This window comes from Anabaena sp. CS-542/02, from assembly GCF_028331085.1.
Lineage (GTDB): Bacteria > Cyanobacteriota > Cyanobacteriia > Cyanobacteriales > Nostocaceae > Anabaenopsis > Anabaenopsis arnoldii.
This window is the reverse complement of sequence record NZ_JAQMTM010000047.1, coordinates 1-52,274: the sequence shown is the minus strand read 5'-3', so window position 1 is coordinate 52,274 and position 52,274 is coordinate 1. Positions and strand designations below refer to the sequence as shown.

Sequence of the window (52,274 nt, the reverse complement as noted above, 5' to 3'; positions counted from 1 at the left end):
TTCATTGCTCATGTCCCATCCCAAGGACGCAAAAAATGGATCAATAAATTGAATCCGAGTTTGTGTTTCGTTTAACCCACCTGCTTTATATAAATCTATTTGCTGGTGAAAATGCTCAACCAGTCGAATAATACTTACAGGAACATTCATGTTTAGTGTTAATAAGTAGTGTTATAGCATTTCCCATGCTCGTGAGGTACAAATTTGTTTAGTTTCAGGGAACAGGGAATAGGGAACAGGGAATAGGGAATAGGCAATTGATGTGTACTTCATTAGCCTGAAAAAGGCTATATTTGAGTTATATGTATGAATTTTCTATCTCTTCTGTGACAATTTGTGCTAGTTTATCCGCAGCACCACTTTCTCCCCTAACATTACGTAGTTTATCCCGAATTGCCGCTAATTTTTCTGGATGAGTCAAAAAATCTAAAACCATTTCTCCTATTTCTGGGGGCTGGATTTTGCCCACTAGTTCTGGTACAATCTCTTCTTCTGCCCAGATATTGGGCCATGCTAATAAACCTTTACGACTCAATACCAGCCAGTTAATCACCTTAGCAAAGGTGGAACCCAACCCGGGTAAATTAGCTAATAATCCCGGTAAACCATCCCAAGAACGCATAGCATCAAGTTGTTGTGTTGGTATCAAAACAATCATCGGTACTGCTAAAGCCCCCAGTTCGGCTGTGTTTGCCCCTACGGTGGTTAAGCAGATGCTACAGTGGGATAATAATTCATAGGCGGGATTTTCTCTGCACAGTTCCACAGATAAACCTTTCTCTGTTTTGAGGGTGGGATGCTCTGATTCCACTAAAACAGCGGGGGAACTACCAAATACCTTGACAAAAGGATTGTTTTTTGCATCAGCAAAACTTGCTAAAGTTTGTAAATCCAATGTCGGCGCTAGGGGAATTATAAATCTGGTTTGGGGTCTTCGGGCGTGAATATATTCAGCAATAGCCAAGCATAATGGAACACCTTGAGCTAATTTTGCGGCTTTGGAACCGGGAAGTAAACCAATTATTTCTGTGTTTGGGGAGGAGTTGGGAGTTAAAACTTGCTCCAGTTTCTGCGCTTCTACCATTAAGTCTCCCACAACTGTAAATTTATGGGCATATTTTGGGGGAACTTTTTGGGTAACTTTGGTCTGCATGACTCCAAACCGGTCAATCCAATGATACCAACGTGCATCCCATTCGGCATACACCACTGTGCGATATCCCAGTTTTTTGCCAATGACCAGGGGAAAAATTTGATCGCCACCTAGGAAAACTACCACACCGCGATCGCACCAGTCCCAATTTTCGGCAGTTTGACCCCACAGCAAGAACGGCCAAAAATGTTCTGCTGCTTGTACTCTATCAACTTCTGGATAGGAAAGGGCGATCGCTGCTTCTTTACCGCTAGCATTTGGACAAGGTGACAAAACTACAGAAATCCTCACCACACAAGGATTATCAGCTAATTTTTGCCGCAAAGACTTGACAAATGGACGCACCCATGTAGTTACCTCCCCAGGTCCGTTGGAGAGAACTAATATATCAACTGGTTTACTCATTGGTGATTGCTGATTGGTCTCTAGTCATTCTAGTTCTGAGTCGCCAATCGGTAAATATTACGATTTCGTTACAAAAATGTGAGTAAATACTTTTGTGATTTGTCAAGATTTATAAATAAATATTTATTTTTTTATATCGATTTGTGTCATAAAGCCCAAAAAATGCTCAAAGGTAAAGGTTTTTCTGATAAAAAATTAATATTGCCGAAAAAAAGAAGTAACTCTGGCGGCAGATGTCGCTGAGAACTTCAGTTAGAGAACACGCATCACAAGGAGCCTATCTGCATGTTCACCCACGTCAAGTCCACCATTAGACATATTGCGCCTGATAACTTACGCGGACGTAATTTAATCAAGGTGGTCTATGTCGTGCTTGAGTCCCAGTATCAAAGTGCATTGTCGCAAGCTGTTAGCACCATTAACTCGAACAACCCCAACCTAGCCATTGAGGTAAGCGGGTATTTGATCGAGGAACTCCGAGACCCAGAGAACTATGAAGAGTTCAAACGGGATATGGAAACTGCTAATATCTTTATCGCTTCACTTATTTTCATAGAAGACTTAGCACAGAAAGTAATTGCCGCCGTTGAACCATACCGCGATCGACTGGATGTAGCGGTAGTGTTCCCATCAATGCCAGAAGTAATGCGCCTGAATAAAATGGGCAGCTTTTCTTTAGCACAGTTGGGACAATCCAAGAGTGCGATCGCTCAATTCATGCGCAAACGCAAGGAGAAATCAGGGGCGGGTTTCCAAGACGGAATGTTAAAGCTGTTGCGGACTCTACCCCAAGTATTAAAGTTCCTGCCGATGGAAAAGGCACAGGACGCGCGAAACTTCATGCTCAGTTTTCAGTATTGGCTGGGAGGTTCACCAGAAAACCTGGAAAACTTCTTGCTGATGCTAGCTGATAAATATGTATTAAAAGATGTAGACAAAAAAAACTTTGCATCTGCTACATATGAACCGCCAGTTGTCTACCCAGATATGGGTATTTGGCATCCTTTGGCCACAACTATGTTTGAGGATGTCAAAGAATACCTAAATTGGTATACAGCCCGCCAGGACATTTCCGGCGATCTCAAAGATCCCTTAGCCCCTTGTGTGGGATTAGTATTACAACGTACCCACCTAGTTACTGGTGATGATGCTCATTATGTAGCCATAGTCCAGGAATTAGAATCACTCGGTGCCAAAGTCATTCCTGTATTTGCTGGTGGGTTGGACTTCTCTAAACCCGTAAATGCTTACTTCTACGAACCAACTACCAAAAACGCCTTAGTAGATGCAGTCGTCTCTCTGACTGGTTTTGCTTTGGTAGGCGGCCCCGCCAGACAAGACCATCCCAAGGCCATTGAAGCCCTAAAACGCCTCAATCGTCCTTACATGGTGGCATTGCCCTTAGTATTCCAAACTACCGAAGAATGGTTAGATAGCGATTTAGGCTTACATCCCATACAAGTAGCCTTACAAATTGCCATCCCCGAATTAGATGGAGCCATTGAGCCGATCATTCTCTCTGGTAGAGATGGAGCTACAGGTAAAGCGATCGCCCTGCAAGATAGAGTAGAAGCAGTAGCACAACGGGCATTAAAATGGGCTAACCTGCGGCGCAAGCCCAAACTAGAAAAAAAAGTTGCCATCACCGTTTTCAGCTTCCCCCCAGATAAAGGTAACGTCGGTACCGCCGCCTACCTAGATGTATTCGGCTCCATCTACGAAGCATTAAAAGGGCTAAGAAACAACGGCTACGATGTGCAAAACATCCCGGAAAGCGCCCAAGCATTGATGGAAGAAGTCATCCACGATGCTCAAGCCCAGTATGCAAGCCCAGAACTGAACATCGCCTACAAGATGTCAGTACCAGAATATGAAGCACTTACCCCCTACTCCCAACGCCTAGAAGAAAACTGGGGACCACCCCCCGGAAACCTCAACAGCGATGGGCAGAACCTGCTAATTTACGGTAAACAATTTGGTAACGTCTTCATCGGCGTACAACCCACCTTTGGTTACGAAGGTGACCCCATGCGCCTATTGTTCTCCCGTTCCGCCAGCCCACACCATGGCTTTGCTGCTTATTACACCTACCTAGAACGGATTTGGGGCGCAGATGCAGTACTGCACTTTGGTACTCACGGCTCCTTGGAATTCATGCCGGGTAAGCAAATGGGGATGTCTGGAGACTGTTACCCAGATAACTTAATTGGCACAATTCCTAATCTGTATTATTACGCAGCTAATAACCCCAGTGAAGCCACCATCGCCAAGCGGCGTAGTTACGCTGAAACAATTTCCTACCTCACCCCACCCGCCGAAAACGCAGGTTTATACAAAGGTTTAAAGGAACTCAGCGAGTTAATAGCTTCCTACCAAACCTTAAAAGACAGTGGTCGCGGTATTCCCATTGTCAACACCATCATGGATAAATGCCGCATCGTCAACCTGGATAAAGACATTAACTTACCAGAAACCGACGCTAAAGATATGACCGCCGATGAGCGAGATCAAATCGTTGGTAGGGTCTACCGCAAGTTAATGGAAATTGAATCTAGGTTGTTACCTTGTGGCTTACACATCATTGGTAAACCACCCACCGCCGAAGAAGCAGTAGCTACCCTGGTAAACATCGCCAGTTTAGACCGTCAAGAAGAAGAAATTCTCAGCTTACCCCGCATCATTGCTAACAGCATCGGGCGGAACATCGACGATATTTACCAAAACAGCGACCTAGGAGTTTTAGAAGATGTGCAACTACTGCAAGACATCACCCTAGCTACCCGGGGCGCTGTAGGCGCACTGGTGAAAGCACAAACCGACGCGGAAGGGCGAGTTTCCCTAGTTTCCCGGTTGAACTTCTTCAACATGGGTAAAAAACAACCTTGGGTAGAAGCATTACATGAAGCAGGTTATCCCCAAGTTGACGCTGCTGCTTTAAAACCACTATTTGAGTATTTGGAATTCTGCTTACAACAAGTTTGTGCAGATAACGAACTCGGCGCACTACTCCAAGGTTTAGAAGGTGAGTATATCCTACCTGGCCCCGGTGGTGACCCCATCCGCAACCCGGATGTACTACCCACAGGTAAGAATATCCACGCCCTAGACCCCCAATCTATTCCCACCACCGCCGCTGTGCAATCAGCCAAAATCGTTGTAGATAGGCTGTTGATACGTAATAAGGCAGAAAATGAGGGTAAATGGCCAGAAACCATCGCCTGTGTCCTCTGGGGAACCGATAACATTAAAACCTACGGTGAATCCCTAGCACAGATTATGTGGATGATTGGTGTGCGTCCGGTTCCCGATGCTTTAGGACGGGTGAATAAATTAGAATTAATACCTTTAGAGGAGTTGGGACGACCCAGAATTGATGTAGTCATCAACTGTTCCGGCGTATTCCGAGACTTGTTCATTAACCAAATGAACCTCCTAGACCAAGGGGTAAAAATGGCTGCGGAAGCTGACGAACCTTTAGAAATGAACTTTGTCCGCAAACACGCTTTACAACAAGCTGAGGAAATGGGAATTAACCTCAGACAAGCAGCAACCCGCGTATTCTCCAACGCTTCTGGTTCCTACTCCTCAAATATTAACTTGGCGGTAGAAAACAGCACTTGGGATAGTGAGGCCGAGTTGCAGGAAATGTACTTGAGACGGAAATCATTCTCTTTCAACTCCGATAACCCCGGTGTGATGGATGAATCCCGGCAGATTTTTGAAACCACTTTAAAAACCGCTGATGCAACTTTCCAAAATCTCGACTCTTCCGAAATTAGCTTAACTGATGTTTCCCACTACTTTGATTCCGATCCCACAAAGTTAGTCGCCAGTCTGCGCAGTGATGGTAAAAAGCCAGCATCTTACATTGCAGATACCACCACAGCTAATGCACAGGTGCGGACATTATCGGAAACTGTACGTTTAGATGCGCGGACTAAGTTGTTAAACCCCAAATGGTATGAGGGGATGTTATCCCACGGTTACGAAGGTGTGCGCGAACTCTCTAAGCGGTTGGTAAATACCACCGGTTGGAGTGCGACCGCTGGTGCTGTGGATAACTGGATTTATGAAGATACCAATGAAACCTTCATCAAAGATGAAGAAATGCAAAAACGGTTGATGAATCTCAACCCCCATTCTTTCCGCAAGATTGTCTCAACCTTGTTGGAGGTGAATGGTCGGGGTTATTGGGAAACTAGCGAGGAGAATTTAGACCGCCTCCGCGAGTTGTACCAAGAAGTCGAAGACCGCATCGAAGGAATAGAATAACCTTGAGGATAGAGGCGCTCTTGAGAGCGTCTCTACTCATTCCCAAGGACGATATCCCATGAGGTTTTCAGTCTGCTTTGATGAGACAATTAACAGAATATCTATAGTCATCCTATTTGAGTTGAGAAATTATCATTGAGGAAAGGTAACAGAAATTGTTCATGAATCATTTAGAATCGCTATATGAAAAATCAGGGTTATGGTCAACTTGAATTATTTCAATTATTCCAACCTCTAAAAATTATAAACCATCAAACAAAATTTACATTTTTAGACCTTTTTTCTGGTATAGGTGGCTTTAGAATCCCTCTCGAAAATTTGGGCGGCTTTTGTTTAGGATATTCGGAAATTGATAAAGAAGCTATTAGAGTCTATAAAAATAATTTTATTCATGAAACTAATAAGGCTGAAAAATATTTAGGAGATATTACTAATTTAAACAAGTTACCCTTTGATATAGATATCATGGTTGGTGGTGTTCCTTGTCAACCTTGGTCTATAGCAGGTAAATTACAAGGACTAGAAGACCCAAGAGGTAAATTATGGCTTGATGTTTTTAAAATTGTCCAAATTAACCAGCCTAAAGCATTTATATTTGAAAATGTTAAGGGTTTAACGGAGCCTAGAAATAGAAAAAGTTTAGAATATATCATTGATAATTTGTCTGTATCAGGTTATGTAGTCAAATATCAAGTCCTTAATTCCTATGATTTTGGTTTACCACAAGATAGGGATAGGGTATTTATTGTTGGTATTAACAATAATATCCATAACTCCTGGGGTTTTACATTTCCTCAACCTTTGAATCAACACCCCAAGATTTATGATATTGTCCCTGGAGTGGAACGTACTCAATTTACCAAGAGGAAATTTCCCCCAGAAGTTCTATTTCCAGATGGTAAAATCCCAGCTTCTAGAGGAAGATTTCAAAAGATAGATGAGTTGAATGATTTTTTTACCTTTGCCGATATTAGAGACGGACATAGTACAATTCATTCTTGGGATATCATACCAACCACTACAAGAGAAAAGTTAATTTGTAAAACTCTATTGAGAAATAGAAGAAAAAAAATTTATGGACCTAAAGACGGTAACCCTTTAGAATTTGAAGTATTACAATCTTTGATTTTGAATTTATATATAGAAGAAATCAATACTTTAGTAGATAAGGGTATCCTCCGTGTTGTTGAAGGTAAAGGCTATGAGTTTGTAAATTCTAAAATTTCTTCAGGGATTAATGGTATTTCTAAAATATATTTACCTCATGGTGATGCAATTGGAACTTTAACGGCTACCGGAACAAGAGACTATATATCTATAATATCTATAAAATGTCAGGAACCAGAATTATATAAGCAAAACTTTATTCAGCAAGTTTATCTCAAGAATCAGTATAAACCTTTAACCGCCCAAGATTATGCAAGATTACAAGGATTTCCAGATAATTTCCAAATGGCAGATAATGAAACTACAGCCAAGCATCAATTAGGTAATGCTGTTTCTATTCCTGTCATTTACCATTTAGCCCAACCTTTGTTAAAAATAATTTTGTCATAAGATGTTTTAAATATGGTAGCTATTAATTCAAAAACTCGCGCCGCAATAAAAGGTTATTTAGAAGGTTTTATCAAGGGTCTGATAGATGAGTATAAAGGGCGAGAAATTTTAAAACCTGTTAGCGCTAGGGAATATTTATCAAGATACTCATCTAATGGGGAGTTAAAGCCATTTCAAGCCGCAATCATCCCCCCAGAACTAATCAGGATAAATCAATTTGAACGTGGTTTGAGTACCAGGTTAGGAAATTCCCTTGAAGAATGCGCGCGCCTAATTGCATTGGAACATCATCAAGATGTGCGCCGAGGTTATGATATTGAAGCCAAAGTTAGTAATTCCGCCTTTGCAGAAGTAGAAATTCAAAAACAAAATTATGAATCTGCTGTTAACAAAAAACAAGAAAAACCAAATCTTAGACAATGGAAAGGTCATGTTCCTCTTCAAATTGGATGAAGCGGTCGTAGACTACTTGAGGAACATAGGCTGATATATTAGGATTTTCAGTAGGCATATAAGTAAACCATAAGTAGATTACCCTAATATAACATTAGTAGTCTACTTATGGTTTACTAAAAGTTGATTTTGCTAAATTATTAGATTTAACGTATATCCTCAAAATCACCTAAGTCCAAAGTAAGCTGTTCATTACGATGACTAACAAGCTTATTAAACTTACTTATAAATTCTTCCCATGTATCAGAAATTTGTAGCAAAGTAATAACAGACTGTAATTGACTCCTCAGATGTGGATCACCAATATCCTCTGTTAAACTTTGAAAAAATCTTGCACTATAATTACCAGATTCAGTTTTAGGTGTTTTTCTTTTAAGCTCTTCTAAAACTCCAGGGGGTAATTGTTGATAAATAAACTTATTAGTCCAAGTACCAACAACACCAGGGCGTTTTTTTATCCCATTTACAGTAAAATCCCAACCTCTCAATCTAAAAATTTCCTGATAATAAATATCAGGAAATACTTTTTGCCAAGCACGCAATTCCTCATTTACATAAATATCTATAAGCTTTTGAAGCTCATTCCTTTCTCTTTCATATTCATAACCAGTGGCTTCATCAATTAAAGCTATCAAACCTAATTTAGCAAAACTTCTAATTATAATTTCACATTGTGCCGCAATTATTGATTGCCTTTCACCTAAGTCAATATGCTTTCTTGCTTCTAAAAAGGCATCACAAATATCTAAGAGTGCATAAGATTCAAAACCATTTATCTTTTGTTCACCTTTGTAACAAACTATGGGATCTAAATGCCCACTTTCCTTGGCTTTCTGAAGAAAAGGCTCTAAAGTTTTTTGATTTAAATGTCTAGCTAATCTTGTACCACCGTGCTGACTGTCATCATCTTGCATTTTTAATGCCAACTGCATACCATTAGCAGAAATAACCCGTCTACTATCTTCAAGAACATAACAATCAACTTTAATATCTCCTAAGTTGATTTGCCCTGAATGAGTAATCTTAATCATTTAACCATTTAACCATAAATTATTACAAAGTTAAAACTATCACATTAGAGGGTGTTTGAAAATTCGGTCAGGTTGTAAAAAAGCTCTCTCAGTATACGCTGTGGATAGATAATAGACAGCACCGAGAGAGCAACATGAGTAAAGCATACCCCAGCAATCTGACCCCTGTACAATATGAATTTTTCAGTAACATGATTCCACAACCCAAACCCAGTGGTCGCCAGCGTGAAGTCGATATGTAGTCTGTTTTGAACGCGATCTTCTATGTCCTGCTAGAAGGAGTGAGATGGCGATCGCTACCTGGAGACTTTCCTCTGCTTTCAAATTTTATGGGTATTGGTAGCGCATTCGCTAAACTTTCTAAACTCATATCAATTAACATTGAAGCTGCATAAAAAAGAGCTTCGAGAATAAAATCATAAGAAGTCAAGGAAATAACACGTTCCGATGTGATTTGACTGAGAAGTTCGTTGAGGCGAGCGCGAAGTTCATCAAGTGTGTTGAAAACTTGTCCTTTGATTTGAGATTTGAGAAACAACCAAAATCTTTCAATGGGGTTAAGTTGTGGACAATGGGCTGGTTGACACAGGGGAATAATATTTTCAGGCCACTTCAATTGAGAGGTCAAATGTGCTGCGGCCTGGTCAATTTGAAGGATTTGACATTTTACGATCAATATGGTAATTCGGCGGGAATGTGAAAACCAGCCAGAAGAATTTACACCAACTGGAGGGAGTTGTACCAACGTAGGGTGATGCCATATTATTGATATGATATCATTATATGATCTAGCACAACTCAAAAAGGATGAATCTAAATCATAAACAAAGAAAAACTTTAGAATTAATTTTTACTAATCATGTACCAGCAAACATTATTTGGAAAGATATTGAAAGTCTATTTATAGCTTTAGGTGCTGATGTTAGTCAAGGAAGCGGTTCAAGAGTTAGAGTGAAACTCAATGATGTCAGAGGTTATTTCCATGAACCACATCCAGAAAAAGAAACCGATAAAGGAGCAGTTAAATCAGTGAGAGAATTTTTGATCAAAGCAGGAATCAAACCATAAATAGTTATTGACATTAATCACAACGAAAATGAGGGAGGATAATTAAAAGTATGTTGAGTTACAAAGGGTATACAGCATCAATTGAAGTAGATGTAGAAGCAGGAATACTTTTTGGCAGAGTTCTTGATATTAATGATGTGATTACATTTAAAGCTAAAACTGTTGAAGAAGCACGTCAAGAATTTCAAACTTCTATTGATGGTTATTTAGCTTTTTGTGAAGAACTAGGAGAAGAAGCAGATAAACCTTTTTCTGGTAAATTGCCATTTCGCACCACTCCAGAACATCATCGTAAAATTTTTATTGCAGCAACAAAAGCAGGTAAGAGTATTAATGCTTGGATGGATGAAATCTTAATCAATGCTGCTGAAGAATCAGTTAAAGCATAGATTTACAGCCCATTTCATCTGAGTTAAAAGGGCGTGTAGGATACCCACCCCACAAGATTTATAATATTAGTGTGTGTAGTTTGTTTGACATTTTACCATAAATATGGTATTACGCAAGGGGAAAACCAGCCAGGAGAATTTAGAGCAACTGGAGGGAGTTGTACCAACATAGATACTTGAATTGGTGGCTTTGTGTTTGCTGGGTGAGCAAAATTAGGCTACTCACGGGTAAACTGGGAGAATTGACACCAGTTAGAAGATTTTCCTATGACTGTATTTTTATTGGAAGTTGGTACAGAAGAACTACCCGCCAGTTTTCTAGGTGATGCCATATTACAATGGCGATCGCGCATTCCCCAAAGTTTAGAAGCTTATAGTCTCACCAGCACCACTGTAGAAGTTTACGGTACTCCCCGGCGGTTGGCGGTGCTAATTACAGGTCTACCGTCCCAACAACCAGACCGAGAAGAAGAAATTAAAGGACCCCCCGCCCAAGCTGCTTTTAAGGATGGTAAACCCACACCAGCAGCAACTGGATTTGCCAAAAAGCAAGGTGTAGATATAGCCGCTTTCGACATTCGCCCCACAGACAAAGGGGATTTTGTCTTTGTTAAGAAAAGTATTGCTGGTCGTCCCGTGGCGGAAATCTTGACGGAACTAGTTCCCCAATGGATTTCTGGTTTAGAAGGTAAGCGGTTAATGCGCTGGGGTGATGGGGATATGCGGTTTTCTCGCCCCATTCGTTGGCTAGTGGCGCTGTTAGATGATGTAGTTTTACCGATAGAGTTGGTTAATGGTCACCAGACAATTACCAGCGATCGCATTTCCTGGGGTCATCGTGTTTTACATCCCCAACCTGTGAGCATTCCCCAGGCCACAGATTACGTCAACACCCTACGCAATGCTGCTGTCATCGTTGACCCCACAGAAAGAACCCAGATAATTCACACCCAGGTAGAAGCAGCAGCCCACAAAGCCGGTGGGTCTACCGTATTTTACCCCGACTTGTTAGCAGAAGTCACCAACCTAGTAGAATACCCAACCGCCGTAGTGGGTAAGTTTGAACCAGAATTTTTGCAGTTACCCACAGAGGTAATTACAGAAGTAATGGTCACACACCAGCGTTACTTCCCCGTATTTACAGGTACTGAAAGTAAAGAACTATTACCCAACTTTATCACCGTTGCCAATGGCGACCCCCATAAATCAGATATTATCGCCGTCGGCAATGAGAGGGTAATTCGTGCTAGACTAGCAGATGGCAAGTTTTTCTACCAAGCTGATTTAGCAAAACCCTTAGAAAGCTATTTACCTCAGTTAGAAAAAGTCACTTTTCAGGAAGAACTAGGTTCAGTTCGGACCAAAATAGATAGAATAGTCACAATTGCTAATTACATCAGCAGCCAATTACAACTAGAAGCACAGCAAACCCAAAAAATCCAACGAGCCGCTTTATTATGTAAAGCTGACCTAGTTAGTCAAATGGTCTATGAATTCCCAGAACTCCAAGGAATTATGGGGGAAAAATACGCCTTAGCTAGTGGTGAAGATGCAGAAGTAGCTAACGCCATTGTCCAACATTACCTACCCACAGGCGCAGGGGACAGTTTACCCACAACCCTCACATCCCAAATTGTCGGTTTAGCAGATAGACTAGATACCTTAGTCAGTATCTTTGGGTTAGGTTTAATTCCCACCGGTTCCTCAGACCCCTTTGCTTTACGTCGTGCGGCAAATGCAGTAATTAATATTACTTGGGCTGCTAATTTGCCCATCAATTTAGCAAATTTATTAACCCAAATTACAGCAGACTTTGCCGCCAAATACCATAAAGACCCGCAGACATTAACCGCAGCTTTAGCAGAATTTTTCTTACAACGCATTCGCACCTTACTACAAGACGAAAAGCTAGACTATGACCTAGTTAACGCCGTCCTGGGAGAAAATGACCCAGAATATACAGAACGAGCGTTAGAGGATTTACTAGATGTGCGCGATCGCGCCTTATATTTGCAACAAATCCGCAATGATGGTACACTCGATAAAATATACGAAACCGTCAACCGTTCCACCAGACTAGCAGCCCAAGGGGACTTAGACCAACAGCAGTTAGAACCCACCAACTTAATTCAAACGCAACTATTCCAAAAGTCATCAGAGGAATCATTCCATAACGCCCTAGTAGAATTAGTACCATCAACTCAAAAGGCAAAGGAAACCCGCAATTACCAATTGTTAATAACAGGACTAGCAGAAATTGCGCCTACTGTAGCCAGATTCTTTGATGGTGAAGATAGTGTTTTAGTCATGGACCTCAATCCCGACATCAAACGCAATCGGCTATACCTCCTAGGACTACTGCGTAACCATGCGCGGGTACTCGCTGACTTTGGAGCCATAGTTAAAAACCTCTAGCCTCCTCACTTTCCCCATTTAGGTTAATAAATTTCACGAAAAATAGGTTCAGATACAGTGAAATTACTGATAAATAAGCAGAATTTTCCCTGGACAAAGCGGTTAATCAAAACCTATCCCCGGAAGCAACAAAAAATTAGTTTAATTGTTGCCAAGAAGCGTTACCATAATTAGTGCTTAACCAGGGAAATCTGCTACAGTCTATGCCTAAAGCCTCAGTGATTGGGTTGGGAAAGTCCGGTATTGCTACCGCTAGATTATTAAAACGGGAAGGTTGGGAGGTAGTGTTAACTGATAGTCACACCTCTGTCAACCTCCTCAAACAACAACAACAACTCGCAGCCGAGGAAATAACCGTAAAATTGGGGTATTCCCTCGATTTAAATGGTGCTGATTTATGTGATTTAATTATTGTCAGTCCCGGTGTACCTTGGGATATTCCCCTGCTAGTGGAAGCGCGAGCATTAGGTATTGAAACCATCGGTGAAATGGAACTCGCTTGGCGACATTTGCAATCTTCCCCCTGGGTAGGCATTACCGGTACTAATGGCAAAACCACCACTACAGCTTTGATTGCGGCAATATTTCAAGCAGCTGGACTAAATGCCCCCGCCTGTGGTAATATAGGTTATGCTGCTTGTGAAGTAGCTTTATCAGAAAAACAGCCTGACTGGGTAATTGCAGAAATTAGTAGTTATCAAATAGAGTCTTCACTTACCCTAGCACCCCGCATAGGTATTTGGACGACTTTCACACCAGACCATCTGGTACGCCACAAAACTTTAGAAAATTACTACAATATTAAAGCTAAGTTATTACTTAATTCTCATTTTCAAGTATTGAACGGTGACGACCCCTATTTAAATAAAATGGGGATTAGTCATTGGCCTGATGCCCTTTGGACAAGTGTCAAAGGTGAAGACTTTTTACTGGGAAAACAAGGCTTTTATATTCAAGATGGTTGGGTAGTGGAAAAATTAGAGCCTAACCCCACACCCAAAAAAGTTATCTTAGCCTCTGCTTTGCGAATGGTGGGAGAACATAACCGCCAAAATCTGTTAATGGCGGTAGCAGCAGCTAGGTTAGCGGGAATTGAACCCCATACTATTGATACTGCAATTCGCCAATTCTCCGGGGTTCCCCATCGGTTAGAACATATTTGTACTTGGGAAGGTATTGACTTTATTAATGATAGTAAAGCCACTAATTATGATGCATCTGAAGTTGGGTTGGTTTCTGTCAACAGTCCAGCAATTTTAATTGCAGGTGGCGAAGCTAAACCGGGGGATGATACCGCCTGGTTAACTCAAATTCAAGCCAAAGCTGCGGCGGTTTTATTAATTGGGAATGCAGCACCAGCATTTGCTCAACGTCTCCAAGAAGTGGGTTATAGTAATTACGAAATTGTGGAGACCATGGATAAGGCGGTTCCGCGGTCAGCAGAATTAGCCCAACAATATCAAGCCTCCGTGGTGCTGTTATCTCCCGCTTGTGCAAGTTTTGACCAGTACCCCAATTTTGAAGTGCGGGGGGATGATTTTCGTAATTTGTGTTTGGCTTGGGCGTCCCGGTATTAGTCTCAAATATAGTTGACTATGGACTATGAACTATGGACTAATGACTAATGACTAATGACTAATGAATGACTTTTATGGATTACCGGGATGCTGGGGTTGATGTTGAAGCGGGTAGAGCCTTTGTAGATCAAATTCGCAATTTAGTTCACAGCACTTTTAGACCGGAAGTAATCGGCGGTTTAGGTGGTTTTGGTGGTTGCTTCCAACTACCAAGCGGTTTTCAAGAACCAGTCTTGGTTTCCGGGACCGATGGTGTGGGTACAAAGTTGAAAATCGCCCAAGTTCTCAACCGCCATGATACAGTGGGCATTGATTTAGTGGCTATGTGTGTTAATGACGTGTTGACATCAGGTGCAGAACCACTGTTTTTTTTGGATTATGTGGCTACAGGTAAGTTAGAACCCCAGCAGCTGACGGAAGTGGTAGCAGGTATCGCCGCTGGGTGTAGATTGGCTGGTTGCGCTTTATTAGGGGGCGAAACCGCAGAAATGCCTGGTTTTTACCAAGTCGGTGAGTACGACTTAGCTGGGTTCTGTGTGGGAATTGTGGAAAAAAGCCAGATGTTGGACGGTTCCCAAGTAAAAGTTGGGGATGTAGCGATCGCACTTCCTAGCACTGGTGTACACAGTAATGGCTTAAGTTTAGTCCGCAAAATTGTTGACACCACCCCTTTAGATTGGGATGAACGCCCACAGTTATTAGGTGGCCAAACCATAGGGGAAGCCTTCCTTAAACCTACACAAATTTACGTTAAGCCTGTTCTGGGAGCGCTGAAAGCTGAGTTAGAAATTCATGGTATGGCCCATATTACCGGTGGAGGCCTACCAGAGAATTTACCCAGATGTTTAGGTAAAAATCAAAGTATTCATATTCAATCTGATAGTTGGACTATTCCCCCTATATTCCAATGGCTGGCTCAGGTCGGCTCAGTTAGTGCCGAGGCAATGTACAATACTTTTAACATGGGCATTGGTTTTGTGCTGTTAGTACCACCCCATCAAGCAGAACAGACAATTAATTTCTTTCAATCACAGGATGTATCCGCTGTGGTAATTGGTGAGGTGATCAATGGTTCTGGTACATTGACCGGTTTACCATTCTCCACATGATTAGTTATCACGAAGGCGGGATGAAAACCCTTTAGCCTTCTGTGATGCTATCTTTTCGTATTTAAACACATTAAGAGAGGATCCAATGAAACAGCTCCTTAACCCCATATTTAGCCTTAAAAAATATATAGCTCCCCTAATTGTCGCCTTGTTGATGCTCGTGCTGGGTTCTTCTGTATTTCCAACCCCGGTATTGGCTACAGGTGTATATCAAATTCCCAACCTCACCGCCAATAACTGGGTTTTAGATCAAGGTGAGATTATTAGTCGCATCAGTGAAGGTAAAATCAGCAACGCATTTGAGGATTTGGCTAAAAAAACCGGTAACCAAGTCCGATTTGTCACCATTCGTCGCCTGGATTATGGGGAAACACCAGAAAGTTTTACTCAAGCACTCTTTGAAAAGTGGTTTCCCACTCCAGCAGAACAGGCTAATCAAATATTATTGGTACTAGATACCGTTACCAATGGTACCGCTATTCTCACAGGTGAGTCCGTTAAGTCTTTATTGACTGATGCTATTGCCGAAAGTGTAGTTACAGAAACTTTAGCTATACCATTAAGAGACGGTAACAAATACAACCAGGCATTTATAGATGCGAGCGATCGCCTAGTTACCGTCCTCTCTGGTGAACCAGATCCAGGTCCACCGCAAGTTATGGAAACCGTACAGGTAGAAAGTACCTTTACCAAAGCCGAAGATACTGATCAAGGTAACGCCACTGCTTGGGTAGTAGGACTTTTAATTGCTGCTACCATTATCCCTATGGCTACTTACTTTGTTTACCAAGTCAACCAACCATCATCGGGAGGCTAACTTTAATCCTGAAGATACTCTTTCCCTGTCACCAAAGCTACCTCAGCCCGGATAAATTCCCGCCCTAAATAAGACGCATGGTCTAACTTAGTCACTGGACAGGGGTGAGTTGCTTCAAAAATATTTACACAAAGTTCCTTAGCCGTCCGCCCACTAAAAACCGTTGTATGAGTTCGTTCCACTTTTCCCTTAGCAGGAATGACCTTCCCGGTTTCAGGATCGACGGCTAAACCTTGGTCATTAATCACATTTGTGAAATGCTTGGCGTAAATTAACCCCGCAGATCGGTCTAAATAGATAATGAAATATCCGCTAGGGTCAAGCTCAATGTAACGTTGGGAAAGTTTATTATCAATTGCCGCTAAATCTTCAAGTATTAAATCCATAACCATTCTAAAAAGGCAAACTTCTATCTACAGGTTTTTACACCCATATTAAGTGTAATTCCTATGTTCAACTTATCTGATTTAAATTGGCAAGCGATTAATATCTTTGTTATGACCAATTACTACCATTGCTGTACCACGCTCTAATCGCTTAGTAGGTTCGGGATTGATTTTAAATTTGCCATCCTGACTCACGGCTAATAAATTCAAGCCGTAACGGTTACGCAGTTGCAGATCAGAGATAGTTTTACCATGGAATTCATCAGGGACAATCATCTCCACAATACTATTCTCTGGGTCAAGGTCAAATCGGTCTAAAATAGATGGTTTAGTTAGTGAGCGTGCTAGGGCGCAACCAGCTTCATATTCCGGGAAAACTACATGATCAGCACCCACTCTTTGTAACAGCTTACGGTGAACTTCACTAGAAGCTTTAGCCACCACATGAGGAACACCCCCCTCTTTGACATTCAAGGTAGTAATAATACTTTCTTGAATGTAGTTACCAATAGCTATGATTACCGTATCAAACTCAAATATCCCCGCCTCTTTGAGTGCTGCGGGTTCCGTTGAGTCTAGCTGTAAAGCATGACCAACTATCTCCTCATCCAATGCATTTGATACTAGCTTTTCATCAACATCTGTTGCTAGTACTTGGTAACCCAATTTATGTAATGTTGAACATACAGACCTGCCAAAACGACCTAACCCAATTACAGCAAATTGGTGGTTATCTCGACGCAAACTGCGAAAAAAGCCTATAGATGACAGATTCACATTTGTTATCCTTATTTTTACGCCCCGACAACAGGGTAATAATAGGCACAGGAAAATTGGTGAAAAGTTTTACTTGTTTTGCCTACTCATTCATATTTTATCAGGTGAAGTTGCTGCCATCGCTTCCCCTTATCCTACCAGTAAATTTTCTTCAGGATAGTGTATCCTACTGGGGCGGGGGTCTCCCAACATAGCAGCCATCAGCAGTAAAACACCCACTCGTCCCACATACATTGTGACGATTAAAATCAGCTTGGCTGGTACTGAGACGGTACTAGTGATACCCGTAGACAGACCCACAGTAGCAAAGGCTGATACAACCTCAAACAAAAGTTCAATAAAACTCAATGTTGGATCTGTCAGAGAAATTAACGTGGTGGATAACACTAGCATACCTACAGAACCAACTAAAACACCAACAGCTTTTAAAATTAAAGATATTGCTATTTTACGTTCATATAATAAAACCTCTTCCTTGCCTTGAAGAATTGATTTAGTACAGCTGGTTAGAACCCTTAAAGTTGTAGTTTTAATACCTCCTCCCGTCCCACCAGGACTAGCACCAATAAACATAAAGGCAATGGTAATAAACAGACCAGCCGATGTCATTTTACCGATATCAATGGTATTAAAACCAGCAGTTCTGGTAGTGACAGATTGGAACCAAGCTGATAGTAACTGCCCCGGTAAATTAACTGAACCTAATGTTGCTGTATTTTTTATTTCTATGGCAAAAAATGCCATTGTGCCTAGAGATAGCAATAATATTGTTGTGCTAGATGCTACTTTAAAATCAAGAGAAAATACCAGGCTTTGTGGTTTCCTCAGCAGGCGATCGCGTAACCAAAGATAGACTTCTAATATCACCTGATAACCAATACCGCCAAAAATTATCAACATTGTAATCGTAAACACTACCAAGAAAGATGACTGATATCCCATTAAGCTGTCCGAGAATAAACTAAAACCGGCATTATTCCAAGCCGAAATACTATGAAAAATAGCCAGCCAAATTCCTGTACTCCAGCCATAATCAGGAACAAACGCCGGTAGAAGTAAGAACATACCTGTAATTTCAAAAATCATAGTTGTGGCAATAATTGACCGGATAACTTGGGCGCTACCACTCATTCCCGGTCGGTCCAAAGTCCGTTGGATAGCGATTTTTTGCCGCAGGTTAAATTTCCGCCCCACCAGCATAATTAGAAAGGTGGTAGTTGTCATATACCCCAAACCGCCAATTTGAGCCAACAGCAGAATACACAACTGACCCCAAAAAGAAAAATCTGTACCAGTATCAACTACAGCCAAACCAGTGACGCAAACGGCGGAAGTGGCAGTAAATAGCGCCACAATCGGGTCATTCCAACTACCACTGCTAGTAGAAAAAGGCATCATCAGCAGGATAGTCCCCACGGTGATGACAGCTAAAAATCCCAAGCAAACTGTGCGAGAAACGGTCATAAACAGATAAATACTTACAAATTCTTCTAGAAACCATAGACTCTGTTAACAGCCCTGGAAGAAAAAACACTATTATTCAAATAAAAACACACATGGTAGCCTACGAGTATGTTTATTTAAATTCGGCATTGTTTTAACACTGCTTTCATCATGAGTGAAACTCTCTACCAAAAAATACAGCAATTTTATGATGCTTCCTCTGGTCTGTGGGAACAGATTTGGGGCGAACACATGCACCATGGCTACTACGGTATAGATGGTCAGGAACAACAGAAAAACCGCCGACAGGCTCAAATTGATTTAATCGAAGAAGTCCTCAACTGGTCAGGGGTGCAAACCGCAGAAAATATTCTCGATGTGGGTTGTGGTATTGGCGGTAGTTCTCTTTACTTGGCAGGGAAGTTTAATGCCCAAGCCACAGGAATTACTTTGAGTCCCGTACAAGCCGCTAGAGCCAAGGAACGCGCCCAAGATGCCGGTTTGAGTGGTAGGACTCAATTTCAAGTCGCAGACGCGCAAGCAATGCCTTTTCCTGATGATTCCTTTGACTTAGTATGGTCACTAGAAAGTGGCGAACATATGCCGGATAAAACTAAGTTTTTGCAAGAGTGCTATCGAGTCTTGAAACCAGGTGGTAAGCTGATTCTAGTCACCTGGTGTCATCGTCCCACCCAGAATGCACCATTGACAGCAGATGAACAAAAGCATTTACAAGATATTTATCGCGTCTATTGTCTACCTTACGTGATTTCGTTGCCGGAATATGAGGCGATCGCCCGTCAACTACCATTAAACCATCTTCGCACTGCTGATTGGTCAACCGCAGTGGCTCCATTTTGGAATATTGTCATTGATTCGGCCTTCACCCCCCAGGCGATTTTTGGCTTACTTACTTCTGGTTGGACAACTATTCAAGGCGCATTATCACTGGGATTAATGCGTGATGGTTATCAGCGTGGCTTGATTCGCTTTGGGTTGTTATCCGGTAATAAGTAAGGGAAGAATTGTAATTTACCATTCCTGAAATTTTCATGAGTCAAATTTCTACTAATTCTCCTAATTTTCCCCATAACTGGGCTTATGCCTTTTGGAAGTTTTCCCGCCCACACACAATTATCGGTACAAGTTTGAGTGTGTGGGGCTTGTATTTGATTGCGGTTGCTATCTCCTCTGTGGGTTTTTCCCTTGTGCAACTCATTTCTGTTCTGGGTGCGTGGATTGCCTGTTTATGTGGCAATGTTTATATTGTGGGTTTGAATCAACTTCAAGATGTGGAAATTGACAAGATTAATAAACCTCATTTACCCCTAGCATCCGGGGAATTTTCTCCCCAGCAAGGTCAGTTAATTGTCATAGTTATGGGTATTTTAGCCCTAGTTGTAGCTGGGCTAACTGGGCCATTTCTCTTGGGGATGGTGGCTGTGAGTTTGGTAATTGGTACGGCTTATTCTTTACCACCCATTCGCCTAAAGCGATTTCCCTTCTGGGCCGCACTGTGTATTTTTTCAGTGCGGGGAACTATTGTGAATTTGGGGCTATTTTTGCATTTTAATGCAGCCTTAGAACAAAAACCAGGAATTCCCTTGGCGGTTTGGGTGCTGACAATCTTTATCTTGGTGTTTACCTTTGCCATAGCTATCTTTAAAGATATCCCTGATATAGAAGGCGATCGCCTTTACAATATCAAGACTTTCACCATCGCACTCGGCCCAACAGCAGTATTTAATTTGGCCCTATGGGTGCTAACTTTTTGCTATTTGGGTGTCACTCTAGTTGGTGTAATGGGTTTTACCGCCATTAACCCAGTATTTTTGGTGATTAGTCATCTAGTAGTCCTGGCGGGGATGTGGATGCGCAGTTTAGCCGTAGACTTACAAGACAAAACTGCGATCGCGCAATTCTACCAATTTATCTGGAAACTGTTTTACCTCGAATATATCATGTTCCCTCTTGCCTGTCTTTTAGGGTAAAATTATGCTAGAAACTTTAAAAATACCTGATATTCTGGCCATAACCTCAGTTATTGTCGCTATCCTCATTCTTGGTTATTTCTCTTGGAAAACCTTGATTACCTCCAACGCTTTCCAAAAAGGGGTAAATCTTTATCAACAAAAAGACTATGAGGGTGCAAAAGCAGCTTTTGTGCGGGTAATTTCTCTCAACTCCACTAATGATGTGGTGCGCTTACTATTGGGAGATATTTTCAAGGAGCAAGGCAATGTCAAACAAGCAACAGAATTATATCAAGAAGTGATTCGCCGCAGTCCTAAAAATCCAGATGCCTATTTGCGTTTAGCAAATGTTTTCATGGATGCAAATCAGCTAGAGTCAGCAACAATCAATTTACAACAAGCACAAGCCTTATTACAAAAACAGCGTCAACCCCAAAGGGCTGAAAAAATTAGTCATCTATTGCAGAAAATTACCGCTAAATCTGGTAATCAAGTCTAGTTTGAATGAACATTGCTCCCCGCTCCTCCCTGTCCTGAGTGAGTAGCGTGGGTAAAGTTCCTCACCGCCCTTGTGTATTCAAGGTATTGTGGGGAGTTTCAAAAAGTGTGTAATAATTAAGCCGATATGCTTGCAGCAGCGCTTCGCTATCGCATCCACTAGTTACCTATCAACTGTGCAAAATACCGAATATATCGACGACCTAGCAGCGGCTTTGCAACAACCAGCCGACCTCAGCTTTGAACTACCAGACCCAGAAGATGAAGAAATATTAGACTCAGAATTTCAACAACAGCTAGATGTAGCTTGGCAGGTATGCGATCGCTTTGACCTGCAAACAGAAATCTGGCGGGGGCGAATTTTAAGGGCTATCCGCGATCGAGAGAAAAGAGGAGGCGACGGACGGGGTACGGGATTTCTCAAATGGCTCAAAGAACGGGAAATTAGCAAAAGTCAAGCATACGCCTGGATTCAGCTGGCTAACAGTGCTGATACTCTCCTCGAAGAAGGAAAATTAGACCCTAAATCAGTGAATAACTTTAGCAAAAGGGCATTTATCGAAACCTCTAAGGCTGTCCCAGAAGTTCAGCAGATGGTAAGTGAAGCGGCGCAAAAAGGTGACCAGATCACCAGGCGAGAAGTGCGCCAACTCACCGACGAATGGACCGCCATGTCTTCAGAATTACTACCAGAACCAGTGAAGGTAAAAGCCGCGGAAAACTCCCTTCCCGCCCGCTACATTGCCCCCCTGGTGAAGGAAATGGAAAAACTACCAGAATCACACCAACGGGTGATTCAAGCAGAAATTGCGACTAACCCAGATGTAGATACTCTCAAGCAGGTAACTTCAGAAGCCCGTCACCTGGCTAAATATCTCAAGGGAGCCGCCCAAGTCCAAGCACTTACCCAGGCAGATATTGACATTGAAACCGCTCTGGAAGAAGCCCAAAGAATCGGCTGTTTGAGTCTAGCCGCGGACTTGGTTAATCAAGCATCACAAATAGAACAAACAATTGCCAAGTTGTACATGAATTGGAAGCGCATCGCTAACTTAGCAGACCGGCTCTATGTAGATACTGGTGCTAGTACACCCCAGTTGCGATCGCTCCTGACTTGCATCGAACCTCTGGGTGGTGAAGTCATGGAATTACAGCTCAGTGGTGCTGCTCAACACACCATCCGCGTACAAATCCAGGAAACGAATTAGCCCATACTCAATTCTTAATCCCTGTGGCGGCTATACCACGAAGAAACTGACGCTGGCCGATGAGGAATAAGACTATTACCGGTACGGTGGCTATAGTCACCGCCGCCATCATCAAAGGCCAATTATTTGTGAATTGTTCTTGAAACTCTGCTAAGGCTAATTGCACTGTTCTCAATTCCGGTCTGGTTGTAAATACCAACGGTTTGAACAAATCGTTCCATTCGCCAATAAAGGTAAACAGAAACAGTGTGACTAAGGCTGGACGGGCTAAAGGTAACATGACTCGCCATAAAATTTGCAGTCGGTTCGCTCCGTCTATGCTTGCTGCTTCTTCCAACTCTACGGGAATTGTTTGGAAATACTGACGTAATAGGAAAATCCCAAAGCCATTGACGGCAGTTGGTAAAATCAGCGCCCCGTAAGTGTTAATCAGGTGTCCCCACTTTAAAACTAAGAAGATGGGAATCACCAGTAATTGGAAGGGAATTACCAAAGTGGCCAAAACAACCACTAACAGCGCTTGTTTACCACGAAATTTCAATCTCGCCAAGGCGTAACCCGCTAAGGCAGAAGTGACCATTTGAAAGGCTGTCACAGCGATCGCCACTAAGGTAGAATTAGCAAACGCTAGTAAAAATTGACCTCGCTGCCAGGCATCGCGGTAATTAGCTAAAGACCAGTTAGTTTTGGCTGAAATTTCTACAGTAGCTCCCGGAGGTGCAAAAGAGGTGAGGAAGACCACTAGCAAGGGGAATAGGACAATCAATGCCCCCAATAGCAGCACTCCTAGGCGCAAAAAATTGCCAGATTTTAGATTCCAAGGTTTAGGCATGAGTTGTGCATCGAAGCTTTGTTTTCTACCCTTACTAGAGCATCGTCCCCAGCAAGAGTTAATCTATAACATAGTGACTTGTTAAGTTAAATTAAACCATAGTGATGATTACCCTAAATCTATCAGGGACAATCAAATTTTTGTATCAAATGATTCAAGTTTACCGGAGTAAACACACCATGCAACAACTTACAGCCCAGTTAGAAATTGATTTCGACAGTGAAGAATACAAAGATGCTTACAGTCGCATCAATGCTATTGTCATTGAGGGGGAACAAGAAGCTTATGAAAATTACATCACATTGGCTCAAATGCTCCCAGACTATAAAGATGAACTCATTCGTTTATCTAAAATGGAAAGTCGCCACAAAAAGGGTTTTGAGGCTTGTGGGCGTAATCTAAAAGTTACACCAAATATGGAGTTTGCTCAGGAGTTCTTCGCTCAACTCCACGCCAATTTCCAAACAGCCGCAGCTGAGGGTAAAGTGGTGACTTGCTTGCTGATTCAGTCTTTGATTATTGAATGCTTTGCGATCGCAGCATATAACATTTACATTCCCGTTGCCGATGATTTTGCCCGTAAAATCACTGAGGGAGTAGTGAAAGATGAGTATAGTCACCTCAACTTTGGAGAGGTGTGGTTGAAAGAAAACTTTACAGAATCGAAAGCTGAATTAGAAGCAGCCAACCGCCAAAACCTACCCATTGTTTGGAAAATGCTCAACCAGGTAGAAGATGATGCCCACGTCTTGGCCATGGAAAAAGAAGCTTTAGTAGAAGACTTCATGATTCAATACGGTGAAGCGTTGAGTAACATTGGTTTCACAACCAGGGACATTATGCGGATGTCTGCCTATGGACTCACAGCCGCTTAATAAGTGCCTAGGGGCAGGCAAAATACGGAATTTAAAATACTTACCGGAATTTAGCACTGCCTAGTTTTCTCAGTGATGCATCTTACGCTTTGTGTCATCCTTGTGAGAGTGATATCAAGAAACCAGAATAGATTAAGATTTTCTTAATGAAGAATTACTTTTCCCCGGTATTTCCGTTGGCCTAGGGTTTCCGAAGCGAAAAAGAAAAAGGCAATATTACGAATTGCTTAGTATTTAGTTCTTCCCCACTTATTCAACGCTTTCGACAAAGCATACGCCTAATACATCAATACATGTTTGGTCTAATTGGACATTTGACTAGTTTAGAACACGCCCAAGCGGTAGCCCAAGAATTGGGTTACCCAGAATATGCCGATCAAGGGTTAGATTTTTGGTGCAGCGCCCCGCCCCAAATTGTCGATGAAATCACGGTTACCAGTGTAACTGGGCAGACAATCCAAGGACGGTATGTAGAATCTTGTTTTTTGCCGGAAATGCTAGCCAATCGGCGCATAAAGGCAGCAACACGCAAAATTCTCAACGCCATGGCTCATGCTCAAAAGCATGGCATAAATATTACTGCCTTGGGGGGATTTTCCTCAATTATTTTTGAAAACTTTAAATTGGAGCAATTTAGGCAAGTCCGCAACATCAAACTAGAGTTTGAACGCTTCACCACCGGGAATACTCACACAGCCTACGTCATTTGTCGCCAGGTGGAACAAGCGTCAAAACAAATAGGAATTGATTTGTCGAAAGCGACTGTTGCTATATGTGGCGCTACTGGAGATATTGGCAGTGCAGTGACACGCTGGCTTAATATCAGAACAGATGTCAAGGAACTTTTGCTCATCGCCCGTAACCATGAACGTCTGACAGAGTTACAAGCCGAATTGGGAAGGGGCAAAATTATGGGTTTAGATGAAGCACTCCCCCAAGCTGATATCGTCGTTTGGGTCGCCAGTATGCCCAAAGGTCTGGAAATTGATTTTCAAGTCTTGAAGCAGCCTTGTTTGCTGATTGACGGCGGCTATCCAAAAAATTTAGCTACTAAAATTCAGCAGAGTGGGGTTCATGTGCTAAACGGTGGCATCGTGGAACATTCTCTCGATATTGACTGGAAAATTATGAAAATAGTCAATATGGATGTTCCCACACGCCAGTTGTTCGCTTGCTTTGCTGAATCAATGCTGCTTGAATTTGAGAAGTTGTACACGAACTTTTCTTGGGGGCGCAATCAGATTACCGTAGACAAAATGGAGCAGATTGGTCAAGCATCTATAAAACACGGGTTTAGACCACTGCTAGTTGAGTCATTAGTGCTTAACTAGTGACTGGGAACAAATGCCTATAGTCAGCCCCAACATCCCCACCCTATGCCCCGCCCTGAAGGACGGGGAAAATTAACACTCAAAACTCTTAATTTGTAAGATGCCAACTACCGAGCGCAAACCACTACTGTTAGATTTTGAAAAGCCACTAGCAGAACTGGCAAACCGAATTGATCAGATTCGGCAACTGGCAGCAGAAAATGGCGTTGATGTTTCTGGTGAAATTCGCAAATTAGAAACACGGGCTATGCAACTACGGGAAGAAATTTTTAGTAATTTATCGCCTTCCCAACGTCTGCAAGTTGCTCGTCATCCTCGTCGCCCTAGTACACTTGACTATATCCAGTCCATCAGTGATGAGTGGATGGAGTTACACGGCGATCGCTGCGGTGGTGACGATCCGGCTTTAGTTGGTGGTGTAGGTCGTTTGGGCGGGCAGCCAGTGGTGATGTTAGGTCATCAAAAAGGCCGCGACACCAAGGATAATGTCGCCCGGAATTTCGGTATGGCTTCCCCCGGTGGTTACCGGAAAGCCCTGCGCTTGATGGAACACGCTCACAAGTTCGGGATGCCGATTATAACTTTCATCGACACCCCAGGAGCTTGGGCGGGTATAGAAGCTGAACATCAAGGTCAAGGAGAAGCCATCGCCTATAATTTACGGGAAATGTTTTGTTTTGATGTCCCCATTATCTGCACAGTCATCGGCGAAGGTGGATCTGGCGGCGCTTTAGGTATTGGTGTGGGCGATCGCCTGATGATGTTTGAACACGCCGTTTATACCGTTGCCACCCCGGAAGCCTGCGCGGCGATTTTGTGGAAAGATGCCAGCAAATCCCCCCAAGCAGCTGTGGCTTTAAAAATCATTTCCCACGACCTAAAAAACCTGGGTATCATTGACGAGATATTACCTGAACCCATTGGTGGCGCTCATTCCGATCCCCTAGAAGCGGCCAGAACTCTTAAGCAAAGCTTATTAGACAACTTAGAAGAACTCAACCGCTTAACATCTCAAGAGCGCCGGCAACTGCGCTATGAAAAATTTCGCAAAATTGGTGTTTTTACTGAATCTATCCACTGATACCACCAGAAAATAACCCCATTGCTCATCGGCAATGCTATAATACCTATGGCTACCCAAAGATGGTTAAAAATTTCAACAGCCATAGGTTTTTTGTATTTTTAGCAAATCAACTGGATTTAGCGGGTGGTTTGTCTGTTCTTTAGTAATCACTGATAATTTACTAAAAATTACTTGCTGAAAATTACTTTAACAAGCCCCAAAATTTCCATAATTAGTTGCGCAAAAATTTGGAGAAAGCATGAGTTGGGAAAAACGACGCGCCCTAATTACTGGGGCTAGTAGTGGAATTGGCAAAGCAACGGCATTAGCCTTTGCCAAGGCGGGAATTGATGTCGCTTTAGTCAGCCGTTCTTTAGACAAGTTGGAGATAGTAGCCGCAGCAGCTAGGGATACAGGAGTAGCAGCCAAGGCTTACTCTGTGGATTTGGCTAATGTCTCTCAAGTAAAAGCAGCAATTCAAGACATCGCCCTTGATTTTGGCAGCATAGATATCTTAGTCAACAATGCGGGTATAGCATACACAGCAAACTTAAGTGAAACCCCCCTAAAAGATTGGCAGCAAGTCATTAACTTGAACCTCACCAGCGTATTTGAATGCTGTATGGCTATCTTGCCGGGAATGAGACAAGCAAAACAAGGTATGATTATTAACGTCGCCTCCATTGCCGGAAAGCAAGCTTTTCCTGGTTGGGGAGCTTACAGCGTCAGTAAAGCGGGCTTACTGGCCATGGGCCAAACCCTAGCACAAGAAGAACGTATCCATGGGATTCGGGTCACTGCAATTTGCCCTGGTGCTGTGAATACGGAATTGTGGGATACAGACACCGTACAGTCGGATTTTGACCGTTCAAAAATGTTAACGCCAGAAATCGTTGCTCAGTCAATTCTCTACACAGCCTTACTACCACAGCAAGCTGTCATTGATGAATTAACCCTCATGCCCAGTGCTGGCGCTCTATAAACTCTAAAATCTTGAGTACTGGGTATTTATTTAACTCAGGTGGGTGATCAAAATGGTCTCCCTAATATCTCAAACAGCAGCGCTACTTTGTTTAAATCTTTATCTCCTGGTTTAATTTCTACACCGCTAGATAAATCTATACCATCGGGTTTGACTTGACTTAATGCAGCTACTATATTATCTGGGGTTAGTCCCCCAGCTAACAACCAAGGACAATTAGGTCTAAATTTCTCTAACATTTCCCAGTCTAAAGTTTGTCCAGTACCTCCTAATTGTTGGGGATGATAGGCATCTAGTAGTATTGTGTCTATATGGTCTGTATAGTTGGCTGTTGCCATGAGGTTCTCTAAACTGCGAATTCTAAAGGCTTTGATGATTTCGATATTGGGCAGACTTTGACGTAAAATACAGCAAAATTCTGGGGTTTCGTCTGCGTGTAACTGTACACCAGTCAATCCAGCACTCTTGACTATCTGGATAATTTCAGGAATGCTAGCCTTGGCAAAAACCCCGATTTTGTCAATATTTGCCGGTAATTCCGCCACCGCCGCCTGAATTTGCTCTGAGGTAACGTAGCGGGGCGATGTGGGTACACATATAAATCCTAGTGCGGTTGCACCTAGGGAAGCGATCGCTACAGACTGTTGTTGTTGAGTTATACCGCAAATTTTTACCCGCATATAAATTTTATCTACAAGATAAATTAACCTAACCTTTGAGGGAGGATGGAGAAACTTTTTCAGGAGGAGTATAGCTACATTAGCTTGTTTATCCCTGACAAAGAACTATGATCTCATCAATCTTATTAACAGTTCAAGTGACGGTTCCCAACACTGGTACTACATCGAATTGGATTGGTACTGCTATTATTATTGGCAGTTGTCTGTTATGTCTTTTAATTATTCCCCGCACTATTAGTTACCCACAGGTAGGTAATAAAATGCCTTTACCTTTGTCGGGACTGTTCAATAATCCTAGTATTGGCTGCTTCTTGGCGGCTATGAGTGCTGGTCATATCATTGGTGTGGGTGCGGTTTTGGGACTGACTAATCTGGGTATTATTTAATTTTGTTTCTGTCTACATTAGCCCCAAGTATCGGGAATCTAGGTCAATCGGATATCACACGACGGAAATCCCCACCCTCAGTCATTTGTACTGGGGGTTAGTTATATGTCAACCTAGAAGTAAGGTATCTGGTTGTCGCTCATCACACAGACAAATATGTTGACGGTTAACTGTTGGCGGTTGACAGTTATCAGTGAACACTCAACTAGGACAAGATCATGCAAAGTTGGAAAATTGGCTCTTTATTTGGCATCCCACTATTTTTAGATCCACTATGGTTTATAGTTTTGGGGTTAGCTACCCTTAACTTTAGTATGGCTTACGAGCAATGGGGTACTACCATTGCTTGGAGTGCGGGGATAGTCATGGCACTGCTGCTGTTTACTTCAGTATTATTACATGAGTTGGGTCACAGCTTGGCAGCGCGATCGCAAGGCATTAAAGTTAATTCTATTACTCTATTTCTCTTTGGTGGTATTGCCGCTATAGAAGAGGAATCAAAAACCCCCGCTAAGGCGTTTCAAGTCGCCATCGCTGGGCCTTTGGTAAGTATTGCCCTATTTTTGCTGTTTAGTGTAACTACTAACATTACACCGGCAACTAGCCCTGTGTCGGCTATGGTTACAGATTTGGCAAGAATTAATTTAGTTGTCGCCCTGTTTAACCTCATTCCCGGTTTACCTCTGGATGGTGGACAAGTATTGAAGGCTGCGGTGTGGCAAATGACAGGGAACCGCTTTCAAGCTGTACACTGGGCTGCGAGGGCTGGGCAAATTTTAGGTTACAGTGCGATCGCCTTGGGATTTGTTGTAGACTTTTTGACTAGCGAGTTAATTACTGGCTTATGGATTGCTTTAATTGGTTGGTTTGCTGTGCGTAATGCTAACAGCTATGACCGTTTAACTACCTTACAAGAAACTTTGCTGAAGTTATTAGCCAGGGATGGGATGACTCGTGATTTCCGCGTAGTTGATGCGGGTCAAAGTTTACGTAATTTTGCTGATTCTTACCTATTGGATACTAACGCCCCCAATATCTACTTTGCTGTAGCTGATGGGCGTTATCAAGGTATGGTTAGTATTGATGATTTACGCCTGGTAGAAAGAGGTGAATGGGAAAACCGCACTCTACAAACTATAGTGCATCCCTTAACAAAAATCCCCTCCGTAGCTGAATCGACTTCTTTCGCTGAGGTGATTAACAAGCTGGAAAATGAGCATTTACCGCGAATTACTGTGCTTTCGCCAGCTGGTACAGTTGCGGGTGTGATTGACCGGGGGGATATTGTGCGGGAATTGGCGCAAAAATTAAATTTACGCCTTACTGATGAGGATGTCCAGCGTATTAAGGAAGATGGTAGCTATCCCCCAGGGTTGGAATTAGGAACAATTGCTAAGTCAATCACACATTAGAGGTTGTTGGGAAAGTATTAAACAGGTAATTTTTATCTTAGGGAACAGGGAACACCGGAACAGGGAACACCGGAACAGGGACTAGAGTCAAAGTCCCCCTTCTCAAGGGGGATTTAGGGGGATCTAAAAATATTTGATACACTAATCATGACTTTGCAAACATCCTCTTAGAGGTGATTTACCTTAATTCTGCTGTATTATCTCAAGTTTCCCCATTAAAGAAGTTGCTGAGAAGTTCTGGAAGCTTGTTGATTTCTTGTATGAGGTCGTCGGGACTAAAACCAAAGGTATTCAAAATCACGATGATCACAAAAACAGCGATCGCACTACTAATAAATGTTTTTAATACTTTAAACAATGCCCGGAAAATAATCAAGGCGACAATTACAGCAGCAACGAGAATGATGATATTAGTTGGCATTTTCGTGATAAATAATTGCTTACAGATTCGGGATAAAATATCATAACAGTAAATAAAATTCTGCCTTGGGGTTTAAAGTTTGGCGGTAATTTCCCCCCATTCAGACAGAGAAAGGGGTTGTACTTGTATCTCCATAGCAAAACAATTACAAGCGGCGGTAATCAAGGCGCTGATAATTGTATCTAGACTCAAATTACCAGGAAGTTCTATAGTGGTGGTAGGTTCTGTACCAAACACCTGAGTAAACAATTGAGCATCCTGGTGTAAAGGCATTGAACCATGTTGGAGAATTACCCCACCTTTTTGTACTTGGGCGCTACCAATCAGTTTAGCACCATTGGGTAAGAGTAAATCTGCACTTGTGGCCGTACCAAAACAGTTAGGGTTGTGGATATAGCCCCGCCCTGCCGTACCATAGGACAATTCCACACCAAGCGATCGCCATCCTTGAATTAAAAACTCACAAATTTTCTCATATACCTGTAGACGATTACCCGTAATTCCCGAATTAACTACAGTATAAGTTAAATCACCTTGATGTAACACAGCCCTACCACCAGTAGGACGGCGCACCAAGTCTAACTGCTGTCCTCGCCAAATCAAATTCTGCCACAATTCCGGGTATTGGCGTTGGTGATAGCCCAGAGAAATAGCAGGTGGCGACCAGGTGTAAAATCGCAGAGTTGGGGGATGGTCTCCAGATTTATGCTGTTCTAACAACCATCTGTCAATAGCCATCTGCACATCCCCCGCAGCTTCTAACCAAGGAATTAGTCGCCACACCTGCGGACTATGCAAGTTTTCAATTGGGTTCAACACTGATATTTATAGAGTTGCAAAAAAGACAATTTATCACGAAAATCCCAGGACTCGCAGCCAAACCCCGAAAAAATCCTGGGTAAATCCTGTGGAGTGGGTATACTACCCGCCTTACATAAGTAAGCTGCTATAACAGATAATCCTAGGCAGAACCATACTCAGATTGCAAAACTTCATCATTCTCATCAGCAATAGTTGCCACAATGGTAATCAACCGTGAGACCTCCGCAGGAGATAAATCTTCCAGAGTGCGTGTTGATATCACCACTACCTGACTTTCAACAATACCAAACCGGGCTTCTAAAGTGCTAGAGCAGTTCATTTCCAAAAGATGACGCATTAACTTAGCCTCATCCCGAGCAGGTAACTTAAGCACCGCCGACCAAACCGTGATAGTATCATCGTCGTTTTGTCCATTCAATTGGACAAATACGTCCACAGTCCCGTACCTAAATTTCCAGAGATAACCTCCTCCTGACGGATGGCTAACCATGGCGCTATCATCTTGTTCTAGAGATTCAATGACATTTTCAATGACTTCTATGTGGTTAATGGTCACTGTCTCTGGGTTGAGTTCATCACTGATTACGGTTTCTTGGTAGTTTGTCATATATATTTTTTCCTCAAGATAGTTATTTCTGCATCTACACATACTTTATCGCCTATAAGTAAAGTTAGTTGTAGCTGCTGAAATTTGTGATATTTAACCCACGCCATCAGAGGATGTTTGATAAGTTTTCAACAGGTAATTTTTATCTTAGGGAACACCGGATCAGGGAATGGGGAACACACCGAACACACAAAAAATAATAAAATCCAGTCCCCTCCCCTTAAAAGGACAAGACTTGGTGGACAAGGTGGACAAGGTGACCAGGGAGAAAAACAGTACAAAGTCTGTATTCTTAGTAAGAAAAATAGCCCCTTAAAAGACCATTGTCCGTATAAAATTTTCCTTGTCCACTTTCCTTCCTTGTCTTCGGTGGTCTTGCCTTCACAGATCATATTAAAAACCTACCCTTGTAAGGAAGGGGGCGGGGTGAAACAATAGTTGATACACTAATCATGACTTGACAAACATCCTCTCATAAGTCCAGGATCTAAAACTCACAACCGCACATATCACACAGCCCAAGATAACTGCCAAAACCCAGAGATATTTTTTTAATTAGGGTAATTTAACCAAAAACCTTGGGAACAATGTAGAATATACATAGGTCAGAAATATGTGTATTTCCACCTGAACGGTTAAGTAATCACCCCATCTCCCCATCTATTTAAACTTAAACTTAAAACCGGTGGGAAAGAGATATCCCTGGAAATATTCAAAAAGCCAATAGAAATTGGCCGGGAATAGCTGATAATATCCGCCGGAGAAATCAAAGTTAATTAAGAAATCATGGACATAGTGCGGGCATCTTGCCCGCTATAATCAGCAATGAGAGCATACCCAAAGGAAAAAAGGCGAACTTTGTTCGCCCCAACATGATCTGCTATAACTCAGCCAAACACTTAAATTTTTGCCTCTTCCTTAACTAACTTATCCCAACCCAAATCTTTAAGATTATTATTGCGGCGCAGGGGACGGGTCACCAACTCCAGAAGGTCACGGGCGTTAGTAAAACCATGAATTTGCGCAAAGGTGAACTCTACAGACCACTTAGTATTAATACCACGGGCTTCTAAAGGATTAGCGTGAGCCATACCGGTAATTACCAAATCTGGTTTTAATTCATAAATACGCTGCACCTGATTGTAATTATCCGGTTTCTCGATAATCCTGGGCAGAGGTACACCCATTTCGTGACAGGTTTTTTCTAACAGCGCCAACTCAGCAGCTTGATAACGCTTATCCATATAGGGGATACCGATTTCATGTACGGTCATTCCACAACGTACTAAAAACCGAGCTTGGGAGATTTCTAGTAAGTTATCACCCATAAAGAAGACCGACTTACCCTTTATGATGTTAACATAATCTGCCAAACTTTCCCAAATTTGCGCCTCCCGCTCATCTAAACCTTTGGGAGTAATACCAAACACAGAGCAGATTTTCTCAACCCAAGCGCGAGTACCATCAGGGCCAATGGGGAAAGGTGCGCCAATAAGTTTACACTTGCGGCGACGCATTAAGGTAGTGGCGGTGCGACTGAGGAAGGGGTTGACACCAGCCACATAATACCCTTCTTCAATCACCGGTAATTCAGTAAACCGCTTTGCAGGTAACCAACCAGAAACTTTTATCCCTTGTTTCTTGAGTTCCAAGGTTAACTGGGTGACCACAGGATCAGGTAGAGAACCGAACAGCACCAGGGGGGGATGATCTACATACTCGGATTCTTCTTGAGCGACTTCTTCTTTCTTTTTGCCAAAGTTGAGCAGCTTTTGAATCGCATTACCTTCATTTTTATCAGTTGCTGCTGCTGGTGCTTGAGTGGGACAACGATTAGCCATAGATGCTAATACGGTATCTTCCCCTTGGGTAAAGGCATAATCTAAACCATTAGCACGGGCGACAACAATAGGAATACCAATTTCTGATTCTAACTTGGGTGCTAAACCTTCTAAATCTGTTTTAATGATTTCCGTAGTGCAAGTACCAATCCAGACAATTACACTGGGATTGCGATCGCGCTTAATTTGCAAACACAACCGCTTTAACTCCTCATAATCATTGAGTTGTGCGGAAATATCCCCCTCTTCTAATTCTGCCATGGCATAGCGAGGTTCAGCAAAGATCATCACCCCCATGGCATTTTGCAAGAAATACCCACAAGTCTTAGTACCAATCACCAGAAAGAAGCTATCTTCAATTTTCTGGTATAACCAAGCCACACAACTAATGGGACAGAAGGTGTGGTAATTGCCAGTTTCACACTCAAATTTTAAAGCGTCTGGTTGTTGAGCGATAGTCATTTGTATTTTTCTCCCCTTAGTATTTAATAGCAGATGAATATAGGGCGGGCATGGGGGGATGATACTTCCCCCGGAATACCCCCTTTTGTGTTATAATCAGCCAATTGTCGGTGCTTGATATTCAACCAAAACGGTAACAATTAAGGTTTAGGGAACAGACGCGCAAACTCTGATTCATCAAAAACATCCTCTGAGAGTTCTTCCCCACTTTTTTCTAATCCGCTTTCTTCCCCCCAGACATCTGATAATATGTCTTTTGTCTGGGAATCATCCAGGATTTCTTCAGATCCAGGTGTTGTTGCAAAGGAAATCCCACCAAAATCATCAGCTACCATAGTGGGTGATGATTTAGACACAGTTTTCAAGTTATTTTGTCCTTTTTGAGATGCGCCCCTCACGTCATTGAGATGAACATCATCTTTCCGGTTCTGATTCACATTCCGCATCTGTTCTGTGGGATTGGGGCGATAACCCAGAACAATATCGGGGTCAAAATCCAACTCCAGCACCTCAATAAGAGTATCAGCGTCAGGATTGAGTTTGGAAAAAGGCATCATCAGCTGTGCCAATTGGGGTTCTAGAGCATTGACAACACCCAAGATGAGGTATGAACTGGGTCGCTTTCCGCCATCTGGAGTAGAAACCGACTCGGTTATCATATGCAGAACAATCCACTCACGGTTTGTCTCAAAGAATTCTAACCACTTTTGTCTGATTTCATCTGTAAAGCTATTAAAGAAAGCCATATTTTTCCCCATCCTGGATATTGATGATGCTATACAATCATCAAGTCTAGTTCTTCTTCCAAATTCGTCACCTGTGGTTTAGCTGGATTTAGATAAAAATCAGACAACAAAGAGAACAATTCCCGATCTTGAGCATCTTTAGGCACAACACCCTCTGGACGTGCCAGAATTTGGTCAGCGATATTCAGGTAGTAATCGCAAACGTAGCTCAGAGAAGGGTCATTTTCCGCCATTTCAAATAAAGTTTTACCCTTAACACGAGAAACACGAATATCTTCAATTAAAGGTAACACTTCTAACACCGGCATAGGCACTGCTTCTATATATTTCTCGATTAAGTCCCGCTTAGAGGTGCGATTACCAATTAAACCCGCTAAACGCAGGGGATGAGTGCGGGCTTTTTCCCTCACTGAGGCTGCAATGCGATTGGCTGCGAACAGGGCATCAAAGCCATTGTCAGTCACAATCATGCAATAATCTGCATAGTTGAGTGGTGCTGCAAACCCACCACATACAACGTCACCCAGGACATCAAACAGAATCACATCGTACTCATCAAAGGCGTTGAGTTCTTTCAGTAATTTTACTGTCTCTCCCACCACGTAACCGCCACATCCAGCACCAGCAGGTGGTCCACCAGCTTCTACACAGTCTACACCACCATAACCTTTATAAATTACATCTTCTGGCCAAACATCTTCATAGTGGTAATCTTTTTCTTGGAGAGTATCAATAATTGTGGGAATTAAAAACCCTGTGAGTGTAAAGGTGCTGTCGTGTTTGGGGTCACAACCGATTTGCAGAACTTTCTTACCGCGTTTGGCTAGGGCGACTGATATATTACAGCTAGTTGTAGATTTACCAATACCACCTTTTCCGTAAACTGCTAGTTTCATTGTTATTTACCTCTAATAATTTTTTATCAAACTCCTGGCTGAAGCTTTTACCTTTACCTAGCCGGGGGATGTCTGAGCTATGTGATTTTGATTATTGACCATATTCCACAGAAAAGAAAGGGGGTGCAAATATGAAGAAGGCATCTATAAGATTTTTTCAGGATTAAAACAGATTATTTAGCAATTTTTTCGGCTTTAAATCTTTTTTTTAGCTTCAAAAATTCATAAATTGCTGTTTTTTATCCATTTTTTATAAAAGAGTTACAAAAGACAAAAATAACTGTATGTACTTTTGTATATAGTTTTTATGGCTTAAAACTAACCCCAGCCAGACTGATCCCCTGGGAAAGGGGCTGAGTTTGAAACTTGAATAGACAGATTAGCTATGGAATGCTCAAGGGGTATATTCACAAATACAGAACAGTGGGAAGAATATCTCAACTATGCTTTTCATCCCTTAGTGATTGGTTTGTAATAAATTATTAATTTTGGGTTTTAGCTGATATTTTAGGTTTCTCGTGCTTCAATTTCCTGTAAAGATTGCCAGCCAGCTTTCCACTGAGAGTTATCTTGTAACAATTTTGCGTTTAACCAAAAGCGCACATTGGGGTCACAAGCTGCAACCATTTCGGCATATACCCACTTACTCTGATTTTTCCGGTTAACGACCTGGAAGTGTCGCCAACCATCTATTTTTTTCTGTGCTGTCCACTTAGAACCAACTAGGTGAGGAAATTTTTCTTTTTTACGCATTGAACACACCGAACAAATTGGTGTATACTTCATTAGCCTCGGAAAGGCCGTAACACCATATCAATAATTATACAATAAACACTAAGAAACTTGTTTTAACACCAATGGGAATTAATCTGAATTCCTCGTTTTGCCATACCCTGCATAAATAAATCTGTTGGTAGTGCTGCTTCTACAGGTGAAACACCGGGTTTTTTCAGCTTCCCTGCTAATAATAATTCTGCAATGCTACCAGCACCACAGCCAGAAGCTACGGCGGTATTTTCATGTACTACGGTAGAACGGTAAACACCGATTTCACCATTTTTTTCACCTGTGACTTCTGAACGCACTGCTACCCCAATACCACTAAAATTATTGGTGAAATCTGTCATTAAATGACTCACACGGGCTAAAAATTCAATCATGTAACGACGCTGCATTAACCACTTGGGTAATATATGGGCTGCTGTCCAGGTGAGGTGGTTGTAAAAGTCGGGAATCGAGCCAAATTTGGTAACTACAGTTTTAACTGATGGGAAGGCTTGGGGTATTGTAAAGGTTTCTGGCATATCAAACCAGTAAACCCCATGGAGTCTATAGGGAGGGGGAAAATCAACTACTTCTCTTTGACTGTAAGGCTGGATTATTTGCCATTTTCTATCTATCCAGGCTTCAAAAGGATATTGCAACCCTAAAAAGGTGGTGCGCATGACTGTGATTCCCGCGCCACCAGAACCACATACTAAGTAACTTAAATGTATTTTTTCTGGGTGATCAAATTCTTCGGCGCACTGACGCACCATGCTATTAGAGATACCAGGGAAAATCCCCGTATTAATAATTGCCGTCACACCCGCTGCAACAGCTTGTTGATGATAATTTAGCGCCTTGGTAGTATAAGAACGGTGGTCACTGACATCTATATAGTTTACCCCTTGTTCAATACAAATTTTGAGAACATTAGCATCTCGGTAGTGAAACGGTCCCGCACAATGGATAACTAAATTAGAGTTAGCGATCGCCTCTCTCAATTTCTCAACTTCTGCCAAGTCTAACACCAAAAACTGAACATTTTCACCCAAAGACAACTGAGAATTGCTGTGTGTTTCCGGTGAACGCCCAGTAATGGTAATTTGTGCTCTTGTGTGGGTAGCTATATCTAGAGCAACATGGCTACCAATCCGCCCTCTTCCACCCAAAATCAAAACGCGATGTTTCATTACTCCAATATATAGCATTTCCCATGCTCGTGAGGTACAAAGTTGTTTAGTTTCAGGGAACAGGGAATAGGGAACAGGAAATAGGCAATTGATGTGTACTTCATTAGCCTGAAAAAGGCTTTATATCATTTACTATGCTCCTGATGTACGAAGTTTTTTAGTCGTAGGGAATAGGGAACAGGGAATAGGCAAAAAATGTATATGTAATTCATTAGCATGAAAAAAACTTGAGCATGATTTCTGGATTAATTATAGAAACAGTAACCCACCGCCGCCAAACCTTTACCAGGGTAGGGTTAGAGACGGTCAAATAAATTGACAGCTTTACAAAAAATTAGTGTGAATCATCACTGAAGTGTTTAACATTATCTGATGCTGGAGAGAGACGTTTTACTAGTTGCATAGAATTACTATCGAATGTAAATACAAGATTCCAGCGCGGTATTACTGAGGGTATCATAGCCAACTAAAATTGAGAATACTGCGAGATTTTGTATTGATTTCATGGAATTACCGGGCTATTTAACAATTGTACTGCTGTAAACGCAGGAGATCCAAATGAAAGCAAACAAGAATGTAAGTTTCTTCAAAATGCTTCTTAACCTTGTGGGAGTAGCTGGTATCAGTGCTTTGGTCAGTGTTCCCGCATTTGCATTCACCAATTTAAACACATCTACAACTGGTACTTTACACTCGCAAGTACAACCACCAACAGATGATACTACCACTGAAACACCAGAAGAAAGACAAGAACGAGAAAGACGAGAACAAGAAGAAAGAGAAAGACAACAACAAGAACAACAACCACAAGAACCACAAGAACCACAAACTTAGGGAGTTTATCAGTCAGATTAAATGATTTACAGCCACAGAATATATTTTTTTGAGTTTTATAGTATATTCTGTGGCTTTTTGCAGTCCAATTATTTATCTACCTGACTTAAAGCAATTAAATCAATCTTGGGAACTTTAATTATCAGACTGAGAAATGGGGAAAATATGGTTAATCCAAATCATAAATATGCAGTGGGAGTATTTACCAAACATCAAGAAGTAGAAGCAGCAATCAATCAACTGAAAACATCTGGCTTCCCTATAGAGCAAGTTTCTATCATTGCTAAAGATGTAGAATCAGAAAAGCCCTTGGGTGAGGCGCAAGTCAGCGATCGCATTGGTGAGCAAAATGTTAATGTTACCAAGCCAGTGGGGGAAACACTGACCGCTACTACCTGGGGTAGTCTGTTAGTTGGTTTGAGTAGTTTGGCTATTCCCAGTTTAGGAGTGTTGTTAGCTGCTGGTTCCGTGGGTGTAGCCTTAATTGCTAGTATGGCGGGTGTAGCTGTGGGAGCAGTCGCAAATCAAAATTTAGTCCAGGCCTTAACTGATTTAGGTATACCGGAAAACAAAGCCAGAGTTTATAGCGATCGCCTGCAGCAGAGTGATTATTTACTCATCCTCAATGGCACAGATGAACAGATTCATAGTGCTGAAACCATTTTACAAAATCAAGGTATTAAAAATTGGGGTATATATAGTTAATTTTAGTTAATTCTTCTGATATCTCCTTACCAATTAACTATATTTATCAAGCTCATATGATGAATTTATTACCCGACAAGTCAGGAAAGAAAATTACTCATCTCATCGCAACTATGGGGTTTACTAGTGCGATCGCGATCACCGGATATGATCAGATTAATCAAGAAGCGCTCGCCCAAACAACACTGAGTAATTATATCACAGTAGAGGCTCAAACTGCACAGATCAGTCAAATGGACATGATGTATGTGCAAGAAGCATTTCAAGCGGGAATCGGAGAAATGGAACTAGCAAACCTAGCTTTGGAAACATCAAAAAACGAAAATATCAAACAATATGCTCAACAAATGATTCAAGACCACACACGTTTGAATCAGGAATTAATGCAATTAGCTCAACAAAAGGGAATGAATCCACCCACTAATATTAGTCCCAAATATCAAGCCTTAAAAACGCAACTATCAAAACTCTCTGGTATCAACTTCGACCAAGCATACATCAATGAAGCTGGCATTAATGGACACATGGAAAATTTAGTTATGCATACCCGTCAGATCCAACTAGGTCAAGATCCAGACCTACAAGCCTTTGCTGCTAAAAATTTCCCCATTCTAGAGACACACTTGCAATTAGTTGAGTTTATATTAATGTCTCCAGAAAATGTATTTTAAATCTGCTGTGGGGTGGTTAAGATCCCTGACTTCTCACATAATCAGAGATAATCTAGGATAATTTAGCTATAGCAGTAACCACAAGTGTTAGGACATTTCCCTGCTTGTTGTTCCCTGTTCCCTTAAAACCACAATTATGATGTCCTAACGTGTATGCGTAGTGCTATAGAAGTCTGGGATCTGTGTGACACCGAAGATCATGTATTTGATGATCTTGATAGGATGCGTCGCCATTATATATACCCCCTCCCCTGACAAGGGGAGGGGTTGGGGGTGGAGTCAAACCTAATTCGACCATCTACGCAGGGCGATCGCAGATTCATCTACATATATCTGGTTAATTGGACTCGATAACGCTCTTTTTTAGTTACAGCAATTTCCCCTACTTCTAAACGTCCCTTACCGCGAATAGCGATTAAGTCCCCTGACTTCACCTGAGAACTAGCTTGATTAACGTCTTTCCAATTAACGCGGACATCACCACTCTCAATAAAAGTCACCATTTTACTGCGGGACATCCCAAAACCAGCGGAGGCGATCGCATCTAATCGCAGGGAAGCTTCCACGCTAGTTAGTTCTTTCTTCTTAGGTTCCCTAACTTTTAACTCCGTGAGATCAATCACTTGAGTTTTCACCGGAACCGAGCGCACCTGTTGCAGATTCATTTGTAAAAATTCTGCCAACTCCGGGATAACAACTGCTTGGGCTCCCCGTTCTCCGAGTACAATAATATCCCCGGTTTTTTCCCGGACTATACCGGTTCCCAACATTGCGCCTAAAAAGTCCCGGTGAGTAGCGGTATCAAACAGAAAATTACCAGCAATTTCTAAAGCTACAAGGTCAACTTGAGATTGATCTAAAGGAAGTTCTGAGCGAGCGATCGCCATTCTTTGGCGTTCCGCTTGGGGATAACCTCCCCACCCTACTAATTGTACATCTGTTAACCGACTAAATACCCGGTTAATTTCTGCCAATTCTGGCGGTGACAAAAAATCAGTCAAAACCACTTCCCAAGTTTTAATAGCTTGTTCAGCCTGATCAATCACACGGGCGATAGTATCACGATTTTCTACACCCTTTAACAGTTCTTCTCTGGGTAACATGATGTCAATGGTAAAATTTATGGTAAGATTTCAAATCTTTTTGACAATTTTTCATGGTTAATTTCTAAGTCCCAGATGTATCAGCATACCCCTGGATATTTTCCGGGTCAAATTTCCGTAAAATCCTGGTTGCTTGGCGGCTAATAGCCTCAGACACCTGAGCCACAACTATGTATTTACCCATATCTAAACGATTACGGTAGGGTAAAGCATCACCACTGACGAGTAACCCAACACCACCACCGACAAACACGCTACCCATAGCGCCACCAACAGCGCCTAACAGTCCCCCAACGACGTGGTTACCAATTTCCCCGGCCCAAGCGAAAGTATCTAAACCTGTAATTAAACTAAAGGTAAAACCTGCAAAAAAACCGAATGGTATTAACCAGTATGACATCAGCCTAGCTTGCTTTTGCGCTTGGTCTTTCGGGTCAACCAAGCCAAACTCATCAGCGGTTTTATAACCCCTACCTAGAATAGTGCTTTGTATACCTTCTGCTTCTAGAGCTAAGTAAGCGGCTTCGGCTTGAATGCGGTCTGGTAATACAGCAATAAGGTAATTCATGGAAGCAATAATAATGGGTTGATAAAAGTTCTTATGTTCCTAATTATAGAGTATCAGTGCTGCCACAATTAAGCTCCTAAGTTGAGAGATTCAGGACATATTACCATTATTCCATTGTGGCGGGGCCGGTGTATCCATAGGGGCGCAAAAGTCCGTGACACCTTGCTTGAGAACATAGATCAGAACTGGTGTAGCCAAACTCTCAGGAAAACTGGGCATTTTTTTGAGACGTTCCATGATCCTGACCACAGAGCTACTTAACAAATCTTCTCGGTATTCCTGTTGACAAATTAGCGATCGCCATTTTCTGGCCATAGCATCCAACCACTCAGAGTTAGTGATTCCTGGTTCTTGTCCCGCTCGGATAGCCAAGCTCATCGCTGCATCTTCTAAGTCTCCATCACAATCTTCAATCAAGTCTAGAGCTTCCATCGCACTGGAATCATCAGCTAACTGAGAACGAAATAGGGCAATTTCTTGGGATGTAACTTTAGTCATAGAATATTGAAAATGATTTAAAATCCAAATATAGCAATATTCAGCTATAATAGTTGATTTTTTCTTCCTTACCAACCCTAATCAATTTATCTGCTGCTCTTTTCCCGACGCCCTTGCAAATTCATCATCATCTGTGCGTAAATCTCCCGATTGATTGGGTAAAAATATATAAGAAACAAGCCACAAATCAAGAAAATCGTTGGTAGTGGACCCACAGCGAACCGGATGGCTAATAATGCTGAGTCTGGTTGTATAGGTAGGGTGGTTTCTCCCGGTATAGCTGCTTGAAAACCAGATGCTTCTAAAGCGTTACCCACTAAAAATATTCCCAGAGCTAAACCTAATTTTTGCAGTAACACCATAAAGCCATAAAAAATACCTTCTCGGCGTTGTCCTGTTTGGAGTTCATCTAACTCAATCACATCTGGAATTAGTGACCAGGGAATCAGATAAGCTGTGGACACCCCACAACCAGCCATGACGGCCATAAAATACATTAAACCTACCTGTCCCGGTTGTAAAAAGAATAAACCCCCTGCGGCTAATATCCATAAACTCATACCTAAAAAATAAACTACTTTTCTGCCGATTTTTTTACTCAAACCACCCCACACAAATAACATGAGTAAAGCTGTTCCCTGGACTGCGATCATGGTGGTGGGAATATCAGAGTCTTTCAGACCCATATAGTTGACGACGAAATAAGGTATAGTGGTGGCTGTGATTTGTACTGCTAGCCAAGAACAAAGATAAATCCCAATCACAAACAGATAGGGTCGATTGCTAAAGACGATTTTCAGTTGTGTTAAGAAGGGTATAGATACAGGTTGTTGTCCTTGGTGGTGTTTATTTTCAAAAGCTAAGACGCGGTGACGGACTCCAAAAGCACATACATATAAACCGGAAACGGAAATTACCGCACAAACCGCGGCTAAAATCAAGTATTGTTGTTCGCGATCGCTAATAGTAGAAAAAATAATTTGAGCTAGGAGCAAAGAGAAAATACTACCACCAATAGAGAAACCGAAGCGAAAGCTATTCAAGGTAGTACGTTCATCATAATCTTGAGTCAGTTCCGGGGTCATTGCCGCATAAGGCAAACCAACAACGGTAAAAAATACTTGGGATATTAACCCGATAATAACATAATACCAAAATAAAGGCGAAATATTAGTAGTGGGGTCTGTGGTAAAACGTGGTACAATCCACTGTAATAAAAAAATTATGCCAAAGGGAATAGCCCCATAGACTAGCCAAGGGAGACGACGACCCCAGCGACGGGATTTAGTCCTGTCTGACAACACACCGATCATGGGATCGTTGATGGCATCCCAAACTTTACCAATCATTAAAATACTACCAGCTAAACCGGGGGGAATCCCAGCAACATTGGTGAAAAAAACCAGGAGAAAAAATATAGAAATATTACCAGTAACTGCTGTCCCTAAATCTCCAGCGCCATAAGCTAGCTTAGTTTTGAGATCCAGCTTTTGATTTTCGGGGTTAATTGGGGCGGATTCATCAACACAATCATTCATGCTCATACTAAAATATAAAATTTATACTTGATTTATACTTGCTTCAGTATCACCTAAACATCACTGCATTTATGCCAGACCTTTACATTTCTTGGTCAGATTATCACCAAAAAATTGAACACCTAGCAGCCCAAATTTATCAATCAGGTTGGGAGTTTAACCAAATTGTTTGTCTTGCTAGGGGGGGACTACGAGTGGGAGATATCATTTCCCGGATATATCAGCAACCTTTGGCAATTTTAGCCACATCATCTTACAGTGGTTCTGGGAAGCAGGAAAGGGGTAATTTAACTGTGGCTCGCCATATAACGATGACCACAGAGAAATTAGGTTCCCATATTCTCCTAGTTGATGACTTGGTAGATTCGGGAATTACCCTTGAGCAAACTATACCTTGGCTGAGAGAAACTAGTAATTTTCATGTTGTGGAAATTCGCACGGCTGTAATTTGGTATAAAGCCTGTTCTAGTTTCCAACCTGATTATTATGTTGATTATCTGGCCGATAACCCCTGGATTCATCAACCTTTTGAACATTATGAGCATATCAGACCTGCGGCAATAAACAGTAAAATTACTCAAATTGCCGCTAATTTTTAGTATTAAATTATAGACCCAGCCATCAAGCCCAGGACTGCACCAGTAGAGACTAATTGCCATGTGGGACGGCGGAAGCGGACTAGGGCAATTAAAGCTAAAATGGCGACTATCAACGCGAAGAGGGCGCGAACCCAGGTATCTTGAATTATAGCTGTTTTTGCCAGGGGAATGGCTGCAGCGGAGATCGCTCCTAGAACTGCTGGAGTTACCCCGCGCAAAAAGCTCCGAATCCAGGGGTTTTGACGAATGCGAACTAACAGGGGTGCAGCCCCCATAATGAATAGAAAGGAAGGGGTAAAAATTGCCACACAAGAGATTAAAGCGCCCAAAGCCCCAGCCACCTTATAACCAATGAATGCGGCGGTAATGACCACAGGACCGGGAGTAAATTCGCCAATAGCAACACCGTCAATAAATTCCCTGGGGGTTAACCAATGAAATTGATTAACTACTTCTAACTCCAGGAGGGGGATGATGACTAACCCACCGCCAAAGATGAAACTACCCACCTTCAAGAAGAATATTGTTAGGGTTAAATAATACTCTTGAATCCGTTCTAGTCCCCAAAAACTCGACAAAGTTAGGGTCTTACTAGTTACCATTGCCATGGTGTGCGGTAACATCTGCATCAGGGGTACAAGGGGAACTAGCCAAATAGTGGAAGCGGGTGGGTAAATAACTAACCCTACCATCCCCGCTAACAAGAATTGCCACAATACATTGATGGGAAATAGTAAAGTAACCACAAAAACCGTGATGGCGATCGCCATACCTTGATAATCAGTAATAGCTCGTTTGGCTAACTTCCAGCAAAAGCCGAAAATAATTGCAATTACCACTGGGGTAATTCCCAGAAACAAATTTTCAATCTGTGGTATACCCTGAAACCGAAAATAAGCCCAAGACAGAATCAGGACAATGACAAAAGCCGGGAAAATAAAACAAATCCCCGCCACCAAAGCCCCCAAAATTCCCCCCCGCAGGTATCCCGTATAAATTCCCATCTGGGTAGAAGCAGGACCTGGTAACATTTCACAAACCGCGACCCCGGCTAAAAATTCCTCCTCGGTAAACCAACCCCGCAGCACCACAGCATCATCATGGATCATAGCAATATGAGCTTGGGGACCACCAAAGCCAGTCAAACCGAGCTTGAGAAACAATTGAGCTAGTTCTAGCAACCTAGCCGATAAACTAGGCTGTGTGTCTATAGATTTATGATTACTTTCTTGATTCATGTCTGGTTAATTAGTATGAGCAGATATCAATCAAAACAGCCACAGCCAAATGGGGATAGTAACTAGTAGTAGTATACACCCCACCGCTAAAGAAGTCACCGCCAGATCACGGTCAAGATTAAAAGTTTCCGCAATTATTAATGTGGCAAATGCTGGAGGCATAGCCATTTGTAGTAAAATTACCTGTGCAGCTTTACCAGTCACCCCCCACAGTGATAATGTGCTACCAATCACCAAGGGAACAATTAACATTTTAATAGTTAAGCTGATAGCCGCCTCTGGTAGTCTGTGCCAAGAATTGAGGCGAGATAGCCTCATGCCAATTAACACTAAAGTTAAACTAACTACAATCCAACCTAAGATTTCCAGGCTATATTCAAAAACGACAGGGAGGGTAACTTGGCGAAATAGCAAGCCCAAGGGGAAACTCCACAGAGCAGGATTCACGACAATTGACTGGGTAATTTGCCCGTAATTCCTGATATTACCGCCAAAATGAGATGCTAATACTATACCAAAGCCATAGGCCCCAAAAAGTGATCCCAACATATCGTAAAATAAAGCCCAGGCAAAGTATTCCTGACCTAATAATGCAAGAGTGATGGGGAAACCCAGGTAACCTGTGTTACCAACCATCGCAGCTAGGAGTAAACTACCTTGAGTTGATTTGTGGTGGATGTTTTTGGTCAAATAGGCTTGACCTTTCATCGCCCACCAAGCCAAAAATGCCCCTAAAAAAACGGCTAAGTGGGCGATAACCGGAGCAATCCAAATCTGTCCGGATAGGTCGGCTTTGCGGAGAAAAGCAATAATACTTATGGGTACTCCTACCCAAAATAGCCCTTGACCGACACGAGTGGGAACCGTATGAGGTAGTTTGCGTCCCAGGATAAAACCTACTAGGACTAATCCCACAAGTTTCAAGTATAGTTCTAGGAGGTTAGCCAAAATTGCACCCTGGAATAATAGATATGAATGGTACTGAAGATGTTTATCTCCCCAGTCTACAATTTTTGATAAATATTGCACAAAAACAGGAGATGTCTCTTGAATAAAGCCCGGTTTTCTAAACAAGCCCATCAGTTATCAGGCGACCCTAGTGAAGATATTCCCGTGGCTTTACGGGATGTCCCTGAGACTACAGCCCAACCGCCTGTGCAAAATCTAGTTTTGGTGATGGGGGGACTCGCAGGTTTTATTCTAGTGGGTTTAATTTCTGGTTTGTGGTTCTTTGTCATCTCACCCAGGGCTGATGTTGATTCCTCATCACCTCAGAATGTAGATGCACAACCTAGAAATTCTGTCAATAGTCAAGATAATGTCGATACCCTCTTAGGTCATTTGACATACCCAGAAGCGCCGCAGTCAGAACTGTTACCAATTACTGCCGATGGGCGGATTAGGTTGCGCACAGCAGCGGCTCAAAGGTATCTGGCTATGGCCCAAGCTGCGCGACGTGAGGGTGTAATTTTAGTGCCAATTTCTGGGTTCCGCTCCGTGGAAGAGCAGGAACAGTTATTTTTTGCTATTGGTGCTAGGCGTAATCAAACCCCAGCCCAAAGGGCGGCTTTGAGTGCGCCCCCTGGACATAGTGAACATCATACAGGCTATGCTGTGGATATAGGTGATGGCGCCGCACCAGCTACTAATCTCCAAACCAACTTTGAAAATACCAGGGCTTTTCGCTGGTTAGAAGCCAATGCAGCCCGTTTTGGGTTTGAACTGTCCTTTGGAGAAAATAATCCCCAAGGTGTCAGTTATGAACCTTGGCACTGGCGTTTTGTGGGCGATCGCCATAGTCTAGAATTATTCTACAAAGCCAGAAATTTAAACCCCAAACCATGACGGGTCAGCATTTTCTCATGTCGCCCCATAGCCAATTAAACAACCAGCAAAGATACCCTCATCGACTTGATTTATGAAGGTTTCAGCAATTACTTGATGACCTTTAGTGGTGGGATGAATGTCATCCCAAAAGAAATATTCATCAGGAGACACTGGATTAATTACGCCACTTAGGGGAGTGGTGAAATCGGTAAACCCGTAATCATTTTGACCATTACTCAGTTCTTGCACCGCATCAAACTTATCTACTAAAAATAAATTAAATAGGGTGCTAAGTTATCTAATGTTTGCCTTAAAGTCATGTTAAAACTCTGAGTAATGGCTGTAGCCCCTATAGCGTCAGGAGTATTGTAGTCAAGACTCAAGTCTTGACTACGAGCCAACATTATTTAGCCCCATTTTTAATACTTACCAGGATACTTGCGTTTAAAGTAGTCTTCGAGAATTTCTAAAACCATCGGACCTGCAAGACTACCACCACCACCGCCAGAATGTTCAGTAAAAGCAACGATAACGATTTCCGGTTGATCTGCGGGAGCGTAAGCACCAAACCAAGCGTGATTTTTTTTCACCCGATTTTGCCATGCTTCAGCTGTACCGGTTTTACCAGCGACTGGGGGTAATGTAGGCTTGTTTAAAACTTGACCAGTACCGTGAGTAATCACCTTCCTTAATCCATCATGGAGAATTTTAATTGTTGTCGGCTTCATTTTGATAAGTTTTCGCCAGTTTGCAGCTGGTTGATTATCTTTGAGTAAATGGGGCTGGACTCGGTAGCCACCATTAGCCGGAACTGCAAACATGACCGCAACTTGTAAAGGACTACTTAATAAAGCACCTTGGCCGATTGACATATTCACAGTATCCCCCACAGTCCAAGGCATATTTCGATGCTTGCGTTTCCATTCGTCATCCGGAACTAAACCCCTGGTTTCTTCGGCAGCAAAATCAAAGCCAGTTTTTTCACCAAATCCAAATTTACGAGTCCATTCAATTAAAGTTGGTCCACCCACTGCTTGAGCAATTTGGTAAAAGAAAGTATCACTACTCCACTGCATTGCACCCACAAAACCTAAAGGACCGAATCCGGCGTGGTTCCATTCACCAAATCTGATCCCACCAATAGTTAGAGAACCGTAGGTTTGGAGTATCGTTTTGGGAGAAAATTCCCCCGATTCCAATCCTGCGGCTGTAGTGACAATTTTGAAGGTACTGGCGGGAGGAAAAGCACTCAGAGCGCGATTCACTAAAGGATGGTTGGCACCTTGGACAGATTCCCAGTCTTTTTGCGAAAGTTTTTGTTTAGAGAAGATATTGGGGTCAAAGGTGGGGCGAGATACCATCGCTAAGACCTCGCCATTGTTAGGATCAATTGCTACAATTGCACCATTATAGTTGCCTAATGCTTTGTTTGCCGCTATTTGCAGATTTAAATCTATAGTTAAATTTAAATCACTACCCGACTTTGCCGCTTTTTCTCCCAACACTCGAACCGGACGACCAGCCCGGTCTACTTCTACTTGCTGACCGCCCCATTCACCCCGCAGAGTATTTTCGTAAACCTTTTCAGCCCCCATCTGACCAATGACATCTCCCAATCGATAGCCTAACTCCCGCTTCCGTTGTAGCTGTTCGGCAGTTAATTCTCGCGTATAGCCCAGGACATGGGCTAATTCCTGACCATGAGGGTAGTAGCGAACCGCTTCCGTATGTATTTCTACGCCTTTGAGTTCTTTGTGATACTCTTTGAGGCCAGTTAGTTGGGCTTCATTCAGATCACGAGCAATGGGAATTAGTGAAGAAGAGTTTGGCCCAGCCTCTTGTAATTTTTTTTCGATTTCTTCCTTGGGGATATCCAGAATTTTCTCTAGACGTGAACCGACAACAGACCAACCAGATTTTTTGTGGGCCATTGGCCACAAGTATACAGAACGAGGATAACGAGTACTAGCCAAAATTTCGCCGTTTCGGTCAAAAATATTACCCCTTACTGGTTGTTTGGGAATGATCCGCACCCGGTTAGCTTCTGCTCTAGTTCGATGGTTTGTTCCTTCAACAATTTGTAAGTTTGCTAACCGCACACCTATTATACCTGTCATTAAGAGGGTGAATGCAATTAAAAATATGGGCTGAAAATCTCGTCCAACCGTACGTGTATTATTTTTTAGGGGGAGTCGGGATGGCTGCAATAAAGTCATAACACCCAGTTTCAATAGTCTACATTAACTGACACATTAACACTCTCCAGTCTCAAGACACCACATCAACTACATGGCGATCGCCTCTACAAGCATGGTGAAAAACCCAAGGGATGGAAACCTTCAGGTCAAAGGGTAAAACGCGGATTGTACAAAACTTCTACCGGGATACTGGTAAACGCTGACTGTAATGGTGCTGCAAATATCTTAACAAAAGTAGCCGCACAGCTAGGTGTTAGCCTAGCCAAGTTGGGTAGGGGAGCTTTGACACTCCCAAGACGAGTTGATTTATTTAAGGTATTAAGTAAATCATATCGTAAATGTTGCGTAGCAACATCAGTTTATAATCCCCTGTGTTTCAACCAGGGGAGATGTCAATTCTACCCGCTTTTCAGTCCCTGTCTTGGGTGTAACAACAATCAGTGCAAAGATAGCATAAGTGCTATTTTTCATAGCATCTTGTCAGATAACCCAGCCCTAAAGGCACCGGGAGTCTCAAATCAGTGCATTCTACCAGGGATTATGGCTCAAACTCTCACCCACAATCATGATCAAATCACAAAATTTCAGCCGTTGGACGTTGAACTGCGTTATGTGTTCAAGTTTTTTAACCAGGAACCAGCAGTCGATGGGGTCGATTTGGATATTAAACAGGGAGAATTCTTAACTATTGTCGGTGCTTCTGGCTGTGGTAAGACAACCATACTACGCTTAATAGCTGGGTTGGAGATGACTGATGCTGGTAAGGTGTTCATTCACGGACACCAGATGACTAATGTCCCTGCTTATCGCCGACCCGTAAATACTGTTTTTCAAAGCTATGCTTTGTTTCACCATATGAATGTATGGGATAATGTCGCTTTTGGATTGCGTGTTCACAAAAAACTCCCCAAATCAGAAATCGCAACCAGGGTTCAAGAGGCTTTAATGTTGGTCAAAATCGCAGATTTGCGATCGCGCTTTCCTGGTCAACTCTCTACTGCTCAACAGCAACGGGTAGCTTTAGCCAGAGCTATAGTCAATCGCCCCACTGTTTTACTTCTAGATGAACCTTTGAGAGCTTTAGACTTGAAGCTACGTCAGGAGATGCAGTTGGAACTGTGGAATTTACATAAACATTTAGGACTGACCATGATCATGGTGACACAAGATCAGCAACAGGCTATGTCCTTAAGCGATCGCATCGCCGTCATGAATCAAGGTAAAATTGAGCAAGTTGGTACTCCACAAGAAATTTACGAACATCCCCAAACCCCCTTTGTTGCTGATTTTATTGGGGATAATAATTTATTTAGTGGTGAAATCATTTATGTAGATTCCTCATCAATACAAGTTGAGACCACAACGGGACTGAAAATTACGGTTGACCGCACAGAAAAAACACCAAGTCAATTATCACAAACCGTAGTGGTGAGCGTCCGTCCCGAAAAAATCCAACTTTCCCTTTATCGTCCGAGTATATTAACTAACTGTTTTGCAGGACGGCTGAATCAGGTTATGTATTTAGGAACCCACCTTGGTTATGTTGTGGATTTGCAAAATGGTATCAGTATCAATATTTTCCAGCCAAATACTTTTGGCACTTTACCAGAGCGTGACACACCTATTTATGCTTGGTGGATGAAAAGTGACTGTATAGCTTTCAGGAATTGCACTAATGTCCGTGGAGGTTTGAGGAAGTCTTAGCTAACAGTCCGTAAGAAATCTGGAATTTTGGCGGTTGCTGAGTTATGGATCATGGTTGGTAATTTTGGCTTTTATATTCAAACTCAGCAGCCCCAATGACTTTGCTTACAGGTATTGTCAGGTAAATCAATCACATTTTTAAGTCTAACGCCAACACCCAAAGGATATCAAACTTTATGTAAATATCTATACATGTCCTGGTATTTTTATGTTACTAGGAATACGTCCCTGTACAATCAACATTGAGCAAGGAGCATGATGTAGTGCATAATTACTGGCACTACCTAGCAAAAACTCACTGATGCCAGTACGACCGCGACGACCAACTATAATTAAGTCGGCAGGCCAATTACGAGCTACTTCACAAATTATCCTACCAGCATCACCGAGATTTTGGGTAAACCCTGCTTTTACACCGGCATTAATTGCTCTATCACTGAGCGATCGCAACCAGTCTAATCTCTGTTTTTTTAGTTCTTCCCACTCCCGCATATAACTCTCAATAGGTGCAGTTTGCACAGATGGATATATGGTATCTGGTTGTGTAAATACAGGGCTGAGATAGGGGTCTTCTAATGGGGATAGTACGTGTAACAACATGAGTTCCGCATCAGACGCTTTTGCTAAAAATACACCTTGTTCAAAGACATATTGACTCGTTTCTGATTGATCCACAGCTACCAAGATTTTCTGATACATACTTCACATTCCTGACTATAATTAACTCATCCTAATTGTAGTTCCCTAAGAGGATGTTTGGAAAGTCATGATTACTGTATCAACTATTGTTTGACCCCTCCCTCTCCTTGCAAGGGTAGGTTTTTAATATGATCTGTGAAGGCAAGACCACCGAAGACAAGGAAGGAAAGTGGACAAGGAAGATTTTATACGGACAATGGTCTTTTAAGGGGCTATTTTTCTTACTAAGAATACAGACTTTGTACTGTTT

At 42.2% G+C, this 52,274-nt stretch carries 51 protein-coding genes; 25 read left to right on the top strand and 26 right to left on the bottom strand.

The window, feature by feature from the left end; all coding sequences use genetic code 11:
• Window positions 1–298 precede the first annotated feature (298 nt).
• On the bottom strand, window positions 299–1,558 hold the full coding sequence (locus PN447_RS04810; protein ID WP_271761246.1) for a lipid-A-disaccharide synthase: 1,260 nt from the start codon (window positions 1,556–1,558) through the stop codon (window positions 299–301).
• A 285-nt stretch (window positions 1,559–1,843) separates the two neighbouring features.
• Between PN447_RS04810 and PN447_RS04805 the strand changes: the two genes are divergently transcribed.
• The 3 genes from PN447_RS04805 to PN447_RS04795 all read left to right on the top strand — a co-directional run bounded on the left by PN447_RS04805 (window position 1,844) and on the right by PN447_RS04795 (window position 7,840).
• A complete protein-coding gene (locus PN447_RS04805) occupies window positions 1,844–5,830 on the top strand; it encodes a magnesium chelatase subunit H (protein WP_271761243.1) in 3,987 nt (1,328 codons plus the stop codon).
• A gap of 183 nt (window positions 5,831–6,013) precedes the next feature.
• A complete protein-coding gene (dcm, locus tag PN447_RS04800) occupies window positions 6,014–7,387 on the top strand; it encodes a DNA (cytosine-5-)-methyltransferase (RefSeq protein WP_271761241.1) in 1,374 nt (457 codons plus the stop codon).
• A 12-nt stretch (window positions 7,388–7,399) separates the two neighbouring features.
• On the top strand, window positions 7,400–7,840 hold the full coding sequence (locus PN447_RS04795; RefSeq protein WP_271761239.1) for a TdeIII family type II restriction endonuclease: 441 nt from the start codon (window positions 7,400–7,402) through the stop codon (window positions 7,838–7,840).
• A 146-nt stretch (window positions 7,841–7,986) separates the two neighbouring features.
• On the opposite strand, the gene PN447_RS04790 is transcribed toward PN447_RS04795, so the two are convergent.
• On the bottom strand, window positions 7,987–8,871 hold the full coding sequence (locus PN447_RS04790; RefSeq protein ID WP_271761237.1) for a P63C domain-containing protein: 885 nt from the start codon (window positions 8,869–8,871) through the stop codon (window positions 7,987–7,989).
• Between the two features lie 262 nt (window positions 8,872–9,133).
• Window positions 9,134–9,499, bottom strand: coding sequence for a hypothetical protein (locus tag PN447_RS04780; RefSeq protein WP_271761251.1), 366 nt, complete (start codon window positions 9,497–9,499; stop codon window positions 9,134–9,136).
• Between the two features lie 179 nt (window positions 9,500–9,678).
• On the opposite strand from PN447_RS04780, the gene PN447_RS04775 reads away from it, so the two are divergent.
• From PN447_RS04775 to psb32, 6 genes are all read left to right on the top strand, one after another.
• Window positions 9,679–9,939, top strand: a complete 261-nt coding sequence (locus PN447_RS04775; RefSeq protein WP_271761235.1) for a type II toxin-antitoxin system HicA family toxin — start codon at window positions 9,679–9,681, stop codon at window positions 9,937–9,939.
• A gap of 50 nt (window positions 9,940–9,989) precedes the next feature.
• Window positions 9,990–10,328 carry a type II toxin-antitoxin system HicB family antitoxin gene (locus tag PN447_RS04770; protein WP_271761233.1) on the top strand — a complete coding sequence of 113 codons (339 nt, stop codon included), beginning with the start codon at window positions 9,990–9,992 and terminating at the stop codon, window positions 10,326–10,328.
• Between the two features lie 267 nt (window positions 10,329–10,595).
• Complete coding sequence (gene glyS, locus PN447_RS04765; RefSeq protein WP_271761232.1) at window positions 10,596–12,743, top strand: glycine--tRNA ligase subunit beta; 2,148 nt, start codon at window positions 10,596–10,598, stop codon at window positions 12,741–12,743.
• 203 nt (window positions 12,744–12,946) lie between these two features.
• The gene (murD, locus tag PN447_RS04760) at window positions 12,947–14,320 is read left to right on the top strand and encodes a UDP-N-acetylmuramoyl-L-alanine--D-glutamate ligase (protein WP_271761231.1); all 1,374 of its coding nucleotides are present in this window, start codon (window positions 12,947–12,949) and stop codon (window positions 14,318–14,320) included.
• Between the two features lie 74 nt (window positions 14,321–14,394).
• Window positions 14,395–15,429, top strand: coding sequence for a phosphoribosylformylglycinamidine cyclo-ligase (purM, locus tag PN447_RS04755; RefSeq protein ID WP_271761229.1), 1,035 nt, complete (start codon window positions 14,395–14,397; stop codon window positions 15,427–15,429).
• Window positions 15,430–15,514: 85 nt separating this feature from the next.
• A complete protein-coding gene (psb32, locus tag PN447_RS04750; RefSeq protein WP_271761227.1) occupies window positions 15,515–16,246 on the top strand; it encodes a photosystem II repair protein Psb32 in 732 nt (243 codons plus the stop codon).
• 2 nt (window positions 16,247–16,248) lie between these two features.
• On the opposite strand, the gene PN447_RS04745 is transcribed toward psb32, so the two are convergent.
• From PN447_RS04745 to PN447_RS04735, 3 genes are all read right to left on the bottom strand, one after another.
• Window positions 16,249–16,632: a DUF4346 domain-containing protein gene (locus PN447_RS04745; RefSeq protein WP_271761225.1), complete on the bottom strand. Its 384-nt coding sequence runs from the start codon at window positions 16,630–16,632 to the stop codon at window positions 16,249–16,251.
• 81 nt (window positions 16,633–16,713) lie between these two features.
• On the bottom strand, window positions 16,714–17,409 hold the full coding sequence (locus PN447_RS04740; RefSeq protein ID WP_271761223.1) for a potassium channel family protein: 696 nt from the start codon (window positions 17,407–17,409) through the stop codon (window positions 16,714–16,716).
• A gap of 129 nt (window positions 17,410–17,538) precedes the next feature.
• Window positions 17,539–18,873: a TrkH family potassium uptake protein gene (locus tag PN447_RS04735; RefSeq protein WP_271761221.1), complete on the bottom strand. Its 1,335-nt coding sequence runs from the start codon at window positions 18,871–18,873 to the stop codon at window positions 17,539–17,541.
• A gap of 150 nt (window positions 18,874–19,023) precedes the next feature.
• Between PN447_RS04735 and PN447_RS04730 the strand changes: the two genes are divergently transcribed.
• From PN447_RS04730 to PN447_RS04715, 4 genes are all read left to right on the top strand, one after another.
• A complete protein-coding gene (locus PN447_RS04730; protein ID WP_271761219.1) occupies window positions 19,024–19,869 on the top strand; it encodes a methyltransferase domain-containing protein in 846 nt (281 codons plus the stop codon).
• A 35-nt stretch (window positions 19,870–19,904) separates the two neighbouring features.
• Window positions 19,905–20,843: a homogentisate phytyltransferase gene (locus PN447_RS04725; RefSeq protein ID WP_271761217.1), complete on the top strand. Its 939-nt coding sequence runs from the start codon at window positions 19,905–19,907 to the stop codon at window positions 20,841–20,843.
• 4 nt (window positions 20,844–20,847) lie between these two features.
• On the top strand, window positions 20,848–21,324 hold the full coding sequence (locus tag PN447_RS04720; RefSeq protein WP_271761215.1) for a tetratricopeptide repeat protein: 477 nt from the start codon (window positions 20,848–20,850) through the stop codon (window positions 21,322–21,324).
• A gap of 175 nt (window positions 21,325–21,499) precedes the next feature.
• Complete coding sequence (locus PN447_RS04715) at window positions 21,500–22,531, top strand: hypothetical protein (protein ID WP_271761213.1); 1,032 nt, start codon at window positions 21,500–21,502, stop codon at window positions 22,529–22,531.
• A gap of 7 nt (window positions 22,532–22,538) precedes the next feature.
• Here PN447_RS04715 and PN447_RS04710 read toward each other — a convergent pair whose 3' ends face one another.
• The gene (locus tag PN447_RS04710; protein ID WP_271761211.1) at window positions 22,539–23,363 is read right to left on the bottom strand and encodes a carbohydrate ABC transporter permease; all 825 of its coding nucleotides are present in this window, start codon (window positions 23,361–23,363) and stop codon (window positions 22,539–22,541) included.
• A 179-nt stretch (window positions 23,364–23,542) separates the two neighbouring features.
• Here PN447_RS04710 and PN447_RS04705 point away from each other — a divergent pair, with 179 nt between their 5' ends.
• From PN447_RS04705 to PN447_RS04690, 4 genes are all read left to right on the top strand, one after another.
• Window positions 23,543–24,238, top strand: coding sequence for an aldehyde oxygenase (deformylating) (locus tag PN447_RS04705; protein WP_271761209.1), 696 nt, complete (start codon window positions 23,543–23,545; stop codon window positions 24,236–24,238).
• Window positions 24,239–24,531: 293 nt separating this feature from the next.
• Complete coding sequence (locus tag PN447_RS04700) at window positions 24,532–25,569, top strand: long-chain acyl-[acyl-carrier-protein] reductase (protein WP_271731535.1); 1,038 nt, start codon at window positions 24,532–24,534, stop codon at window positions 25,567–25,569.
• A 100-nt stretch (window positions 25,570–25,669) separates the two neighbouring features.
• Window positions 25,670–26,650 carry an acetyl-CoA carboxylase carboxyltransferase subunit alpha gene (locus tag PN447_RS04695; RefSeq protein WP_271731537.1) on the top strand — a complete coding sequence of 327 codons (981 nt, stop codon included), beginning with the start codon at window positions 25,670–25,672 and terminating at the stop codon, window positions 26,648–26,650.
• 241 nt (window positions 26,651–26,891) lie between these two features.
• Window positions 26,892–27,614 (top strand): SDR family oxidoreductase, encoded by a 723-nt coding sequence (locus PN447_RS04690; protein WP_271761208.1) that lies wholly within the window; start codon window positions 26,892–26,894, stop codon window positions 27,612–27,614.
• A gap of 47 nt (window positions 27,615–27,661) precedes the next feature.
• Here PN447_RS04690 and PN447_RS04685 read toward each other — a convergent pair whose 3' ends face one another.
• Window positions 27,662–28,294, bottom strand: coding sequence for a phosphoribosylanthranilate isomerase (locus PN447_RS04685; RefSeq protein WP_271761206.1), 633 nt, complete (start codon window positions 28,292–28,294; stop codon window positions 27,662–27,664).
• Window positions 28,295–28,401: 107 nt separating this feature from the next.
• Between PN447_RS04685 and PN447_RS04680 the strand changes: the two genes are divergently transcribed.
• Together PN447_RS04680 and PN447_RS04675 are read left to right on the top strand one after the other, a co-directional pair.
• Window positions 28,402–28,680, top strand: coding sequence for a photosystem I reaction center subunit PsaK (locus PN447_RS04680; protein ID WP_271761204.1), 279 nt, complete (start codon window positions 28,402–28,404; stop codon window positions 28,678–28,680).
• Window positions 28,681–28,898: 218 nt separating this feature from the next.
• Window positions 28,899–30,092 (top strand): site-2 protease family protein, encoded by a 1,194-nt coding sequence (locus PN447_RS04675; protein ID WP_442867076.1) that lies wholly within the window; start codon window positions 28,899–28,901, stop codon window positions 30,090–30,092.
• Window positions 30,093–30,294: 202 nt separating this feature from the next.
• Here PN447_RS04675 and PN447_RS04670 read toward each other — a convergent pair whose 3' ends face one another.
• From PN447_RS04670 to PN447_RS04635, 8 genes are all read right to left on the bottom strand, one after another.
• Window positions 30,295–30,513, bottom strand: coding sequence for a hypothetical protein (locus PN447_RS04670; RefSeq protein WP_271731540.1), 219 nt, complete (start codon window positions 30,511–30,513; stop codon window positions 30,295–30,297).
• Between the two features lie 72 nt (window positions 30,514–30,585).
• On the bottom strand, window positions 30,586–31,311 hold the full coding sequence (locus PN447_RS04665) for a lipoate--protein ligase family protein (protein ID WP_271761248.1): 726 nt from the start codon (window positions 31,309–31,311) through the stop codon (window positions 30,586–30,588).
• A 163-nt stretch (window positions 31,312–31,474) separates the two neighbouring features.
• A complete protein-coding gene (locus PN447_RS04660; protein WP_271761203.1) occupies window positions 31,475–31,942 on the bottom strand; it encodes a YbjN domain-containing protein in 468 nt (155 codons plus the stop codon).
• An 899-nt stretch (window positions 31,943–32,841) separates the two neighbouring features.
• Window positions 32,842–34,245, bottom strand: coding sequence for a ferredoxin:protochlorophyllide reductase (ATP-dependent) subunit N (locus PN447_RS04655; RefSeq protein WP_271761200.1), 1,404 nt, complete (start codon window positions 34,243–34,245; stop codon window positions 32,842–32,844).
• A gap of 140 nt (window positions 34,246–34,385) precedes the next feature.
• The gene (locus tag PN447_RS04650; RefSeq protein ID WP_271761199.1) at window positions 34,386–34,991 is read right to left on the bottom strand and encodes a DUF5331 domain-containing protein; all 606 of its coding nucleotides are present in this window, start codon (window positions 34,989–34,991) and stop codon (window positions 34,386–34,388) included.
• 29 nt (window positions 34,992–35,020) lie between these two features.
• Window positions 35,021–35,887 (bottom strand): ferredoxin:protochlorophyllide reductase (ATP-dependent) iron-sulfur ATP-binding protein, encoded by an 867-nt coding sequence (bchL, locus tag PN447_RS04645; protein ID WP_271733256.1) that lies wholly within the window; start codon window positions 35,885–35,887, stop codon window positions 35,021–35,023.
• A gap of 507 nt (window positions 35,888–36,394) precedes the next feature.
• Complete coding sequence (locus tag PN447_RS04640) at window positions 36,395–36,640, bottom strand: TIGR02450 family Trp-rich protein (RefSeq protein WP_271733255.1); 246 nt, start codon at window positions 36,638–36,640, stop codon at window positions 36,395–36,397.
• 95 nt (window positions 36,641–36,735) lie between these two features.
• Window positions 36,736–37,842: a saccharopine dehydrogenase family protein gene (locus tag PN447_RS04635; RefSeq protein WP_271761197.1), complete on the bottom strand. Its 1,107-nt coding sequence runs from the start codon at window positions 37,840–37,842 to the stop codon at window positions 36,736–36,738.
• A gap of 558 nt (window positions 37,843–38,400) precedes the next feature.
• Here PN447_RS04635 and PN447_RS04630 point away from each other — a divergent pair.
• The 3 genes from PN447_RS04630 to PN447_RS04620 all read left to right on the top strand — a co-directional run bounded on the left by PN447_RS04630 (window position 38,401) and on the right by PN447_RS04620 (window position 40,052).
• Window positions 38,401–38,676 (top strand): hypothetical protein, encoded by a 276-nt coding sequence (locus PN447_RS04630; protein ID WP_271761195.1) that lies wholly within the window; start codon window positions 38,401–38,403, stop codon window positions 38,674–38,676.
• A 165-nt stretch (window positions 38,677–38,841) separates the two neighbouring features.
• Window positions 38,842–39,381: a general stress protein gene (locus PN447_RS04625; protein WP_271761193.1), complete on the top strand. Its 540-nt coding sequence runs from the start codon at window positions 38,842–38,844 to the stop codon at window positions 39,379–39,381.
• A gap of 56 nt (window positions 39,382–39,437) precedes the next feature.
• Complete coding sequence (locus PN447_RS04620) at window positions 39,438–40,052, top strand: DUF4142 domain-containing protein (RefSeq protein WP_271761191.1); 615 nt, start codon at window positions 39,438–39,440, stop codon at window positions 40,050–40,052.
• A gap of 323 nt (window positions 40,053–40,375) precedes the next feature.
• On the opposite strand, the gene PN447_RS04615 is transcribed toward PN447_RS04620, so the two are convergent.
• The 4 genes from PN447_RS04615 to PN447_RS04600 form a co-directional block, all read right to left on the bottom strand.
• Entirely contained in the window at window positions 40,376–41,155 is a 780-nt protein-coding gene (locus tag PN447_RS04615; protein WP_271761190.1) for a photosystem II S4 domain protein, read from the bottom strand.
• A 64-nt stretch (window positions 41,156–41,219) separates the two neighbouring features.
• Window positions 41,220–41,723 carry a hypothetical protein gene (locus PN447_RS04610; RefSeq protein ID WP_271761189.1) on the bottom strand — a complete coding sequence of 168 codons (504 nt, stop codon included), beginning with the start codon at window positions 41,721–41,723 and terminating at the stop codon, window positions 41,220–41,222.
• Between the two features lie 90 nt (window positions 41,724–41,813).
• Entirely contained in the window at window positions 41,814–42,221 is a 408-nt protein-coding gene (locus PN447_RS04605; RefSeq protein ID WP_271761187.1) for a hypothetical protein, read from the bottom strand.
• An 86-nt stretch (window positions 42,222–42,307) separates the two neighbouring features.
• Window positions 42,308–43,759 carry an MFS transporter gene (locus PN447_RS04600; protein WP_271761185.1) on the bottom strand — a complete coding sequence of 484 codons (1,452 nt, stop codon included), beginning with the start codon at window positions 43,757–43,759 and terminating at the stop codon, window positions 42,308–42,310.
• A 71-nt stretch (window positions 43,760–43,830) separates the two neighbouring features.
• Here PN447_RS04600 and PN447_RS04595 point away from each other — a divergent pair, with 71 nt between their 5' ends.
• Complete coding sequence (locus tag PN447_RS04595; protein WP_271761183.1) at window positions 43,831–44,358, top strand: phosphoribosyltransferase; 528 nt, start codon at window positions 43,831–43,833, stop codon at window positions 44,356–44,358.
• A 2-nt stretch (window positions 44,359–44,360) separates the two neighbouring features.
• On the opposite strand, the gene chrA is transcribed toward PN447_RS04595, so the two are convergent.
• Complete coding sequence (chrA, locus tag PN447_RS04590) at window positions 44,361–45,596, bottom strand: chromate efflux transporter (RefSeq protein ID WP_271761181.1); 1,236 nt, start codon at window positions 45,594–45,596, stop codon at window positions 44,361–44,363.
• Between the two features lie 30 nt (window positions 45,597–45,626).
• Entirely contained in the window at window positions 45,627–46,544 is a 918-nt protein-coding gene (locus PN447_RS04585) for an AEC family transporter (RefSeq protein WP_271761179.1), read from the bottom strand.
• A 99-nt stretch (window positions 46,545–46,643) separates the two neighbouring features.
• Between PN447_RS04585 and PN447_RS04580 the strand changes: the two genes are divergently transcribed.
• A complete protein-coding gene (locus PN447_RS04580; RefSeq protein ID WP_271761178.1) occupies window positions 46,644–47,441 on the top strand; it encodes a M15 family metallopeptidase in 798 nt (265 codons plus the stop codon).
• A 15-nt stretch (window positions 47,442–47,456) separates the two neighbouring features.
• Here PN447_RS04580 and PN447_RS04575 read toward each other — a convergent pair whose 3' ends face one another.
• Genes PN447_RS04575 through mrdA form a run of 3 tightly spaced genes read right to left on the bottom strand, consistent with a single transcriptional unit; the run spans window position 47,457 to window position 49,639 of the window.
• Window positions 47,457–47,672 (bottom strand): SGNH/GDSL hydrolase family protein, encoded by a 216-nt coding sequence (locus PN447_RS04575; RefSeq protein ID WP_271761176.1) that lies wholly within the window; start codon window positions 47,670–47,672, stop codon window positions 47,457–47,459.
• A gap of 17 nt (window positions 47,673–47,689) precedes the next feature.
• A complete protein-coding gene (locus PN447_RS04570) occupies window positions 47,690–47,827 on the bottom strand; it encodes a hypothetical protein (RefSeq protein WP_271761174.1) in 138 nt (45 codons plus the stop codon).
• 15 nt (window positions 47,828–47,842) lie between these two features.
• Entirely contained in the window at window positions 47,843–49,639 is a 1,797-nt protein-coding gene (gene mrdA, locus PN447_RS04565) for a penicillin-binding protein 2 (RefSeq protein ID WP_271761172.1), read from the bottom strand.
• Window positions 49,640–50,161: 522 nt separating this feature from the next.
• Here mrdA and PN447_RS04560 point away from each other — a divergent pair.
• A complete protein-coding gene (locus tag PN447_RS04560; protein WP_271761170.1) occupies window positions 50,162–51,325 on the top strand; it encodes an ABC transporter ATP-binding protein in 1,164 nt (387 codons plus the stop codon).
• Between the two features lie 186 nt (window positions 51,326–51,511).
• Here the strand turns inward: PN447_RS04560 and PN447_RS04555 are convergent, their stop codons facing one another.
• A complete protein-coding gene (locus PN447_RS04555; protein ID WP_271761169.1) occupies window positions 51,512–52,024 on the bottom strand; it encodes a universal stress protein in 513 nt (170 codons plus the stop codon).
• Window positions 52,025–52,274: the final 250 nt, after the last annotated feature.

Coding starts and splice junctions, on each gene's coding strand:
- PN447_RS04810 (WP_271761246.1), bottom strand. CDS start 1,558: ATGAGTAAACCAGTTGATATATTAGTTCTCTCCAACGGACCTGGGGAG.
- PN447_RS04805 (WP_271761243.1), top strand. CDS start 1,844: ATGTTCACCCACGTCAAGTCCACCATTAGACATATTGCGCCTGATAAC.
- dcm (WP_271761241.1), top strand. CDS start 6,014: ATGAAAAATCAGGGTTATGGTCAACTTGAATTATTTCAATTATTCCAA.
- PN447_RS04795 (WP_271761239.1), top strand. CDS start 7,400: ATGGTAGCTATTAATTCAAAAACTCGCGCCGCAATAAAAGGTTATTTA.
- PN447_RS04790 (WP_271761237.1), bottom strand. CDS start 8,871: ATGATTAAGATTACTCATTCAGGGCAAATCAACTTAGGAGATATTAAA.
- PN447_RS04775 (WP_271761235.1), top strand. CDS start 9,679: ATGAATCTAAATCATAAACAAAGAAAAACTTTAGAATTAATTTTTACT.
- PN447_RS04770 (WP_271761233.1), top strand. CDS start 9,990: ATGTTGAGTTACAAAGGGTATACAGCATCAATTGAAGTAGATGTAGAA.
- glyS (WP_271761232.1), top strand. CDS start 10,596: ATGACTGTATTTTTATTGGAAGTTGGTACAGAAGAACTACCCGCCAGT.
- murD (WP_271761231.1), top strand. CDS start 12,947: ATGCCTAAAGCCTCAGTGATTGGGTTGGGAAAGTCCGGTATTGCTACC.
- purM (WP_271761229.1), top strand. CDS start 14,395: ATGGATTACCGGGATGCTGGGGTTGATGTTGAAGCGGGTAGAGCCTTT.
- psb32 (WP_271761227.1), top strand. CDS start 15,515: ATGAAACAGCTCCTTAACCCCATATTTAGCCTTAAAAAATATATAGCT.
- PN447_RS04745 (WP_271761225.1), bottom strand. CDS start 16,632: ATGGATTTAATACTTGAAGATTTAGCGGCAATTGATAATAAACTTTCC.
- PN447_RS04735 (WP_271761221.1), bottom strand. CDS start 18,873: ATGACCGTTTCTCGCACAGTTTGCTTGGGATTTTTAGCTGTCATCACC.
- PN447_RS04730 (WP_271761219.1), top strand. CDS start 19,024: ATGAGTGAAACTCTCTACCAAAAAATACAGCAATTTTATGATGCTTCC.
- PN447_RS04725 (WP_271761217.1), top strand. CDS start 19,905: ATGAGTCAAATTTCTACTAATTCTCCTAATTTTCCCCATAACTGGGCT.
- PN447_RS04720 (WP_271761215.1), top strand. CDS start 20,848: ATGCTAGAAACTTTAAAAATACCTGATATTCTGGCCATAACCTCAGTT.
- PN447_RS04710 (WP_271761211.1), bottom strand. CDS start 23,363: ATGCCTAAACCTTGGAATCTAAAATCTGGCAATTTTTTGCGCCTAGGA.
- PN447_RS04705 (WP_271761209.1), top strand. CDS start 23,543: ATGCAACAACTTACAGCCCAGTTAGAAATTGATTTCGACAGTGAAGAA.
- PN447_RS04700 (WP_271731535.1), top strand. CDS start 24,532: ATGTTTGGTCTAATTGGACATTTGACTAGTTTAGAACACGCCCAAGCG.
- PN447_RS04695 (WP_271731537.1), top strand. CDS start 25,670: ATGCCAACTACCGAGCGCAAACCACTACTGTTAGATTTTGAAAAGCCA.
- PN447_RS04690 (WP_271761208.1), top strand. CDS start 26,892: ATGAGTTGGGAAAAACGACGCGCCCTAATTACTGGGGCTAGTAGTGGA.
- PN447_RS04685 (WP_271761206.1), bottom strand. CDS start 28,294: ATGCGGGTAAAAATTTGCGGTATAACTCAACAACAACAGTCTGTAGCG.
- PN447_RS04680 (WP_271761204.1), top strand. CDS start 28,402: ATGATCTCATCAATCTTATTAACAGTTCAAGTGACGGTTCCCAACACT.
- PN447_RS04675 (WP_442867076.1), top strand. CDS start 28,899: ATGCAAAGTTGGAAAATTGGCTCTTTATTTGGCATCCCACTATTTTTA.
- PN447_RS04670 (WP_271731540.1), bottom strand. CDS start 30,513: ATGCCAACTAATATCATCATTCTCGTTGCTGCTGTAATTGTCGCCTTG.
- PN447_RS04660 (WP_271761203.1), bottom strand. CDS start 31,942: ATGACAAACTACCAAGAAACCGTAATCAGTGATGAACTCAACCCAGAG.
- PN447_RS04655 (WP_271761200.1), bottom strand. CDS start 34,245: ATGACTATCGCTCAACAACCAGACGCTTTAAAATTTGAGTGTGAAACT.
- PN447_RS04650 (WP_271761199.1), bottom strand. CDS start 34,991: ATGGCTTTCTTTAATAGCTTTACAGATGAAATCAGACAAAAGTGGTTA.
- bchL (WP_271733256.1), bottom strand. CDS start 35,887: ATGAAACTAGCAGTTTACGGAAAAGGTGGTATTGGTAAATCTACAACT.
- PN447_RS04640 (WP_271733255.1), bottom strand. CDS start 36,640: ATGCGTAAAAAAGAAAAATTTCCTCACCTAGTTGGTTCTAAGTGGACA.
- PN447_RS04635 (WP_271761197.1), bottom strand. CDS start 37,842: ATGAAACATCGCGTTTTGATTTTGGGTGGAAGAGGGCGGATTGGTAGC.
- PN447_RS04630 (WP_271761195.1), top strand. CDS start 38,401: ATGAAAGCAAACAAGAATGTAAGTTTCTTCAAAATGCTTCTTAACCTT.
- PN447_RS04625 (WP_271761193.1), top strand. CDS start 38,842: ATGGTTAATCCAAATCATAAATATGCAGTGGGAGTATTTACCAAACAT.
- PN447_RS04620 (WP_271761191.1), top strand. CDS start 39,438: ATGATGAATTTATTACCCGACAAGTCAGGAAAGAAAATTACTCATCTC.
- PN447_RS04615 (WP_271761190.1), bottom strand. CDS start 41,155: ATGTTACCCAGAGAAGAACTGTTAAAGGGTGTAGAAAATCGTGATACT.
- PN447_RS04610 (WP_271761189.1), bottom strand. CDS start 41,723: ATGAATTACCTTATTGCTGTATTACCAGACCGCATTCAAGCCGAAGCC.
- PN447_RS04605 (WP_271761187.1), bottom strand. CDS start 42,221: ATGACTAAAGTTACATCCCAAGAAATTGCCCTATTTCGTTCTCAGTTA.
- PN447_RS04600 (WP_271761185.1), bottom strand. CDS start 43,759: ATGAATGATTGTGTTGATGAATCCGCCCCAATTAACCCCGAAAATCAA.
- PN447_RS04595 (WP_271761183.1), top strand. CDS start 43,831: ATGCCAGACCTTTACATTTCTTGGTCAGATTATCACCAAAAAATTGAA.
- chrA (WP_271761181.1), bottom strand. CDS start 45,596: ATGAATCAAGAAAGTAATCATAAATCTATAGACACACAGCCTAGTTTA.
- PN447_RS04570 (WP_271761174.1), bottom strand. CDS start 47,827: ATGTTGGCTCGTAGTCAAGACTTGAGTCTTGACTACAATACTCCTGAC.
- mrdA (WP_271761172.1), bottom strand. CDS start 49,639: ATGACTTTATTGCAGCCATCCCGACTCCCCCTAAAAAATAATACACGT.
- PN447_RS04560 (WP_271761170.1), top strand. CDS start 50,162: ATGGCTCAAACTCTCACCCACAATCATGATCAAATCACAAAATTTCAG.
- PN447_RS04555 (WP_271761169.1), bottom strand. CDS start 52,024: ATGTATCAGAAAATCTTGGTAGCTGTGGATCAATCAGAAACGAGTCAA.